This is a genomic window from Cupriavidus sp. MP-37 (genome assembly GCF_020618415.1).
GTDB lineage: Bacteria > Pseudomonadota > Gammaproteobacteria > Burkholderiales > Burkholderiaceae > Cupriavidus.
This window is the reverse complement of record NZ_CP085345.1, coordinates 2,325,851-2,383,048: the sequence shown is the minus strand read 5'-3', so window position 1 is coordinate 2,383,048 and position 57,198 is coordinate 2,325,851. Positions and strand designations below refer to the sequence as shown.

Genomic DNA, 57,198 nt, shown 5'->3' with positions numbered 1-57,198 from the left:
CCCGCTGACGCTGCTGCAATGCTGCCCGTCGCAGGTCGATGGCGCCGCCGCGCTGGTGCTCGGCACGCAGCGGCCGGCGCAGGCGCGGCCGGTCAAGGTGCTGTCGTCGGTGGTGGTGTCGGGCATGCGCGAGGAGGCCGACGACGACATCCTCGATGCCGAGATCACCGCGCGCGCCGCGCGCCAGGCCTATGCGCAGGCGGGCCTCGGGCCCCAGGACGTCGACGTGGTCGAGCTGCACGACGCCTTCACCATCGCCGAGCTGCTCTACTACGAAGCCCTCGGCCTGGCGCCGCGCGGCGATGCCGTGGCCCTGCTCAAGTCCGGCGCCACGCGCCTGGGCGGGCGCGTGCCGGTCAACCCCAGCGGCGGGCTGCTGGCCAAGGGGCATCCGCTGGGCGCCACCGGCGTGGCGCAGATGGTCGAGATCCTGTGGCAGCTGCAGGGCCGCGCCGGCGCCCGCCAGGTGGCGCAGGCCCGCATCGGCCTGACGCAATGCACCGGCGGCGGCATCGCGGGCGTGGACCACGCCGCCTCTTCCGTCCACCTGCTGGGAGTCTGAGATGCGCACACAAAACTTCGATTCCGCGCATGTGGCAGTGGTGACCGGTGCCGCGCGCGGCATCGGCCTGGGCATCGCCACGCAGCTGGCGCGCCAGGGCCTGGCAGTGGCCCTGCTCGACCGCGACGCGGCCGCGCTCGATGCCGCCGTCGGCGCGCTGGTTGCCGAGGGCTTCAATGCCTTCGGCGCCAGCGCCGACCTGACCGACTCGGCGGCGGTCAACGACGCCTTCGCGCAGGTGCTCGCACGCACTGGCCGCATCGACTACCTGGTCAACAACGCCGGCGCAGTGCGCGACATGCGCTTCCTGAAGATGAGCGACGAAGACTGGGACCTGGTCGTCGATACCAACCTGCGCTCGCAATTCCTGTGCTGTCGCGCGGCACTGCCGGGCATGGTCGAGCGCGGCTACGGCCGCGTGGTCAATATCTCGTCGCGCGCGTGGCTGGGCGGGTTCGGGCAGGCCAACTATGCCGCGGCCAAGGGCGGCGTGGTCAGCCTGACGCGCTCGCTGGCGATCGAGTTTGCGGCCAAGGGCATCACCGTCAACGCGGTGGCGCCCGGCATCGTCGATACCCCGCTGTTCCGCGGCTTTGCGCCGGACGTGCAGGCGCGCTTGCAGAAATCGGTGCCGGTGCAGCGCATCGGCACCGCCGACGATATCGCCAATGCGGTCAGCTTCTTCCTCGACCCGCGCGCATCGTATGTGACCGGGCAGGTGCTCTATGTCTGCGGCGGGCGCAGCCTGTCGTCGCCCAGCGTATAAGGAGGCGCCATGACTGTACGACGCCATCTCGAAGGCGCGGTCGCGGTGCTGACCATCGACCGGCCCGACGCGCTCAATGCGCTGGACGTGCCCACCCTGCGTGAACTGCGCGACCACCTGGCCGAAGTGCGCGACCGCGACGACCTCCGTGTGGCGGTGCTGACCGGCGCCGGCACGCGCGCCTTCTGCGCGGGCGCGGACCTGAAAGGCACGCGCCAGTCGCCAGCCAGCTACGCGCAGGCGCTGTTCCGCGCCACGGAGCCGGCCGCCGACCTCGGGCTCTATATCCGCCTGATGGACCTGGCCGGCCTGGACCTGTGCAAGCCGCTGATCGCCGCCGTCAACGGCCACTGCCTCGGCGCGGGCCTGGAGCTGGCGCTGCAATGCGATGTGCGGATCGCATCGGCACAGGCGAGCTTCGGCCTGCCCGAAGCGGCGGTCGGCTCGATCCCCGCGGTCTCGGGCCTGCACCGGCTGCTGAAGGCCGTGCCCGCGGCGCACGCGATGCAGATGGTGCTGACCGGCGAGCGGATCGATGCGGAACAGGCGGCCCGCATCGGGCTGGTCAGCGAGACGGTGGCGCCCCAGGTATTGCTCGACCGCGCGCTGGCGCTCGCCGCGCGGATCGCGGCCAATGCGCCGCTGGCGGTGCAGGCGGTCAAGCGGCTGTCGCGCCAGACCAGCCACCTTGGCGAAGCCGACGCGCAGCAGCTCACCGAACTCTACTGGGGCGTGCTGCGCGATACCGCCGACCGTATCGAGGGCCGACAGGCTTTCGCCGAGAAGCGCCAGCCGCGTTTCACCGGGCGTTGAGCGTTCGAAAACCCATCGAAAGGAGACAGACCATGACTGGCATGACCCGATACGCACGCATGGCGCTGGCTGCCATGCTGTCGGCCACTGCGCTGGGCGCGGCGGCGCAAGTGCCCTTCCCCGCGCAGAAGCCGATCACGCTGGTGGTGCCGTTCGCCCCCGGCGGTGGCAACGACACCCTGGCCCGGCTGATCGGGCCCAAAATGGGCAAGCTGCTGGGCCAGACCATCGTGATCGAGAACAAGCCCGGCGCCGGCGGCAACCTTGGCGCCGACTATGTCGCTCATGCGGCGCCGGACGGCTACACGCTGGTGATCGCATCCAGCCAAGTGACGATGAACCCGTTTCTCGGCACAAAGATTCCATTCAGCATCGAACGGGACTTCGAGCCGGTAGGGCGGATCGCGTCTGTGCCAATCATGCTGGTCGCCAACTCCGACCAGCCGTTCCGCACGCTGCAGGACTTTATCCAGTACACCCGCGCCAATCCCGGCAAGCTCAGCTACAGCAGCCCGGGCAACGGCACGCCGCAGCACCTGGCGGGTGAAGTCTTTGCCAAGCTCAATAAGACCGAACTGCTGCACGTACCCTATCGTGGCACCGGGCCATCGATCACCGACCTGATGGGCGGACAGGTGCAGATTTCCTTCGCCACCTTTGCCTCGGCAATCCAGTATGTGCGCGCCGGCAAGCTGCGCGCACTCGGCATCGCCGGCAAGAAACGCACCGCGCTGATGCCGGACCTGCCGACATTTGCGGAAGCCGGCGTGGCCGGCTATGACGCCGAACTCTGGTACAGCCTGCTGGCACCGGCGCACACGCCTAAGCCGGTGGTCGACAGGATCAATGCAGCGCTTGTGACCGCGCTGAAATCGCCTGACGTGGCGGAGCAGATGGGCAAGCAGGGCTTCGAGCCGCAGGCTTCATCGCCGGCCGAACTGAAGGCGTATATCGGCAAAGAGCTGGCGCGCTGGCAGCGCCTGATCCAGGACAACGGCATCAAGGTGGCGCTATGAACGCGCATCCCGCCACGGTACCGCCAACGGACAACCCGCTGCTGGACTACCTGGGCATTCGCCTGGCCAGTGTCGGCGACGGCCGCTGCACCTTCGAGCTCGAGCTCGAGCCGCGCCACCTGAACCGCCAGGGCAGCGTGCAGGGCGGCGTGACGGCCACCCTGCTCGACGCCGCCTGCGGTTACGCCGGGCTGCCCGTCGGCCCTGACGGCGCACTAGGCCACGCGGTCACGGTGATGCTGACGATCAGCTATCTCAGCAAGGCCAGCGCCGGGCGGCTGCGCGCGACGGCGCAGCTCACACGCGCCGGCAAGAGCCTGTACTTCGCCGCGGCGGAGCTGACCACCGATGCCGGCGTGCTGGTAGCCACCGCGCAAGGCACGTTCAAACGATCCCGCACCCTTCCGGAGGCATGAAATGTTGCGCGACGCACTGGACGGCCTGACCGTCATCGACTTTACTCAGATCGGCGCCGGGCCTACCTGCACCATGCTGCTGGCCGATATGGGCGCCAGGGTCATCAAGGTGGAGCCGCCCGGCGGCGAGCTAGGCCGCGGGCTCGGCCCAGGCTGGCTCGGCGTCGACAGCGCGCTGTTCCACGGCTTCAACCGCAACAAGCTAGGCGTGGCGCTCGACCTCAAGTCGGCCGACGGCGTCGCGGTGGCACGTCGCATGATCGCGAGCGCCGACATCGTGGTGGAAAGCATGCGCCCGGGCGTGATGGAACGCCTCGGCCTCGGCCACGCCCGACTGACCCAGGCCCACCCCGCGCTGATCTACTGTTCTATCTCCGCCTACGGGCAGCAGGGGCCGTATGCGCATCGCGCTGGCGTCGATGGCATCATGCAGGCGGATTCCGGCCTGATGAGCCTGATCGGCCTGCCCGATAGCGAGCCGTGCAAGGTGCAGGCACCGGTGGTCGACGTGATGACCGGCTATGTGGCTTGCATGGGCGTGCTGGCCAAGCTGGCGCAGCGCGCGCGCGACGGCCTGGGCGGCCATCTCGATGTCAACCTGCTCAATGCGGCGCTGGCGCTGCAGCAGTCGTCCATTACCAGCTATTGCGCCGACGGCAAACTGCCGGAACGCGTAGGCAGCGCGGCGCCCTATTCCGCGCCCAACCAGGCCTTCCGCACTGCCGACGGCTGGGTCATGGTGGCCGCCTACATGCCGGAGCGCTGGCGCCGGTTGTGCGAGGTGTTGGGCCGGCGCGAGCTGGCCGACGACCCGCGCTTTGCCACCTCGCCGCTGCGCGTGGCTAACCGGGCGGCGATGGTGGAGGCGCTGACCAGCGAGTTCGTCAAGCGGCCGACCGATGCCTGGCTCGCCGTTCTTAAGGACGCCGACATCCTTTGCGCGCGCGTCGCGACCTACGAGGATGTCATGGCGCATCCACAGGTGGCTGCCAATCACATGCTGCAGCGCGTCCGGCATGACACGCTCGGCGAAATCCGGATGCCGGGATTCCCGATCAACAGCGCACAGGAAAACGCGCTGCCAGCGCAACCGGCACCGGCGTGCGGGCAGCATACCAAGGCTGTACTGGCCGAACTGGGCTACGGCCCGTCGCAGATCGACGCATTGGAAAAGCAAGGCGCCATTCAGTGCGCCGATGCCAGCGAGCGGCGCCTGGCGGCTGCGGGACCATGAACTGCTCACACATCATCGCCGCGCTGCACTGCCTACCCGGCATTCCACGCGAAGACACGGGCCTGTTAAGTCTTGTTAAGCCCCTTGTATCCGCTTGATATCTGAATAGAGTGATAGGGCCGCGCCCAATCGTGCGGGTTCCGATTGCACCAGGCCTGCCGGGCCGTCATCGACGCACGCCATCGCCAACGAGCGCGATGGTACAGCAGGGCCCGGGGCTAGCCTCGTCCTTACGATACCGGGCTTCGTGGCGCAACCTTGAGCAGGTTCAGCATGCACAGGAGAACAGTAAATGGCGTCCCCAAAGAATGTGCCCGTCGATGTGCCGGTTCACGGCGATGGGCAGGATGGTGGTCCGACGGTTCTTTCCCGTCGCCGATTCATGCAGGGCGTCGGCGTTTCAGGGGTGAGCATAGCAAGCGGCGCGCTGTCAGGCACGGTGTCTGCGGAAACCGCGGCGCCGGCGACACGGGAACCGGCCGCTTCGCGCTCAGGCAACGCAGGTTATCCGTTGACACTGACTATCAACGGCACCACGCAGCAACTCGTGGTGCAGGCCAATGAGATTCTGCTCGATACCCTGCGTGAAAAGGTCCACCTGACCGGCACCAAGAAGGGCTGCGATCACGGCCAATGCGGGGCTTGCACGATCCTCGTCAATGGCGTCTCGGTCAACGCATGCCTGTCGCTTTCCATCATGCATGACCGCGACGACATCACTACGGTCGAGGGCCTGTCGCGTGACGGCAAGCTGCATCCGGTACAGCAGGCGTTCTGGGACCACGATGCCTACCAGTGCGGCTATTGCACCGCCGGCCAGATGATGAGCGCGGTGGGCATCTTGCAAGACCGGCGCATCCCGTCCGACAACGCCTCGGTGCAGGAAGCCATGAGCGGCAATATTTGCCGCTGCGGAGCCTACAAGAACATCGTGTCCGCCATCCAGGACGCGCGCGGCAAGGTACGGGGGAACGTCTGATGCGGAACTTTGAATATGCGCGCGCCGTCGACGTCGAACAGGCTGTCGCGCTGCACGCGCGCGGCAGCGACACCGTCTACCTGGCGGGCGGCACGACCCTGCTGGACCTGATGAAACTCGATATCACGCAGCCGGCGCGCGTGGTGGACATCCACAAGCTCAAGCTGGACCAGATCGAACCGCTGGGCGACGGCCGCACCCGCGTCGGTGCGATGGTCAGCAACACCAACCTGGCCCGGCACGAGCATATCCGCCAGCACTATCCCGTGCTGTCGCAGGCGCTGCTGTCCGGCGCCAGCACGCAGTTGCGCAACAAGGCCACCACCGCTGGCAACGTGATGCAGCGGGTGCGCTGCGGCTACTTCCGCGACGGCGTCTCGCCGTGCAACAAGCGCACGCCGGGGTCCGGATGTGCCGCAGTGGAAGGTCTCAACCGCAACGTCCATGCGGTGCTGGGCGGCAGTCCCCAGTGCATCGCGGCGCATCCTTCCGACATGTGCGTCGCCATGGTGGCGATCGGCGCAACGGTGCATGTGCAGGGGCCGAAGGGCAGGCGCGACATTGCCTTCGCGGATTTCCACCTGGTGCCCGGCGACACGCCCTGGAAGGAACATGCGCTCGAAGCCGGCGAGATGATCACCCACATCACGCTGGACGCACCGATGCCCGGCAGCCGCTCGGCCTATCTCAAGCTGCGCGATCGCGGCTCATACCAGTTTGCCCTGGCGTCGAGCGCAGTGATCGTCGCGCTCGACGGCAACACCGTGCGCGATATCCGCATTGCGCTTGGCGGCGTGGCAACCAAGCCCTGGCGTGCCGCCGATGCGGAGGCCGTGCTGCGTGGCAAGCCGGTCTCCGAAGCGCTGCTCCGCCAGACCGGCGAAGCGGCGATGGCTGGTGCGCGCTCATATGGACAGAACGGCTTCAAGCTCAAGCTCGGCCAGCAGGCCGTGGTACGGAACCTGTCGCTTCTCACCGCCTGAAGGGAGTGCACGCGTGAACAACACTGCTATCGGCGCGTCACCGCGCCGCATCGACGGCCGCCTCAAGGTTACCGGCGCCGCCCTGTATACAGCCGACCGCGCCCTGCCCGGCATGCTGTACGCGTACGGCGTATACAGCACCGTGGCGAGCGGGCGCATTACCGGCCTTGACATGGCCGACGCCCGCCGCGTACCGGGAGTGGTTGACATCCTGCACAACGGCCATTTTCCGCGCCTCTACCGTACGCCGAAAAGCCCGATTTCCGGCGCAAACATCCTGACTGCATCGATCACGGACGAGCACCGGCTGCCGTTCGAAGACAATACGATCTACTACGGCGGCCAGATGGTGGCGCTGGTGGTGGCAGACACCTTCGAGCATGCGCGCGAGGCGGCCTACCGCGTCAAGGCTTCCTATGCCGGCGAACGGCCCGTCGTCGACCTGGAGCACGGCATCAAGGCAAACGGCCTGCGCGATGGCGGCAGGGGGCATGCGCGCGGCGCACCGGCGCCGGCCTACGACCGCGCCGCGGTCAAGGTCGACGTTACCTACCGCACCCCGGTCGAGACGCATAACCCGATGGAGATGCATGCCACGCTGGCGTGGTGGGAGAACGGCGACCTGCGTCTGTATGAGGCCACCCAGGGGGCAACCGTCCACCGCAATACCATCGCGCAGATTTTCGGCCTGACTCCCGAGCGCGTCACCGTCGATGCGCCGTTCATTGGCTCAGGCTTTGGCTCGAAGCTGTTCCTGTGGCCGCATTCCGTTGCCGCGAGCGCGGCGGCGCGCATGACCGGCCGGCCCGTCAAGCTGGTGGTGCCGCGGGCCTATATGTTTACCACCACCGGGCAGCGTCCCGAGACGCGCCAGCGCGTGCGCTTGTCGGCCGGGGCGGATGGCAAGATCACGTCGATCCGGCATGAATCCGTCAACACCACCTCATTCATCGAGCAGTACGTCGAGAATTGCGGGGGCATGACGCAGAGCCTGTACGCCTGTCCCAACCTCATGGTCAGCCACCACACCACCAACGTGCATCGCGGTGCGCCGACTTCGATGCGCGCGCCGGGCGCTGCCCCGGGACTGTTTGCACTGGAGTCCGCCATCGATGAGCTGGCCCTGGCCTGTCGCATGGATCCGGTGCGATTCCGGCTCGCCAACCTGTCGACGCGCGACGAAAGCCTGAACTTGCCATGGTCCAGCAACCACCTGCGCGAGGCCATCGACCAGGCGAGCCGAAAGTTCGGCTGGGACCGGCGCGATCCGCGACCGGGATCGATGACGGTCGGCAGTGAGATCGCCGGCTATGGCGTCGCCGTCTGCAACTGGGATGCCTGGCGTACACCCGCCGAGGCACGCGTCCACCTGCGCAGCGACGGCAGCGCGTCGGTGACCTGCGCGGTACAGGACATCGGCACCGGGATGTACACCATCGTGGCGCAGACCGTCAGCGAGTTGACTGGACTCCCATTTGAAAGGATTGAGGTCAAGCTCGGCGATTCCTCGTTTCCCTCTGCACCGGTCGCAGGCGGGTCCTGGGCGACGGCCAGCGTGCTACCCGCGGTAGCCGAAGCCACCCGCAACGCCATCGCCCAGCTGGGCACGTATGCGACCCAGGAAGGCGGCGCCTTTGCCGGCGCCAAGCCCGAGTCGCTGAAGATGCAGCAGGGCCGCCTGACCGACGGCCGGCGCAGCGTCGACTATGCATCGGTCCTGACGGCCCAGCGCTTCGCCAGCGCCGAGGGCTTTGCCCGCACCGGCGCGGCGCCGGCGGACAAGCTGTCGTTCATGTCCTTTGGCGCCCACTTCGTCGAGGTGCGCTGGGATCCCGGCATTTCCCGCCTGCGTGTGGCGCGCGTCGTCAGTGCCATCGACGTCGGTCGGGTGATCAATCCGGTCACTGCCCGCAACCAGGTGGAAGGGGCCATCGTGATGGGCGTCGGCATGGCCTTGTTCGAGGCCACCGAGTACGACGAGCGCAACGGTATGCCCGGCAACAACAACTACGCCGAGTATGCCGTGCCCGTACACGCAGACCAGCCGGAGATCGACGTGATCCTGCTCGACTATCCGGATCTCCGCTTCAATGAATTTGGCGCGCGCGGGATCGGTGAAATCGGTATTACCGGGCTTGCCGCGGCGGTGGCAAACGCCGTGTATCACGCCACGGGCAAGCGCATTCGGGAACTGCCTATCACCAAGGAGAAGCTGATGGCCTGAGGGCCCGCGCCCTTGGCGACGCCTGGCGCCTTGCGCCAGCGCGTGCCAGGCGCGAAGCCGCGTACGACGGCGCGATTGGTCAGCCGAGCCGGCAGAGCAGCGCAGCTGCCGCACGCAAATCGGCGGTTTCGAACCCTTCGCGAAACCGGTCGTACACCGCGCCCAGGATACCGTGCGCCTGCGCAATCGATCCGGTTTCCGCGGTCAGCGCTGCCAGGCTCATGGCACACCTCAGAGACAGCGACAGCGCACCTTGCTCTTCGGCCTGGTCGAGGCCGCTGCGCATCCTTTCCGCTGCAGCGGCGAGATTGCCGGCGTCGCGCAGCCGTTCCCCCTCGATCCTGAGCAGTTCCGGCGAGCTCCAGGGAACCAGGCCGCGATGGGCGCGTGCGAAATCGTCCGCGCAAGCCAGCGTGGCGTCGAAGGTGCAAAGCATGTCGCGCAAAGGAAGTGGCCATGCCGCCGGCAGCTCCACCACGCCGCCGCCACCGCGCGAGCGGCTGAGCACCATGAAATAGCCGTCGCCGTAACAGCCCCAGAATGTGAGCGAGTATTCGGTCGTGCAATGGCGAAGCGCGGCGGTATAGCGTGCAGCGCGATCGAGGTCGCCGGTCCAGAACGCGACCGGGGCGCAACCCACGGAGATGGCGAAGCACAGCGAGAGTGAATGATCGATTGCCTGGGCCCGCTCCACCGCGGCCTCGGCATGTTCTAGCGCCTGTTCGGGCATGCCCTTGATCCAGAGGATCCGCGCCAGTGCCGTCAGCGCCGCCACCCCTTGATCGAACTGAAAGCCGCTGCGGCGCGCGCTCAGACGGATGGCCACCGGCTTGCCGAGGACGCGCCAGGCGTGACGGAGCGCCTGCTCGTGATGGCCGGTGAAGTGCATGCTCCATGTCATCATCCGATCGTGAATGACGGCATGCGCCGGATCGCCGGTGTGGGCCACGAGCGCCCCGAATTCCTGCGCCCTGCGGACGGTCGAGCCGTAGTCGCCAATGGAATTGCTGATGAGCCACAGCCCCCACAATGCGTGGAGCTGATCCGCAACCGAGCTTGCCTGGCGCGCTACCTCGAGGCTGCGTTCGAATGCCGCGATGGCGGCGGGTCCCGCGCCGCGGATATTCCACAATGCATGCCCATGCGCTTCGCGCAAGGCGATTTCCCGTGCCGGTTCGATCCCGCCCGTGTCCGGCATCCGCTCGAGCAACTGCTCCACCATGCCGAGATACTCGGCCATGTGCGACAGCGCATACCAGAGCGGTGCAGAAGCGGCGGCCAGCGCCGCACCTAACGTGGCATCACCGCCATCCGACAGGCACCAGTGCAGGGCCAGGCGAATATCGTCCAGAAGATAGGCGTGGCGCGCCAGCCAGTCGGCCCGTAACTGGCGCGGCCTGGCGCGCTCCATCTCGTCGGCCATCACAAGCATATGCATGGCATGCAGACGGGACACTTCACCGCGCTCGGGGCAGGCCGACAGTTGCGCGAGGCCATACTCGCGTGTCGTCTCGAGCAGCCAGTACTGCACGGATTCCGAGGAAATGTCCGACATCAACAGCGACTTGCTGACCAGGTTATAGAGATGCTCGTCGGTATCGCCCACGAGCCCCTCCTGTGCCACGGCCCGCGCGCCGTCCGCTGTAAAGCGGCCACGGAACACCGCCAGGCTGCGCAGCAGCCGCCGCTCGTCTTCAGGCAACAGCGCGTAGCTCCAGTCCAGTGCCGCACGTAGCGTGCGGTGGCGCGGCAGCGCCGTGCGGCGGCCCCGCGTCAGCACCGCCAGGCGGTTGCCAAGCTGGGCGTACAGGCCGCGCATGCCGAGCCGCTCCACCCCCGCCGCAGCCAGTTCCAGCGCAAGCGGGATCCCGTCGAGCGCGCGGCAGATGCCGACCAGCGCCGGGACGTCTGCCTGGCACAGCGCGAACGAGCCCTGGCTGGCGCGGACACGTTCGACGAACAGTTCCGCGGAGGGATAGCGCAAGGCCTGCTGAACGTCCAGCGTGTCAAGCGAAGGCGGCACCGCCAAGGCACCGAGGCGTTGCACCCATTCCCCCTGGATACGCAGGGGCTCCCGGCTGGTGGCCAGCAGGTGGACCTCCGGTGCGCCGGTCAGCAAGGACTCCGCCAGTTCCGCCGCGGCATCGATCACATGCTCGCAGTTGTCGAGCACGATCAGCACGCGGCGGGTGCGAAGATAGGCGATCAGGCTGCGCATTGACACGGCGTCGAGCGCGGGTGCGCCGAGCGCGGCCGTCACGGCATTTGTCACGAGCGCGGGGTCGTTCAGCGGGGCCAGGTTGACGAAGACGGCCTGCTGGCCAAAAGACACCGACAAACGGCGTGCGGCCGCGAGCGCCACGGTGGTCTTGCCCATCCCGGCCGGGCCGGTAACGGTTACACAGCGTCGTGAGGACAGTACGCGGGCAAGGTCGGCCACCACGTCGTCGCGACCAATCACGCGCGCCAACTGCGCTGGCAGCGGCAAGGCTACCGGGAGGTCGGGCGTGACACTGGTGGGTCCGGCCGCCAGCGCATCGGTGGAATTCCCAGCCACCGCAGGCTGCGCGATTGCGGCAAGGGTCGCCGGCAAATCCGCATTCGCCGTAGAGATCGCGTGCGTAACTTCTGCAACGAAACAGTACCCTTGGGTGGGCACGTTCACGATGTAGCGTTCCGACTCGCGCCGATCGCCAAGTACCTTGCGCAGCTCGGTCAGGTGGACCCGGAGCGCGCCCGATTCGATAACCACCTTCGGCCACACCCGGGCGATCAGTTCGGCATTGGAGACAACCTCACCGGGCCGTTCAGCCAGCGCAACCAACAAATCGAAGGCGCGGCTGCCCAGCCGGACCGGAACACCGCTTTTCAGCAGGATCCGCTTGCGAGGCAGCAGACAGAACGGGCCGAAATGGAGGGCGGCTTCAGTTGTCATGCTCATGGGTCGCCGCAGGTCCGTGCGCGCTCGACGCCGGCGTCGGCGCTGGGGTCCGTTGCGCATGCCGCCCACCCACGATGCCCTATCGCAACCAGGAATTGACGTCGTTCCGACATGGCGCGCCTAGCTTGATCGAGATCCCGAAGCGGCGAATTTAGCATAACGGTTGCACTATCGTTATTACCCATGCGCGGCCCGGCCGACTGGCGCAATGCGCATGAATCCGAGGCTCGAAATGAAGCTGCGAGCGGTCCAGCGCGCTGCATTGTATGAAACATCTGCGGCCATTGCGGCGTGGGGCGTGACACGACTTAGCAACGCATAACTCGCATGCGGGGTACGGCCGGACCAGACTTTTGGCACCAGCCCGATATGCCCGTAGCGATGAGCCAGACCGTTCCCCAAGACCTGTTCGCGCCGTTGCAACTCGGCGCCCTGCGGCTGCAACACCGGATCGTCTTGAATAGCCCGCAAGCGCTCTGGCAAGGTGCGACAGCAAATGTCGGGGAGACGCCGGCGCAATCCCTGGAGGGCGGCCTGGTCGTCTATGCCGTCGCGGATGCCCACTGTGCTGAAGACCTCAACCGGATCACCCATGGCATCGCAAGCGCCACCGAAGTCAACGGCTGGTTGCGCGCAACGCAGGCGGTCCACGACCGGGGCGGCATGGTGGTGGCGCGAATCGGCGGTTGCCGCGTGCCCTCCGGAATAGCGCTCAATGCCGATCAGGTTGACTCGGCGCTGGATGCGTACCGGTCCGCGGCAGAGAACGCCTTTGATGCCGGGTTCGATGGCGTCGAGCTTGCCGCGACGGTCGGCACGTTGCCGGATCAGTTGTATCGACAATGGGCCGATGTGCCCGGTGCTGCGCCGGCCGCACTGACCGAATGTCCGGCGGCCACGGAGTTCCTCTGTGATGCGTTGCGGACACTGCTGGCCGCCTGGCCGCCGGACCGGGTGGGTGCCTGCATGACACTTCCGAAGACCGCTGCCGAACTGCATCGGCAACAAGCACTGCTGCCGCCCGTGGCCGCCGGAAAGCTGGCCTATCTGCATCTGCACTCGGCCGGATCCGGGCACGCGACGTACTGCAAGCCCTTTACCGCGAGTGTCCGCCTGCATTACCGCGGTCCGCTCATTGTCACCGGCGTGTGGACGGCGGAGCTGGCCGCAACTGCGATTCGCAGCGGCCGAGTCGACGCAGTCGGGATTCATGGAGACCGCTTGCAGCAAGCCGGTGAATTCGCGACGGCATGGCGTGCGCAACTGGGTGCCAATGAATGACAAGGGCGTCCTGCATGAGTTCGCACGGCGGCATGGTCCGGCGTTTTTTCCCGCGGAACCGTTCCGGTTCCTGGTTCCCTTGCGCGGAAAGCCGCGCATTTTATGAGGAGTTAGACGATGCGCAAACACAGACGAATCTCCATCAAGGCGAGCGTACTTGGCGTCGCCGCTGCCGCCAGCGTGGCGATGGGCGTGGCGGCTACGGCCAATGCGCAGACGGGCGAGAAGCGCGATCCCTTCACACAAGGTGCACGGTCGGACAAATTCGACGCCTATACGCAGGGCAGCCACATCGATACGCGTTCAAGCCTGGTGCCGGTCGACAATGCGGTGGACCCGCACACGCAAGGCGCCAGGCAAGGCGCACGCGATCCCTATACGGATGGCAGCCGGACCGGCGCGCGCGACACGTTTACCGACGGCGCGCGAACCGGCGCACGCGACGCATTCACCGATGGGGCCAGAACAGGCGACGGTACGTCCCGCTAACCCATGGGCGGCAGCGCTGCCCGCGCCCTGGACCGGCCCGCCATGGCCGGGCTTGATGCGGGTGACGCCGCATGCGCCGCCGTCGCTGCGGCGATGACATCGTGCAGGCCGTCGGCAGCGACGCCTCGTGCCGACGGAATCGCAAAGACATTACAGCCGCACGATCACGGACTTCAACTGGGTATAGTGCGCAAGCGCCTCCATGCCTTGTTCGCGCCCATAGCCGCTCTGCTTGAAGCCACCGCATGGCGTCTGCACAAAGCCGCCGCTGTACTCGTTCACGACGATCCGGCCGGCGTCGAGAGCGGCGGCGACGCGATGGACGCGGCCGATGTCGCGGCTCCAGATACCGGCTGCCAGCCCATAGTCGGAATCGTTTGCAATGCGGATGGCGTCGGCCTCGTCTTCGAACCTGATGACACAGAGAACGGGTCCGAAGATTTCTTCACGCGCAATCTCCATGTCATTGGTGACGCCAAGGTAGACGGTTGGCTCGATGAACCAGCCGTCCCCTTCTTTCGGCGCCTGCGCCATGCGGCCGCCAACGGCCGGTACAAGCCCGAGGCTGTGCGCCCGGTCAAAGCTTTGCTGGACCTTGTCAAACTGGGCGCGGGTGGTCATCGGTCCGTAGGATGCTTCGGAGTCAGCCCCGACGCGCACGCCGGCGACCGCAGCCAGCAGCTTGTCGACAAAGGTGTCGTGGATCGACGACTGGACGAGCAAGCGCGTGCCTGCCGCGCACCACTGTCCGCCATTCCAGGTGAAGGCCGCGGTGCATCCTTTTGCCGCGGCATCCAGGTCGGCGTCCGCGAACACCATATTGGCCGACTTCCCGCCCAGCTCGAGCGTCAGCGGCAGGATGCGGTCGGCAGCGATCCTGCCCAGTTCGCGGCCCGCGCGCGTGCTGCCAGTGAATGAAATCTTGCGCACGTCGGGATGTCCGGCCATCGCCGGTCCGAGCGATGGCCCGGTCCCGACCACGACGTTCAGGACGCCTGGCGGCAATCCGGCCGCTTCCGCCAGCTTCGCCAGGGCAATCAGCGAACCCGAGGTGAACTCCGATGGCTTGGCAACGACCACGTTGCCAGTGGCAAGCGCGGGCGCGATGGCGCGGGCAGCCTGATGCAGGGGTGCATTCCAGGGGAGGATCACGCCGATCACGCCGAACGGATCGCGTCTTGTGTAGACATGATAGTCCGGTCCGGCGTTGATCACTTCACCGTCCATCGTATTGACGATGCCACCGTAGTACTCGAAGTACTGCGCAATCAGGGCCATCAGTTGCGGCATTTCGCGCCCGGGCTTGCCAGTCTCCGCGCTTTCGATGGCTCCCAGCGTGTCGATGCTGTTGCGCACCGCACGGCCGATCTCGACCAGGATGCGGCCGCGCTCGGCGGGACGCATTGCCCGCCAGCCCGGCAGCGCTGCCATCGCCGCGGCAACGGCGGCGTCGACATCGGGCCTGGCGCTATCGCCCACCTCGGACAGCGCGATGCCAGTGCGCGGGTCTGTCTTCTCGATATACCGGCCAGTCGACGGCGGCACGTCGTTTCCGTTGATGTAGTTCAGCACTCTGTTCATACGCTTCCTCGACAAAGATTCAGGCGGTTGGTGTCACGGTCGTATCAGCGCTGCTCATCGCTGCCTTGGACCTGTTCGATCGTGGCGCCGGCCAGCTTCTCGAGCTGGTGGACGACGCGCGTCATGTCGTCGCTGCCGGCTCCGTTGGCCACGGCCGTATCAAAGAATTGCTTGACGACGGCAGACGCGAACATCGGAGCGCCCACCGCCTCGGCTTCCCCGAGCGCCAGCCGCAGGTCTTTGCGCATCAGGTCCATGCGGAAACCGAAGTCGAACTTGCGCGACAGCACCTTGTCAGCAAGCAAGGTCTGGACCGCAAAGCCACGCGCCGTGGCGCTTCTGCAGAGCACGTCGAGGATGGTCCCAGCAGGGATGCCTGCCTTCACACCGAACAGCACAGCCTCGGCCGCCGTCACCAGCGCCGAACCGGCAATCATGTTGTTGACCAGCTTGAGAGTCTGACCCAGCCCCGGCTGCGCACCGAGATATGCGATGTCGCCCGCAAAGGCCTCGAAAGCCGGCCGCGCAGTGGCGAAGGCGCTGGCATCGCCGGAGACCATCACGCTCAGCGCGCCCGACTCAGCGCCCGCCACGCCACCGGCCAGCGGCGCGTCCAATGCCTGGATGCCATGCTGCGCCAGTGCGGCGGCGAGCCTGCGCGTCACGGTCGGTGCCGTGGTCGAATGGTCGACGAACACTTTCACGGCACTTGCGCCCGCGACCCCATCTTCACCGGTGGCTACCCGTTCGACAATATCGGGCGTCGGCAAGCAAACCATCACCACCTGGGCATGCTCGCCAACGTCACGGGCGCTGGCACCGCGCGCGGCGCCGATACGTACCAGCTCGTCGACCGCCTGGACATTGCTGTCGAATACCGTCACGGGCAGGCCGTGTTGCACCAGGTGCCGCGCCATGTGCCTGCCCATGGCGCCAAGGCCGATAAAACCGAACGTCGTCATGCCGAGTCTCCTCACCGCTGTCGCGCGGCCTGTCGTGGTAAATGGCGTGATGCGCCACCTCTGTGCCACGGATACTAGGAGCCCTGCCGCGCCGCTTCAATCGACATTTCCTACCGGATCGATTGAGTTCTTCTCAAGCTGGATTTGCCGGGCTTGAGCGCTCCACCGGTTGCAGAAAACTCAAGCGTCCCCGCAAAAAAAGTCGTTTGAGCCGGTGTAGCCCCGCCACCTACGATGCCCAACGCGCCGGGCTCTGTCGACCCGGACATGCGAATGCGCCAAGCCGCTGGCGGCGCGAGAACCACAACAGATGATCCAAGGAGACGGCATGGAAACGACCCTGCCAGTAGATGTAGTCGAGCGCCCGCTTCCCCTCACCCGTGCGCAAAAGAAGGCAATTGCGGCAGCGACACTCGGCACTATCGTCGAGTTCGCCGACTGGGTGATCTACGCCACTTTTGCCTCGTTGTTCTCGCGGCACTTCTTTCCTGCCGATAATGAAATGGCGTCGCTGCTGTCCGCGTTCGCCGTGTTCGCGGTCGGCTTCATCATGCGGCCGGTCGGTGGTGCCGTGCTGGGCGCGTACGCCGACCGCCATGGACGCAAGAAGGGCCTGACGCTTTCCGTGGCGCTGATGTCGGGCAGCACCGTGGTGATAGCGGTTTGCCCGACCTACTCCGCCATTGGCCTGACCGCGCCCGTCATCCTGGTGATGGCGCGCCTGGTGCAGGGTTTCGCTGCCGGCGGCGAATTCGGCTCAGCCTCGACCTACCTCGTCGAGACGGCGGCGCCATCGCGCCGGGCTTTCGCCGGCTCATGGCAGTACTTCGGCATCAATGCTGGCGTCCTGGTGGCAGCACTGATCGGGTACATGCTGACGCGTTGGCTCGATACCGAGCAAATGGCGGCGTGGGGCTGGCGGGTCGGATTTGCTCTCGCCGGCCTGATGGGCGTGGTTGCGCTATGGATCCGGGTCTCGGTGGCGGAAACCGGGGCCTTTCAGCGCAAGGTCGCCCACCGCGCTGCCGCGCATCCCTCGCTGCTGGTCATCACCAGGCACTGGCGCGCGTCGTTGCGCGTGATCGGCATCGCCATGGCGGGCAACCTTTCGCTCTACCTCTGGCTGGTGTTGTTTCCGACCCTCGCCCATGTACGGACCGGGCTCAGCCTGCAGGACGCCTTCAGTGCCAGCGTGATATCGATCGTCCTTTCGCTGGTGGCGATCCCGTTGCTTGGCAAACTGGCCGACAGGATCGGACGCAAGCCTGTGCTGCTGGCATTCGCCGGCGGTTCCGCGCTGTTCGCCTGGCCCGGCTTGCACTTCCTCGCCAACGACTTCTGGCTGGCGACTGCGATCGTCAGCGTGGGGATGCTGCTGTCGTGCGGTTTCTCCGCCACGGCGGCGGCGGTCATGGCGGAGCAGTTTCCCGCGGAGGTGCGCGCGACCGGCGTGGCGCTTCCCTACGCCATTTCGGTGACGTTGTTCGGCGGATCGCTGCCGTACATCATGACATCGATGTCGAATGCGGGCTGGGCAAACTATAGCTGGACCTATATTGCCGCCGTCTGCGCAGCAGGTTGCCTGGTGTATGCCTTGATGCCCGAAACAAAGGGAAAAACCCTCGATTAGACCGGGCTGCCGTGGCAAATGTGTCCGCCGGAGTGCCAGCTTGCCGGTGGCGCGACCGCGTAAGCCTGTGCCGCTTCGACCCTGCGCTTCGACCCTGCGCTTCAACCCTGCGCTTCGAACTGCGCCAGCAGCCACTGCCGGAACACCGCCATGCTGGGGCTTTCCTTGCGCTCCGCCGGCGTCAGCAGGTAGTAGGTGAAATCGCCCATGTCGACGGTCTGGCGGAACGGCGCCACCAGCCGGCCCGCATCGAGGTCGGCCGCCACCAGGAAGCGCTGCGCCATCGCGAAACCCTGGCCTTCGACCGCCGCCGCATAGGCCATGGCCGAGCTCTGGAAAGTCATGCCGCTGCGCGCGTCGACCGCCTTGTCGGCGCGCGCGGCCTTGAGCCAGTGGCTCCAGTCATCAGGTCGCGCGATCGAATGCAGCAAGGTCTGGTGCTGCAGGTCGGCGGCCCGCTTCACCTTCGGCCCCGCGTCCAGCAGCGCCGGGCTGCACACCGGCAACAGGATGTTCGACACCAGCCGGAAGGCGTTGACGCCGTGCCACTTGCCGTCGCCCAGCCGGATGGCGCCATCGATATCTTCCCTGCGGAAGTCGACCGGATCGAGCGAGGCCGTCAGCAGCACCTCGATGCCGGGATTGGCGGCATGGAAGCTCGACAGGCGCGGGATCAGCCAGCGCATGGCAAAAGTGGTATAGGCGCGCACCTTGAGCTGCCTGCGCCGGGCGCGCTTGCTCAGGCGGCGCGTGGCTTCGCGCAGATCGTCCATGGCCCGGGTCACGGCGCGGTAGTAGTCCTCGCCGGTGCGGGTCAGCGAGATCTGCCGGTGGCCGCGATGCAGCAACTGCACGCCCAGTCCCTGTTCGAGCGCGCGGATCTGCCGGCTGACGGCGCCAGGCGTGACGTGCAGCTCTTCGGCCGCGACGGTGATGCTGAGATGCCGCGCCGCCGCCTCGAAGGCGCGCAACGCGTTCAGTGGGGGCAGTTTGTCCATGCCGGCGAGTCTGCCATACGGTTGAGGTTTGCTCAATCGAGGCAGACCCGTGGTCATTGGCAACTCACAGTTGCTATTAAAACGCCATTGTGGCGGCTAGTGTTGCGGTCTCCGCACGCCTAAATTTGTCTCCGTGGCCCCCGCCATCCGAGATCGCAGTCCAACACCATGCATCCGCAAAGGAGATTCACCATGTCCGCTATCCAAGCCCAAGCCATCCCCGCCAACCCCTCCAGAGCCAGCGTCAAGGTCTGGTTCATCACCGGCGCCTCGCGCGGCTTCGGCCTCGAGCTGACCCGCGCCGCGCTGGCCCGCGGCGACCGGGTCGTCGCTACGGCGCGCAACCCGCAGGCCGTGACCGGCGCCGTGGGCGAGCATGAAAATCTGCTCGCCGTGGCGCTGGACGTCACCAGCGAAGCCCAGGCGGTCGCCGCAGCCGAGGCCGCGGTAGCGCGCTTCGGCCGCATCGACGTGCTGGTCAACAACGCGGGCTACGGCCTGCTGGGCGCGGTGGAAGAGGCCTCGGCCAGGGAAGTCGAGCAGCAGTTCGCCACCAATGTGTTCGGCGTGCTGGCGGTGACGCGCGCGGTGCTGCCGCAGATGCGACGCCAGCGCAGCGGCCATATCATCAATATCTCGTCGATCGGCGGCTATGCGGCGTATCCGGGCTGGGGCGTCTACGGCGCCACCAAGTTCGCGGTCGAGGGACTGACCGAAGCGCTGTCGGCCGAGCTGGCACCGCTGGGGATCCATGCCACGGTGGTCGAGCCGGGCTTCTTCCGCACCGATTTCCTCGATGCCAGCTCGCTGGTGCGCGTCGGCACGGAGATCAGTGAATACGCGGAGACGGTGGGCGCGATGCGCACGCACATGGCCTCGGCCAACCACCAGCAGCCCGGCGACCCAGCCCGGCTGGCCGCGGCCCTGCTTGCGCTTGCCGACAGCGACACGCCGCCGGTGCGGCTGCCGCTGGGTTCCGACACGGTCGCCCGCATCGCCGACAAGCACCGCAAGGTGGAGAGCGAGCTGGCCGCGTGGCACGCGCTGGCGGTATCGACCGACCACGCCGGCGCGCGCGGCGGAGCCTGACGCCGCGCCGCGCACGGTTTGCTGCACTGCAGTCAAGCCGGACGTGTCTCCACAGTAGGCCGGCGGAGCGCCGGCCTCACCACTTGCAGGGGCCGTTGCGTCAGCCATTGCACGCTATCGGCACGCGCATATGTCGCTTCCGCCGAATTTCGCCAATAATGCCCTGAGAGTCATTGCCGGACGAACCGAGGGCCACCATGCACGAGAGTCCCGATGCCATCCGCACTGTCGCCCTGCTTGGGCACGCAGGCAGCGGCAAGACCTCGCTCGCCGAGGCGCTGCTGCACAAGGGCGGTGCGGTGCACACGCCGGGCAGCATCGAGCGCGGATCCACCGTGTGCGACAACGATCCGCTGGAGCGCAAGTACAAGCGCTCGCTCAGCGCCGCGGTCGCCCACCTGCACTACCGCGACACCCGCATCTACCTGATCGACACCCCCGGCTACCCGGATTTCTCCGGGCACGCCATCAGCGCGCTGGCCGCGGTGGAAACCGCGGCCATCGTCATCAATGCGCAGACCGGCATCGAAATGACCACGCGCCGGGCGATGGCCTGGGCGCAGGCGCGCCAGTTGTGCCGGATGATCATCATCAACGGCATCGACGGCGAGAAGGTCGACCTGCCCGCGCTGCTGACGGAAATCCAGGAGGCCTTCGGCAAGGAATGCCTGCCCATCAACCTGCCGGCCGACCACGGCGGCAAGGTGGTCGACTGCTTCTTCAATCCGGCCGGCGAGTCGGATTTTTTATCGGTGGCGTCCGCGCACGACGCGCTGATCGACCAGGTGATCGAGATCGACCCCGAGCTGATGGAGCTGTACCTGGAGCAAGGCGAGGCGATCACCCCCGAACAACTGCACGCGCCGTTCGAGCGCGCGCTGCGCGAAGGCCACCTGGTGCCGATCTGCTTTACCTCGGCCGTCACCGGCGCCGGCATCGAAGCCTTGCTGGACGTGTTCGTGCGGCTGCTGCCCAACCCCACCGAAGGCAACCCGCCGCTGTTCTACCGCTCCACCGGCGCGGACGCCGAGGGCAAGGAGCAGCGCCAGGCGGTGCGCGCCGAACCGGTCCCGGACAAGCATGTGCTGGCCCATGTGTTCAAGGTGGTAATCGATCCCTATGTCGGCAAGCTGGCGATATTCCGCATCCACCAGGGCACAGTCACGCGCGACAGCCAGCTCTATATCGGCGAAGGGCGCCAGCCGTTCAAGGTGGCGCACCTGCTGCGGCTGCAGGGCAAGGAGACCCAGGAAGTACCGCGCGCCGGCCCGGGCGATATCTGCGCGGTGGCCAAGGTGGATGAACTGGGCTTCGACGCGGTGCTGCACGACGCCACCGAGGACGGCAACATCCACCTGACGCCGCTGGAATTCCCCACTCCCATCTATGGACTGGCGATCGAGCCGGCGCGGCGCGGCAACGAGCAGCGCCTGGCGGAGGTGCTGCACAAGCTCAGCGCCGAAGACCCGTGCCTGCGCGTCGAGCACCCGGCCGGCACCAACGAGACCGTGGTGTTCGGCCTGGGCGAGTTCCACCTGCGCTGCGCGCTGGAGCGGCTGACCGAGCAGTACAAGCTGGAAGTGGCGACGCGCCCGCCCAAGATCGCCTACCGCGAAACCATCGGGGCGAAGGCAGAAGGCCATCACCGGCACAAGAAGCAGACCGGCGGCGCCGGACAGTTCGGCGAGGTGATGCTGCGCATCGAGCCGCTGGCGCGCGGCGCGGGCTTCGACTTCGTCGATGCGGTCAAGGGCGGTGCGATTCCCGGCCAGTTCATTCCGGCGGTCGAGAAAGGCATCCGCCAGGCGCTGGACAGCGGCCCGCTGGCGGGGTTCCCGATGCAGGACGTGCGCGTGACCGTGTACGACGGCAAGAGCCACCCGGTCGATTCCAAGGAAGTCGCGTTCGCCACGGCGGGACGCAAGGCGTTTATCGATGCCGTGCTGAAGGCCCGGCCCAGCGTGCTCGAACCGATCGTCGATATCGAGGTCACGGCGCCGGGCAGCGCCATGGGCGACATCATCGGCGACCTGTCGACCAAGCGCGGCCAGGTCCATGGCACGCGCACCGCGGCCGGCAACACGGTGATCGTCGCCGGGCAGGTACCGCTGTCGGAGCTGAACGACTACCAGTCGCGGCTGAACAGCATCACCGGCGGCCACGGCAGCTACACCATCCAGTTCAGCCACTACGACAACGTGCCCCCGGCGCAGCAGGAGAAGATGGCGGCGCGGCACAAGGCGCAGGTGGATACGGATTGAGGGCATGGCGCCGAGGACATCTCGCACGCGATGGTGTACTCCCTCTCCCGCTTGCGGGAGAGGGTTGGGGTGAGGGCCGGAGTCTCTACGAAGCAGGGCCTGCGGTATGCCAGCGCCCGCCCTCACCCCCTGCCCCTCTCCCGCAAGCGGGAGAGGGGAGCACACAAGCGGTGAGCCGGGGACAGCGTCAATACGTCTCCAGATGCAGCCTCCCCTCCCCCCTCAACCTCTCCGCCACCGTCTCCCAGTTCAGCCCCGCCTGCTGCGCGACTTCGCGCAGCGCCAGCACCACGCCCTCTTCCATGCTCTTCAACCCGCAGACATAGAAGTACGTATCCGGTGAAGCCAGCAGCGCCGCCAGGTCCGCCGCGCGCTCGCGCATCAGGTCCTGTACATAGCGCTTGGGCTGTCCCGGCGTGCGCGAGAACGCCAGGTTGATGTCGATGAAATCCTTCGGCAGGTTCTGCAGCGGCCCGAAGTACGGCAGCTCTTCCTTGCTGCGCGCGCCGAAGAACAGCATCAGCTTGCCGCCATCGAACTTGCCGGCCTTGCGCAGCCGCCGGCGCCATTCCGTCATCGCCCGCATCGGCGCGCTGCCGGTGCCCGTGCAGATCATCACGATGTTCGAGCGCGGATGGTTGGGCATCAGGAAGCTGGCGCCGAACGGGCCGATGACTTCCACCTTGTCGCCCACCTTCAGGTCGCACATGTAGTTCGAGCCAACGCCACGCACGGGATTACCGTCGTGATCCTGCAGCACGCGCTTGATTGTCAGCGACAGGTTGTTGTAGCCCGGCCGCTCGCCGTTGCGAGCGCTGGCGATGGAGTACTGGCGCGCGTGGTGCGGGCGGCCGCCGGCGTCGGTGCCGGGCGGCACGATGCCGATGGACTGGCCTTCGAGCACCGGGAACGGCGTCGTGCCGAAGTCCAGCACGATGTGGTGCGTGTCGTATTCGCGGCCAACCTCGGTCACGCGCACGTTGCCGGTCACGGTAGCGGTGATGGTCTTGTGCGCGGACCTGGCGCCATAGAGGTTGGTGTAGGCATGCGCGGCGGACCACGGCGGCACGGTGGCGCCATAGCGGGCGCTGTTGAAGGCTTCCTCGCTGGTGCCGGCTAGCGGCGATGCGGCGGCCATTTCGGGCGCGGCGGTCTGCAGCTCGGCGCCGGGCGCGAGGTCTGCCAGCTGTTCGGGCGACAGTTCATCCGGCAGCGCATCCCAGCCAAGCTGCTCCTCGATGCTATAGGCGCGCAGCTTCGGCACCTCGCGCCAGTTGTCGATCGACCCCGTCGGACACGGGGCAATGCAGGCCATGCACAGGTTGCACTTGTCGGCATCGACCACGTAGTTGCGCGAGTCGTGCGTGATCGCACCCACCGGGCAGGTGGCTTCGCAGGTATTGCAGCGGATGCAGATCTCGGGATCGATCAGGTGCTGCTTGATGACTTGAATCTCTGCCATGTCCATGGCGGTCTCCGGATGAATCAGGTGCTTCCAGGGCATAGGGCCTACATCCCTGCCTTCGGTGTTCCCCTCTCCCCTCAGGGGAGAGGGCAGGGTGAGGGGTGGTTTAGGCACCGGCGCTTCGTTGATGCTCCCGCCCTCACCCCCGCCCCTCTCCCGCATGCGGGAGAGGGGAGCAAACCCGCGGCGGGCGGAAAGCCTGCGCCTCAGTTAAACCGCACGTACTCGAAATCCACCGGCTGCCGGTTGATGCCCATCACCGGCGGCGCGATCCAGTTGGCGAACTTGCCGGGCTCGACCACGCGGCCCATCAGGCTGGCGACGAAGGCGCGGTCGCCGTCGGTGGGCAGCCACTGGTCGCGGAAGTCGCGCCATTCGGCATCGGAGATCACGCGGCCGTCGGGCGATACCTTGACGCCGGCGAGCGCGCCGATATTGCGGTGGAACGCCTTGTGCGGCACCTTCAGGCGGAACGGGATGCCGGCCTTGTCGATGACCTTGTTCCAGCGCTCGATGCCGGCCATGCTGTCCTTGATGTAGTCGTCGCGCAGCACTTCGTTGAGCGCGTTGAGCATCGGCACTTCCTTCTCGGTCAGCTGGCCGTTCTGCGCCTGCAGCACGCGGTAGGTCTGGCCCTTGAGCACGTGGTCGTCCATGCGCTTGCCTTCCTCGTAGCGGCCCTTCAGGCCGGTGCTGTAGAAGGTGGCGGCGTTGCTGGACTCGTCGGCGCCGAACAGGTCGATGGTCACGCTGTAGTGGAAATTGAGGTAGCGCTGCAGCGTCGGCAGGTCGATCACGCCGGCGGCGCGCAGCTTTGCGGGATCGTCGGTCTTCAGTTCGTTCATCACCTGGCAGGTGCGCTGGAGCACGCGCGACACGCCGCTCTCGCCGACGAACATATGGTGCGCTTCCTCGGTCAGCATGAACTTTGTCGTGCGCGCGAGCGGGTCGAAGGCGCTCTCGGCCAGCGCGCACAGCTGGAACTTGCCGTCGCGGTCGGTGAAGTAGGTGAACATGAAGAACGACAGCCAGTCGGGCGTCTGCTCGTTGAACGCCTGCAGGATGCGCGGATTGTCCTGCTGGCCGCTGCGGCGCTCGAGCAGCGCCTCGCCCTCTTCGCGGCCGTCGCGGCCGAAGTACTTGTGCAGCAGGTAGACCATGGCCCACAGGTGGCGGCCCTCTTCCACATTCACCTGGAACAGGTTGCGCAGGTCGTACATGCTGGGCGCGGTCAGGCCCAGGTGGCGCTGCTGCTCGACCGACGCCGGCTCGGTATCGCCCTGCGTCACGATGATGCGGCGCAGGTTGGCGCGGTATTCGCCGGGCACGTCCTGCCACGCGTCCTCGCCCTTGTGGTCGCCGAAGTGGATCTTGCGGTTGGCCTCGGCCGGGTTCAGGAAGATGCCCCAGCGGTAATCCGGCATCTTGACGTGGCCAAAGTGGGCCCAGCCCTGCGGATCGACGCTGATCGCGGTGCGCAGGTAGATGTCGTGCTGGTGCGAGCCTTCCGGGCCCATGTCGTGCCACCAGCTCAGGTAGTTGGGCTGCCATTGCTCGAGCGCGCGCTGCAGGGTGCGGTCTTCGCTGAGGTTGACGTTGTTGGGGATCTTGTCGCTGTAGTTGATGCCGGACATGGTGGTCTCCGTTATGCGGGCGATTCGGTATGCGTTCAGGGGGCAGGTCAGACGCGGTTCCAGTCGAAGGCGGCCTTGTCGCCCTTGCCGTAGACCTTGAGCGCACCCTTGTCGCCGACCGCGTTGGGGCGCTGGAAGATCCAGTTCTGCCATGCGGTCAGGCGGCCGAAGATGCGGGTGAACATGTTTTCCTGGCCGTTGAAGCGCAGGTTGGCTTCCATGCCGGTGAGCGCGTCGGGCGACATCGCCACGCGCTCTTCCAGCGCGATGCGCACTTCGTCGGCCCAGTCGATGTCGTCGGGGTTGGCGGTGACCAGGCCCAGTGCGTGGGCGGCATCGGCATCGAGCGGCTGCCCTGCCCTGGCGCGCACGGCATCGAGCGCGGGCTGCTCGTCGTAGAAGCGGCGGCCCAGGCGGCTCTGGCCGGTGGCCATCGGGTACAGGCCGAAGTTGACGTCGGCGACGGTGATCTTCGGCGCGCGCGCCTCGTCGTCGGGCAGCGCCAGGTGGTAACTGCGGTCGCACGCCAGCGCCAGCTCCAGGAAGGTGCCGGCAAAGCACGACTGCGGCTCGATCAGCGCGAACAGGCTGCGCGACGACACGTCCAGACGGCTTAGCGTGCGGCGCAGCAGGCCGATGGTTTCGCGCACCAGCCAGTGGTGCTTGTGCGCCAGCAGCGTGGCATCGGTGGCCAGCACCGCGGCGGCGTCGCCGCTGGTCTTGATCAGCCAGGTGCCGATGTCCAGTTCATTGGTGCGCATCGACAGGATCGCGTCTTCCAGCTCGCGCGCCAGCTGCAGCGGATACCAGCCGGCGCCGGCCTGCACGATCGCGTCGATGTCCTGCGGCTGCGCGCCGGTCGGTGCCTTCACCGTAAAGGTGGCGGTGCGGCCGGCCCGGTCGATCTCGACCGTGACGTGCGTATAGCGCAGCGCATCCGCTTCGATCACGCGCTCGATCGGCGCGAGCGCGACACCCTGCGCATCGGCCGGGCGGTCGCTCTGCGCGGCCAGCGCCAGCGCGCGTTCCCGCACCTTCTGCGCAAACACCGCCGGCTTGGCGATATCGTCGACCAGGCGCCAGTCCTTGGCGCGCTGGCCGCGCACGCCTTCGGTGGTGGTGCAGAAAATATCGGCGAGGTCATGGCGCACATGGCGCTTGTCGGTGACGCGGGTCAGGCCGCCGGTGCCAGGCAGCACGCCCAGCAGCGGCACTTCCGGCAGGCTCACGGCCGACGAACGGTCGTCGACCAGCAGGATCTCGTCGCAGGCCAGCGCCAGCTCATAGCCGCCGCCGGCGCAGGCGCCGTTGACCGCGGCGAGGAACTTCAGGCCGCTGTGCGCCGAGGAATCCTCGATGCCGTTGCGGGTCTCGTTGGTGAACTTGCAGAAGTTGACCTTCCACGCATGGCTGCTGACGCCGAGCATGAAGATGTTGGCGCCGGAGCAGAACACCTTGTCCTTGCCGCTGGTGATGACCACGGTGCGCACTTCCGGATGCTCGAAGCGGATACGGTTGAGCGCGTCGTTCAGCTCGATATCGACGCCGAGGTCGTAGCTGTTGAGCTTGAGCTTGTAGCCGGGACGCAGGCCGGCGTTCTCGTCGATATCCACCGCCAGCGTGGCGACTGGGCCGTCGAATGCCAGCTTCAGGTGCTTGTATTGGGAGGGGTCGGTCTGGTAGTCGACGCGGGGGGCGGTGGTCACGGTGAGGTCTCCTCTGCAAACTGCACTATCGTACATAAAACAGGAATCTGTTTGAACGCACTATAGTTCATCCAACAGATTTTCCGCAAGCAGTATTGTGCAGGTTGTAGACGCGTGGCGTTAAGGCCACCGGAACCGGAGATGGCACGGAAATGCTTTCCCGGCGTGTACGACGCTCGCCACTGCGGCGCTCCAGGCTAGCCATGCTGCCGTTCCGCGTCCCGGGTTAACCCAGATTCATGCAATATAGTGCTTGACACAGTCTATCAGCAGCCCTATTTTTCATCCATGCAAAATAATGCATGACCCGATCAAGGTGACTGCCGCATCAGACGGAGCCCCCCTTTCCTATGCCCCCACAGAATTCCGCACCCAGATCGCCCGGCTCAGCGCACAAGGTGCCTGCCGCCCGCTCGACTTCACCCGCTGAGATCCCCCATGACTGAACTCCTTTCCAACTACCTTGGCGGCACCTGGCAACGCGGCAGCGGTGCCGGCACCGCGCTGTTCGATCCGGTGCTCGGCAACGAACTGGTGCGCGTCGACGCCACCGGCCTGGACCTTGCTGCCGGCTTCGCGTTCGCCCGCGAGCGCGGCGCCGCGTTGCGCGCGCTGAGCTACCGGCAACGCGCCGCGCTGCTGGGCGAGGTGGTGAAGGTGCTGCAGGTCAATCGCGATGCCTATTACGACATCGCCACCGCCAACAGCGGCACGGTGCGCAACGACTCCGCGGTCGACATCGACGGCGGCATCTTCACGCTGGGCACCTACGCAAAGCTGGGCGACGCGCTCGGCGACCGGCATTACCTGCCGGACGGCGAAGCGTCGCGGCTGGGCAAGGATCCGCTGTTCCAGTCGCAGCACGTGCTGGTGCCCACGCGCGGCGTGGCGCTGTTTATCAATGCCTTCAACTTCCCGGCCTGGGGCCTGTGGGAGAAGGCCGCGCCGGCGCTGCTGGCGGGCGTGCCGGTGATCGTCAAACCCGCTACCGCGACGGCCTGGCTGACCCAGCGCATGGTGCGCGACGTGGTCGAGGCCGGGATCCTGCCGGCGGGCGCGTTGTCAGTGGTGTGCGGCAGCGCCGCGGGCCTGCTCGACGCGCTGCAGTCGTTTGACGTGGTCTCGTTCACCGGTTCGGCCGACACCGCGGCGGTGATCCGCTCGCATCCGGCCATCGCGCAGCGCTCGGTGCGCGTGAACATCGAAGCGGACAGCGTCAATGCCGCCGTGCTGCTGCCGCAGGACGGCCCCGGCAGTGCCGCCTTTGACCTGCTGGCGAAGGAAGTGGTGCGCGAGATGACGGTCAAGTCCGGCCAGAAATGCACCGCGATCCGCCGCGTGTTCGTGCCCGAGGCCGTGTACGCTCACGCCGCCGAGGCCATCGGCGCAAGGCTGGCGAAGGTGACCGTGGGCAACCCGCGCAACGACACCGTACGCATGGGTTCGCTGGTCAGCCGCACGCAGTTCGACGCCGTGCAAGCCGGCGTGGCCGGGCTGCGCCGTCACGCCCAAGTACTGCATGACGGTGCGCGGCAGCCGCTGGTCGATGCCGATCCGGCGGTGGCCTGCTGCCTCGGCCCGACGCTGCTGGGCGTGACCGATGTCGACGCGGCCGCCGCGGTGCACGACACCGAAGTGTTCGGCCCGGTCGCCACGCTGCTGCCCTATCGCGACACGGCGCACGCGCTGGCGCTGGTGCGCCGCGGCCAGGGGTCGCTGGTGGCCTCGCTCTATGGCAGCGATGCAGCCGCGCTCGGCGCCGCCGCGCTGGAGCTGGCAGACAGCCATGGCCGCGTGCATGTGGTTTCGCCCGACGTGGCGCAGCTGCATACCGGCCATGGCAACGTCATGCCGCAATCGCTGCACGGCGGCCCGGGCCGCGCCGGCGGCGGCGAAGAACTGGGCGGCCTGCGCGCGCTGCATTTCTATCACCGCCGCAGCGCGCTCCAGGCCAGCACCGCGGTGCTCGACGCCCTCGCCTGACGGATCCGGTCCACCGCTTTCCCGCGCCGCCACATCCGCATGGCGGCGCGGCACACCGTACACCAGCAACGGGGAGACAACCCATGAACGCCACGCCCGCAGCGCCATCGGTCCGGCCACCCGGCCCATCCTTCAACTTTGCCGCACACCTGCTCGACTGCAACGCCGGGCGCGCCGGCAAGGTCGCCTATCTCGACGACGACGGCCAGCTCACCTATGGCGAGCTCGATCTGCAGGTGCGGCGCCTGGCCGCGGCGCTGCTCGCTGCCGGCATCCGCCGCGAAGAGCGCGTGCTGCTGCTGATGCACGACTGCACCGACTGGCCGGTGTGCTTCCTCGGCGCGATGTACGCCGGCATCGTCCCGGTTGCCGTCAATACGCTGCTGACCGCCGACGACTACGCCTACATGCTGCGGCACAGCCGCGCGCAGGCCGTGCTGGTGTCGGCGGCGCTGGTGCCGGTGTTGCAGGACGCGCTGGCGCGTCCCGGGCATGAGGTGCGGCAGGTGCTGGTATCGCGCGCGCAGGCAGCGCTGCCCGACGGCATGGCCACGCTGGAGACGGCGCTTGCCGCGCAGCCGCCGCTGCAGGCGCCCGCCGCCACCGGCTGCGACGATCCCGGCTTCTGGCTCTACTCGTCGGGCTCGACCGGCCAGCCCAAGGGAGTGGTGCACAGCCACGGCAACCCGTACTGGACCGCGGCGCTCTATGCCGGGCCGGTGCTGGGCCTGAACGAGCAGGATGTGTGCTTCTCCGCGGCCAAGCTGTATTTTGCTTACGGGCTGGGCAATGGTCTGAGCTTTCCGCTCAGCGTCGGCGCCACGGTGGTACTGATGGCCGAGCGGCCCACGCCCGATGCCACGTTCCGGCGCTGGCTGCAGCACCAGCCGACGGTGTTCTTCGGCGCGCCGACCGGATACGCCGGCCTGCTCGCGTCGCCGGCGCTGCCTTCGCGCGCCGAGGTGGCGCTGCGGCTCTGCTCGTCGGCCGGCGAAGCGCTGCCGGCGGAGATCGGCGAGCGTTTCACCGCGCATTTCGGCTGCGAGATCATCGACGGCATCGGCTCCACCGAGATGCTGCATATCTTCCTGTCGAATCGTCCGGGGCAGGTGCGCTACGGCACCACCGGCTGGCCGGTGCCGGGCTACACCATCGAGCTGCGCGACGAAGACGGGCGTGCCGTGCCCGACGGCGAGATCGGCGACCTGTATATCCAGGGCCCCAGCGCCGCGATGATGTACTGGGCCAACCGCGAGAAGTCGCGCGAGACTTTCCGCGGCGGCTGGACCAAGAGCGGCGACAAGTACGTGCGCAACCCCGACGGCAGCTATCGCTACGCGGGGCGCAGCGACGACATGCTCAAGGTCAGCGGCATCTACGTGTCGCCGTTCGAGGTCGAGGCCACGCTGGTGCAGCACCCCGCGGTGCTCGAGGCCGCGGTGATCGGCGTGCCCGACCACGACGGGCTGCTCAAGACCAAGGCCTTCGTGGTGCTGAAGGCGGGCGCGCAGTTGCGCGAAGACGAGCTGAAGGCCTTCGTCAAGGAACGCCTGGCCGCCTACAAGTACCCGCGCGCGATCGCCTTCGTCGAGGCGCTGCCCAAGACCGCTACCGGCAAGATCCAGCGCTTCGTGCTGCGCGAACGAGAACTGCAGGCCGCCGCAGAGCGCGCCGCCGCGGTGGCGTGAACGGCAACGCCGTCCGCCGCCGCCATCCCCACCATCCCGGAGACAAAGCATGCGTCAGATCGATGTCCACCAGCTGGCCGACACGGCCCGCTTCAACCGCTTCCATGCGCTCATCCTGTTCTGGTGCGCGCTGATCATCATCTTCGACGGCTATGACCTCGCGGTGGCGGGAATCGCCCTGCCGTCGATCATGAAAGAAATGGGCGTGACCGCCACCAGTGCGGGCTTCATGGTCAGCTCGGCGCTGTTCGGCATGATGTTCGGCGCGATCTTCCTCGGCACCGTGGCCGACCGCATCGGGCGCCGGCGCGCCATTGCCATCTGCATCGCGCTGTTCAGCGTGTTCACCGCGGCGGCGGGCCTGACCAGCGACCCGGTCAGCTTCAGCGTCACGCGCTTCCTGGCAGGATTGGGCATCGGTGGCGTGATGCCGAACGTGGTGGCGCAGATGACCGAGTACTCGCCGCGCAAGCTGCGCGGCACGCTGGTGACGCTGATGTTCAGCGGCTATTCGGTCGGCGGCATGCTGGCCGCGCTGCTGGGCAAGGGGCTGATCGAAAGCTACGGCTGGCAGTCGGTATTCCTCGCCGCCGGCCTGCCGGTGGTGCTGATCCCGCTGGTGCTGCGCGCGCTGCCGGAGTCGATGCCCTACCTGATCCGCACCGGCCAGACCGCGACGCTGCAGGCGGTGGTGGCACGGCTCGCGCCGTCATATCGCCCGCAAGCCGGCGATACCTTCACGCTGCCCGCGGATGACAAGGCCGGCAGCGCACCCATCCGCCGCCTGTTCCAGGACGGCCGCGGCGTCAGCACGGTGATGTTCTGGGTGGCATTCTTCATGTGCCTGTTCATGGTCTATGCGCTCAGCTCGTGGCTGGCCAAGCTGATGGCGGGCGCGGGCTACAGCCTGGGCTCGGCGCTGACCTTCGTGCTGGTGCTGAACTTCGGCGCGATGCTCGGCGCCATCGGCGGCGGCTGGCTGGCCGACCGCCTGCCGATCAAGCACGTGCTGATCGGCATGTATGCGCTCGCGGCGGTGTCGATCACGCTGCTGGGCTATCCGATGCCCAGCGCCGCGCTGTTCGTGGTGGTGGGCCTGGCGGGCGCTTCCACCATCGGCACGCAGATCGTTACCTATGCCTACGCGGGCCAGTTCTACCCGATGGCGGTGCGCGGCACCGGCATCGGCTGGGCTTCCGGCGTGGGGCGCAGCGGCGCCATCCTGGCGCCGATCGTGATTGGCGTGCTGGTAGGAATGTCGCTACCGCTGCAGCAGAACTTCATGGCGATGGCGATCCCGGCGGTGATCGCGGTGGGGGCGGTGTCGATGATCAACCACCGGCGCTCGGCGTCGGCGCAGGCTGGGGTTGCTGCGCCGGTTCGCGGCGCTGTGCGGGAGGCCTGAGGGAAATTGCTTGTGCCAATTGGTTGCTCCCTCTCCCGCTTGCGGGAGAGGGTTGGGGTGAGGGCGGGCGTATCGACGAAGTGAACGTGTCGGCCTGCCAGTGCCTGCCCTCACCCCCTGCCCCTCTCCCGCGAGCGGGAGAGGGGAGCAAACAGGCAGCGTACCCGCCTGCACTGCTTACTTGCTGCCCTTCACCGTCGTATAAGCCGTAATCAGATTCCGATAATCCGGAATATGGTTCGAGAACAGCGTGCCCAGGCCTTCGATATCGTTGCGCCAGTCACGGTGCAGTTCGGCTGCCACGCCGAACCACGTCATCAATTGCGCGCCAGCGTCCGACATCCGTTGCCAGGCCGCGTTGCGCGTGATTTCGTTGAACGTGCCCGAGGCATCGGTCACGACGAACACGTCAAAGCCTTCTTCGATCGCCGACAGCGCCGGGAACGCCACGCACACCTCGGTGACCACGCCGGCGATCAGCAGTTGCTTCTTGCCGGTGGCGCGCACGGCGGCGACGAAGTCCTCGTTGTCCCAGGCGTTGATCTGGCCAGGGCGCGGAATGAACGGCGCATCCGGGAACATGGCCTTGAGCTCGGGCACCAGCGGTCCGTTCGGGCCATCTTCGAAGCTGGTAGTCAGCACCGTCGGCAGCTTGAAATACTTGGCCAGATCGGCCAGCGCAAGCACGTTGTTCTTGAACTTGTCGGGTTCGATGTCCCGCACCAGCGACAGCAGGCCGGCCTGGTGGTCGACCATCAGCACGGCAGCCTGGGTCTTGTCCAGACGCTTGTAGGGCTTACTCATGACGCGCTCCTGTGGAGAAATTGCGGGCGTGGCCAAGGGTCCCCGGCCACGCCCGTGTTGAAATGCAGTGCCTATAGGTTAGGACGTTAGCGCTGGGAGTCCAGCTGCTCGTGGTTCTTCTCGACCTCCTGCGCCTTCATGTAGCTCTCGATCAGCAACTGGTAGGCCGGGAAGATCTTGGTGTAGATCTCGGCCCATTGCTGCGCGTCCGCGCGGTTCCAGGTCTGCTGCAGCTCCGAGGCCACGGCGGCGGTGTCCATCGGCACCACGCCGGCCTGGACGATGCGCGCCAGCGTGATTTCCTGCGCCATCTTGGAATAGGTGCCCGAAGCGTCGACCACCGCAAACACCTTGTAGCCGTCGGCGACCGCGCTGATCGACGGGAACGCCATGCACACGCTGGTGATGGTGCCGGCGATGATCAGGGTCTTCTTGCCGGTCTCGCGCACGGCGGCGACAAAGTCGGGATTGTCCCAGGCGTTGATCTCGCCTTTGCGGGCGACGTATTTGGCATGCGGGGCGTTCTCGTGGATCTCGGGGATCAGCGGGCCGTTGGGGCCTTGCGGCACCGATGCGGTGGTGATGACCGGGAGCTTGGACAGCGTCGCCATCTTCGCCAGCGCGGCAGCGCGCAGGCGCAGTTCGGGCATCGGCATGTCGCCCACGGTCTGGAACAGGCCACTCTGGTGGTCGATCAGCAGCATTGCCGTATCGGCGGGATCGATGGCCGGACGCTTGCCGTTGAAATTGGCGGGTGTGGTCATTTGGCATTCTCCTTTGCAGTTGGCAAAACCGGCGGACCGGACCATCCGGAACCGACCGTGTTGCGAAAGCATAGGACTTGGCAAATCCGCCCGGTAGACCGGAAAATCTGCCTTCAGCGTCCTATTGGCAGGACGACAGGAGCCGCCTTTGCATACGGACCTCAATGACCTGTACTACTTCGCGCAGGTGGTCGACCACCAGGGCTTTGCCCCGGCCGGCCGCGTTCTGGGCATCCCCAAGTCCAAGCTCAGCCGGCGCGTGGCGCTGCTGGAGGAGCGCCTGGGGGTGCGCCTGATCCAGCGCTCGACGCGGCGTTTTTCGGTGACGGAGCTGGGGCAGACCTATTACGCCCACTGCAAGGCCATGCTGGTCGAGGCCGAGGCCGCCGAGAGCGCGATCGAGCAAAGCCGCGCCGAACCCAGCGGCCTGGTGCGCATGACCTGCCCGGTGGCCCTGCTGCATGCGCGCGTGGGCGAGATGGTGGCCGATTTCATGGCGGCCAATCCCAAGGTCATCGTGCACCTGGAAGCCACCAACCGGCGCGTCGACGTGGTCGCCGAGGGCATCGACCTGGCCGTGCGCGTGCGCGTGCCGCCGCTGGAAGACAGCGACCTGGTGATGCGGGTGCTGGCCCAGCGCGCCTGGAGCTTCGTCGCCAGTCCGGCGCTGCTTGCGGAGCACGGCCCCCTGCTGGCACCGGCGGACCTGAACGCCCTGCCGACGCTGGACCTGGGCCCGCCCCGGCCGTCGCACACGTGGTCGCTGTACGGGCCCGGCGGCGCCAGCGCCGATCTGCACCACAAGCCGCGGCTGGTCACCGACGACATGATCATGCTGCGCACCGCGGCGGTGGCCGGTGCCGGCATCGTGCAGCTGCCGGTGATGATGATGACCGAGGAGCTGCGCGATGGCCGTCTGGTCAAGGTGCTGCCGGAATGGTCGGTCAAGGGCGGCGTGATTCACGCCGTGTTTCCGTCACGGCGCGGGCTGCTGCCGTCGGTGCGCGAACTGATCGAGTTCCTGTCGCGCCGCTTCGCGCAGATTGAGGAGTCCTGAGCGCCGCGGCGCACCCGCGCCACGGGCAGCACCGGTCACGCCGGCAGGCTTGGCCCGGAAGTGGTATCATCCGGGATCCCATGTGCAGATCAGACCGGCAACGCCCGACTGCTGCGCATCTGCCGCAGTCCTCTGTCCACTGGAAGCACTTCAGCAGCGGCATACCAGGCGCAAACCCGGACCGATCCATCGATCCCCGGCGCGTCTTCGGGCCGGACGGCCCATCACCCTTTTCCGACCGGCGGCTGGTCCGCTCCGCAACGATCGCCCGTACCCGTGCACCCGGCACGCCGGCGTATCGGCTTGCGCAGGCATGGTCTACTTCACGCCAGATGCAACGCCCGTGCTGTCGCGCGGGCCAGACCCTGGCACATCGCAACGGCTGACGGCCACCAACGCGCCCCGCGCCGCATCGGCATGCCGATGCCCCGCGTCGCCCACGGCCGCGCCCATGAACAGGCAACACATTGAATCGAGTCAACCCTATCCAGCACAGCCCCTATACCGTTTCCGTCTACCCGATCCAGCAGGAACCCGGCCTCTGGTTCGCGACCTACATGATTGCGGAATACCGCAACGGCGCCGAACGCATCGTCGCCAACGTGGCCATGCGCCACGACACCCACCGCTCCGAAGCGCGCGCCAGGCAGGCGGCCCGCCGCGCCGGCGAACATGCCGCAGCCCGGCTGCGCCAGCAGTAAGCCGCGGTAATCCGCAGTGAGCCGCAGTGAGCCGCAGTGAGCCGCGGCCAGCCTCATCCCCCCGGTCCGCCGTCATCGGCTGGCCGCCACCACAGCACGCGCGCAAGCCGCGCGGCTACAGCAAGGAGCCTCCTTGGCAAAAGAAGAACTGGTCGAATTTGGCGGCAAGGTATCGGAAGTGCTGCCCGACAACCGCTTTCGCGTGATCCTGGAAAACGGTTTCGAAGTCTGGGCGTATTCGTCCGGGCGGCTGAAGAAAAACCGCATCCGGGTGCTCGCGGGCGATCGCGTCACGCTGGAGATGTCGCCCTACGACCTGACCAAGGGACGCATCAACTACCGGCACAAGTCGTAGCCGGACGCGTCCTGCGCCATGGCATGCGCCGCGGCGCGCGTGCCATCCCCCAACCCCTAATCCCTCAATCAAGGAGAACCGATCATGTCCGTCATCGAAGAATGGGAAGCCCTGCACCTGACGCCGGAAGGCTGGCAAGCGGGCAGCTACCGGCACGCGCCGTGGCAGCCCGTGGAAGTCGCGCCGCCGGCAGCGGGCGTGCTGACCGTCAGGCGCCACGTGACGGCAACCTATTGCGGGCCGTCGCGCGCGGTGGAAGACCGCACTCCGGAGATCACCGACATGGCGCTGATCGAAGCGCTGCTGGAGCGCCACGGCGACCCGGTGTTCCAGATCTGATTGCTGTTGCGCAAGGCCCGGCGCAACTGCGCGCCTGCGCCAGCTTTACCGCTATTCACGCCGGCGTGCCGGCACCTCAGCCAAGCACGCGCACATGCGGCCGGACCGTCCTGAGTCCGGCGCCAACCGTGCGTAGCTCGCCGCCCCATGGGGCCGCGCCTAGGTCCAGCACATAATCGCCCTCGCGCGCCTTGTCATGCAGCTGGTCGCGCACCACCTGGCCGATGGCCAGGCGGCACAGCGCCTCGCCGCTCGTGGCAAGCTCGCCCTGCAATGCGGCGGGGTCGGTCAGCACGCCGAACGAACGCCGCCCTATACCCACGAAACTGGTGAACAGCACGCCGGTAGGATGCTCGGCATCGATAAAGCAGACGGCGACGTGATAGGTGATGCCTTTGCCCTCGCCGGGCAACGTGCACAGAAAACCGGATGATCCCGTACGCATGTCCATGAACGGACTCCTTGCAGTCTGACGGATTGGGCCGCGCGCCTCCGGTTGCGCAACGCGCCGGCCTGGCCGGCACACTGCAAACACCGGCGCCTGCAGCGACGCCTAGAGCGACGCCACCGATTCGCCGGCAACCAGCCCGTTGATGATGTCCTCGCCGAACTGCAGCGCGCCGCGGCGCGCCGAGCCGATGTTCTCCCAGCGCGACTGGCCCACGGGAAACACGCGCGCATGGTCTTCGCCCGGGCGATAGCCCTCGCGACAAATCACGATGGAAGCCAGGAAACTGGTGTCGGGCCTGGTGCGCGGCCAGGCCTGCTGAGGCCGGTGGCGGTAAACCAGCGGGTACAGGTCAAAACCCTTGTAGCTGGCAAAGGGCGTGCTGCCGGGAACATTGTTGCCGGGACTGCGGCTGGGGCTGCTGTCGCTCACGACGGCTCCATGCGGCATCGTGCCGCGTTGATGGGGTAAGGCATCCAGGACCGGCGCCTGGGCTGCTCAGGATGCCGGCAAGCCGGACGATGATAGCGAAAGCCCTGGCACCGCGCCGTTGATGATGGCCTCGGCATAGCGCAACGCACCACGGCGTGCGCCGCCGACGTTGTCCCACGGCGTGGCTTCCAGGCGGAACGTGCGCGCCTGCGCGCCATCCGGCGACTCGCCTTCGAGGCAGATCACCACCGCCGCATCGAACGAGCGGTCCGGTCGCGGTTCCGGCCACACGCGCGTGATGGCGTGCTTGTACACCAGGGGGTAAAGGTCATACCCCTTGTAAGTCGCAGCTGGATAGATATCCATGGCAGTCTCCGCGGGATGGTGGTCTTGTGCCCCCACTCTACGCCTGTTGACGGCCGCGCAGTGGCTTTATTTCGCCATCGGCAGTCATCCTGCCGGCCAGAATAAAAAAGCTCCGCCGTGTGAACTGCACCCCAAAAGTTGGACACCAACTTTTGGGGTGTTTTCATGTATAGGTACACCGAGCAGTTCAGACTGTCGGTCATCAAGGAATATCTGCGCGGGCAGGTAGGAGCTGGTGCGCTTGCCAAGCGCCATGGAATAGACGACGGGACGGTGCGACGCTGGGTGGCAGCCTATCGGCTGCACGGTGAAGCCAGCCTGAGGCGCAGGTACAAGACCTACAGCGCCGAGTTCAAGCTCTCGGTGCTTGAGCGGATGCGCCGCCAAGGCTTGTCGCATCGGGAAGTGGCGGCACTGTACGACATTCGCAATATCGGCGCCATTGGTGTGTGGGAACGCCAGTATGATGCTGGGGGTTTAGAAGCTCTGACGCCTCGGCCTAAGGGGCGGCGGCCCAGCAAGATGCCACAACGGACTCCCAAGACAAAGCCATCGCGGTCTTCAGACGACCGTACGCGCACACGCGAGGAACTCCTTGAAGAGTTGAACTACCTGCGCATGGAGAACGCGTACCTAAAAAAGCTCGAAGCCTTGGTTCAAGCGAGCAAGACATCTGCGCAACCCAAAAGGCGCAAATAGTGCTTGAGCTGAGGCAGCAGTACCCATTGTCCGGTTTGCTGAGGGTGGCGGGGCTGGCGCGCAGCACCTTCTACTACCAGCAGGCAGTGCTCCAGGCGCAGGACAAGTATGCGGAGCTGAAAACGCGCATTCGCGAACTCTTCGCCCGACACATGGGTCGTTATGGCTACCGCCGCATCACAGCGGCGATCCGGCAAACCGGTACGGTCGTCAACCACAAGACGGTTCAGCGGCTCATGCACGAGATGGGATTGAAGTCGTTGGTCCGGCCGAAGAAATACCGATCCTACAAGGGCATGGTGGGTCGTGTCGCGCCCAACGTTCTGCAACGGCGATTCCACGCCAAACGCGCGAATCGGAAGTGGGTAACCGACGTGACCGAGTTCAACGTGGCCGGCGAGAAGCTCTACCTTTCCCCGGTGCTGGACCTGTACAACGGCGAGATCATCGCCTACGAGACTGCCCGCAGGCCCGCCTTTGAGATGGTGAGGAATATGCTGAAGAAGGCGTTCCGCCGCCTCGGCCCGAAGGATCGACCCGTACTGCATTCCGATCAGGGCTGGCAGTATCAGATGCCGGCCTATCAGCGAATGCTCAAAAAGCGCAGCGTCCGTCCCAGCATGTCGCGCAAGGGCAATTGTCTGGACAACGCCGCCATGGAAAGCTTCTTCGGCACCCTGAAGTCCGAATTCTTCTACCTGAACAAATTCGCCAGCGTCGAGAAACTACAGCAAGGCCTGGCCCAATACATTCACTACTACAATCACGACCGCATCAAACTCAAACTAAAAGGGCTGAGTCCCGTGAAGTACAGGACTCAGCCCTCTCAAGCCTAGCCAATCACTGTCCAACTTTTTGGGGTCAGTTCACGTGGCGGAGCTTTTTCTCATCGAACTGGCGCCGTGGCGCTCAGCTTAATGGGTGCGGTGCAATTCAGATCGGCTCGATCTTGGTCGCGGCCGGGCCCTTCTGGCCGACGCCGGCGACGTAACGCACCTTCTGGCCTTCTGCCAGCGACTTGAAGCCGCTGCCTTGAATTTCGGAGAAGTGCGCGAACAGGTCATTGCCGCCTGCATCAGGCGTAATGAAGCCAAAACCCTTCGAATCGTTGAACCACTTGACGGTACCGGTTTCCATGTTGGATTCCTCAATAATTGTTTCTCGCCCGACAAAAGCGTCGGCGAGGCATGACGATCAAGGAAGTAACTTGGAGAAAAAGTGGCGCCGTGTGGGCAAGCACCTGGACTTCGAGATTGCTGCTTGATTGATCCTGCATCCACCCTTATACAGGTCACCCCCCACCGTGTCAACGAACTTCGCCGAATCCCTCCGGAATCGCGGGCAAAGTGCGGGGTGAGGGTCTTGCCGTCCCGCACGCGGCATGCGTGCTACAGTGGCCCATCGAACGGAACACCACGGATGACACTCTGCACTGCCTGCCAGGCCATCGAACGCCATGTGCGCGGCGCCCCCGGGCATGCCGCGCTGCGCATCACCGACACCCGACGCATCAAGCCGCCGCGCTCGGCCGCCGTCACCATCAGCAGCTTCGTCTGCCAGGATTGCGGTGCCCTGTGGACTTACCGGGACCAGAAGAGCGGCCCGGAACAGGGCTGGGATCAACTCACGCCAACGCCGCCGCAATAGCAGCGCCCGCGGCGTAATAAAAAAGCCCCGGACCGAAGTCCGGGGTTCTTGCTCACAGCCGGCCCACAGGATGGGCCAACCGCGATCAGGCTGCGACCGAGGCCAGCGCGGCGTTCAGCGTCTGGCTCGGGCGCATCGCGGCGCTGAGCTTGGCGGCGTCCGGCTGGTAGTAGCCGCCGATGTCCACCGGCTGGCCCTGCACCGCGGCGAGTTCGCCCACGATCTTCTGCTCGTTGTCGGTCAGCGTCTTGGCCAGCGGCGCGAACTTGGCGGCCAGTTCGGCGTCGTCCGACTGCGCGGCCAGCTCCTGGGCCCAGTACATCGCCAGGTAGAACTGGCTGCCGCGGTTGTCCAGCTCGCCGGTCTTGGGCGACGGGCTCTTGTTGTTGTCGAGCAGCTTGCCGGTGGCGGCATCCAGCGTCTTGGCCAGGATCTTGGCACGCGCATTGCCGGTCTTGATGCCGACATCTTCCAGCGACACCGCCAGCGCCAAGAACTCGCCCAGCGAATCCCAGCGCAGGTGGTTTTCCTCGACCAGCTGCTTGACGTGCTTCGGCGCCGAGCCGCCGGCACCGGTTTCATACATGCCGCCACCGGCCATCAGCGGCACGATCGACAGCATCTTGGCGCTGGTGCCCAGTTCCATGATCGGGAACAGGTCGGTCAGGTAGTCGCGCAGGATGTTGCCGGTCACCGAGATGGTGTCGAGGCCGCGGATCACGCGCTCCAGCGTGTAGCGCATGGCGCGCACCTGCGACATGATCTGGATGTCGAGGCCGGTGGTGTCGTGGTCCTTCAGGTAGGTTTCTACCTTCTTGATCAGCTCGGCCTCGTGCGGACGGTACGGGTCCAGCCAGAACACCGCCGGCATGCCCGAGTTGCGCGCGCGCGTGACGGCCAGCTTGACCCAGTCGCGGATCGGCGCGTCCTTGACCTGGCACATGCGCCAGATGTCGCCCTGCTCGACGTTCTGCGTCAGCAGCACCTCACCGGTGGCCAGGTCGACGATGTTGGCGACGCCGTCTTCGGCGATCTCGAAGGTCTTGTCGTGCGAGCCGTATTCCTCGGCCTTCTGCGCCATCAGGCCGACGTTGGGCACGGTGCCCATGGTGGTCGGGTCGAAATTGCCGTTGGTCTTGCAGAAGTTGATGATCTCCTGGTAGATCCGGGCGAAGGTGCTTTCCGGGATCACCGCCTTGGTGTCCTTGGGCCGGCCGTCGGCGCCCCACATCTTGCCGCCGATGCGGATCATGGCCGGCATCGACGCATCGACGATCACGTCGTTGGGCGCGTGCAGGTTGGAGATGCCCTTGGCCGAATCCACCATCGCCAGTTCCGGGCGATGCTCGTGGCAGGCGTGCAGGTCGCGGATGATCTCTTCGCGCTTGGAGCTGGGCAGCGACTCGATCTTCTCGTACAGGTTGACCAGGCCGTTGTTGACGTTGACGCCCAGTTCGTCGAACAGCGCGCCGTGCTTGGCGAAGGCTTCCTTGTAGAAGATCTTGACGGCGTGGCCGAACACGATCGGGTGCGACACCTTCATCATGGTCGCCTTGACGTGCAGCGACAGCATCACGCCGGTCTTGCGCGCGTCTTCGAACTGCTCTTCATAGAAGGCGCACAGGGCCTTCTTGCTCATGAACATGCTGTCGATGATCTCGCCGTCCTGCAGCGACACCTTGGGCTTGAGCACGATGGTCTTGCCGCTCTTGGTGATCAGCTCCATCTTGACGTCGCGCGCGCGGTCCAGCGTCATCGACTTTTCGCCGTGATAGAAGTCGCCGTGCTTCATGTGCGCCACGTGCGTGCGCGAGGCCATGCTCCACTCGCCCATGCTGTGCGGGTGCTTGCGCGCGTAGTTCTTGACCGCGGCGGGGGCGCGGCGGTCGGAGTTGCCTTCGCGCAGGACCGGGTTCACGGCCGAGCCCAGGCACTTGGAATAGCGCTTCTGGATCGCCTTTTCTTCGTCGGTCTTGGGGTCTTCCGGATAGTCGGGCACCTTGTAGCCCTTGCCCTGCAGTTCGCGGATGGCGCTGACCAGCTGGTGCACCGACGCCGAGATGTTCGGCAGCTTGATGATGTTGGTGTCCGGCAGCTGCGTCAGCTTGCCCAGCTCGGCCAGGTTGTCCGGCACGCGCTGCGCTTCGGTCAGGAATTCGGGGAACTCGCCCAGGATACGGCCGGCCACCGAGATATCGCTGGTGGTCACGTTGATGCCGGCCGGCTTGGTGAAGGTCTGGATGATCGGGAGGAACGCACTGGTCGCCAGCAGCGGGGCTTCGTCGGTCAGCGTGTAGATGATGGTGGGTTGCTGGGTACTCATTGCTTCTCTCAGATCCTCTATCGGTGGGTGGGACTTCTGCCTGCCGGGTCACGGTCAGGGCAACAAACTAGGCGAAAAGTAGAATTTTGCCTCAGTTTGCTTTCAGGAATCTGAAAACCACCGCATCCGGGGCGGCAATCGGGCAGAAAATCGCGTTGGCGGCCGGCTGGTGGCGCCGGATGGCGGCCGTTGCACCTGAACGGTGCTGCCGGGGGCCGGTTTGGTGTCAACACCTGGCACTGACAATGTCGACCTTCGTCCACTCGACCGACGATGGCATCAGGCCACGGGGCAAGCATGACAGCGCATGACTTCGTGGAAACGCTGCCCTCTCCCCCGCCCCTCTCCCAGGGGGAGAGGGGAGAATGCCGGCGGCTTGCCGTCAGGCCGCCAGCCTGAACGTCGCCACCGCCTCCTTCAGCCGCTGCGCCTGCTCCTCCAGCGAACCCGCCGCCGCCGCGGCCTGTTCCACCAGCGCCGCGTTCTGCTGCGTCACCGTATCCATCTGCGTCACCGCCTGGTTCACCTGCTCGATGCCCGAGCTCTGCTCGGCCGACGCGGCGCTGATCTCGCCCATGATGTCGGTCACGCGCTTGACCGCGGCGACGATCTCTTCCATGGTCTGGCCCGACTGCGTCACCAGCATGGAGCCCTTTTCGACGCGGTCCACCGAATCGCCGATCAGTGCCTTGATCTCCTTGGCCGCGGTCGCGCTGCGCTGCGCCAGCGTGCGCACTTCGCCCGCCACCACCGCGAAGCCCCGGCCCTGCTCGCCGGCGCGCGCCGCTTCCACCGCGGCATTGAGCGCCAGGATATTGGTCTGGAACGCAATGCCCTCGATCACGGCGATGATGTCGACCACCTTCTTCGACGCGCCGTTGATCTCTTCCATGGTCTCGGCCACCTGGCCCGCGACTGCGCCGCCCTTGGCGGCGATATCCGAGGCGTTGACGGCGAGCGTGCTGGCCTGGCGCGCGTTGTCGGCGTTCTGGCGCACGATGCTGGTCAGCTCTTCCATGCTCGCCGCGGTCTGCTGCAGCGACGAGGCCTGTTCCTCGGTGCGCTGCGACAGGTCGGTGTTGCCGGCCGCGATCTGGCTGGTGCCTGACACGATCGATTCGGTGCCGGCGCGCACCTGGCGCACGATGCGCAGGATATTGGCGTTCATGTCCGCCAGCGCCTGCAGCAGCTGGCCGGTCTCGTCGCGGCTGTCGACATCGATGCGGCTGGTGAGGTCGCCCGATGCCACCGTGCGCGCCACCGCCACGGCGCGATGCAGCGGACGCGTGATGCCGCGGGTAAGCCAGAACGCGAAGGCGATGCCGATCCCCAGCACTACCACGCCCAGCGCGATCAGGCTGTTGCGCGCGTTGACGTAGATGGCGTTGATCTCGCGCGCGGTGGCATCGATGCTGGCGCGCTGGATGTCGAGCAGCTTCTGGATCTCGGCCAGGTAGGCGTCGCCGGCGGGCACGAACTCTTTCTCCAGCACCTGGTTGGCTTCCTCGGTCAGGCCTTCCTGCTTGAGCTTGGTGATCTTGTCGCGGCCGTTGTTGTACGGGTCGCGCACGCTCAGGATCTTCTGGAACGCGGCCTTTTCCTGCTCGGAGTTCAGCATCGGCTGCAGCTTGTCGCGCAGCTGCGCAATGCCTTCGATCGATGCCTTGGTTTCGGCGGCAAAGAACTGGCCCAGCGACGGGTCCGCACTGCGCGCCACCGCGGTGGTGCGGCGCACGCTGGTGTGCATCAGGCGGTACCAGTCGCTGACCAGCCGCTCCTTGGTCAGGGGCTGCTGCATCATGGCGTGCGTGCGTTCGGCCACTTGCTGCAGCCGCAGCATGCCCAAACCCGTCATCAGCGCCGCAAGCAGCAATACCACCCCAAAACCGATGCCGAGGCGAACCCCGATACCTAGATTCTTCATTTCTTCACCCTGATTAGCATTGGTCACGGCGAAGTGCTGCCACGCACGAAACGGCTCGGCGCAACGCTCTTCGCTCTCATCGTCCGCGGGCGGGCCGGGTCGGGCCGACGCACAGGCGGGCTATGGATGCCAACGGCAGGGGCGACGGTAACTTTAGGGTCTTCCTCGATTGACGGCCAGAAGTGTGCGGATACCGGCTATAGTGGACAGGATCCCGGCCAAAGGGCCAGCCATCCCCGCCGCCGGCCGACCTGCCAGTCCTTCCCCCAAGGAGATCCAGCATGGCCACGCCTCCCAATCCCTTTGCCGATTTCACCAGGATGATGGAACAGTTCCGCCTGCCGGGCGTGGACATGAGCGCGGTGATCGAAGCGCGCCGCAAGGACATCGAGGCCCTGACCGAGGCCAACCGTCTGGCCTATGAAGGCATGCAGGCCGTCATGAAGAAGCAGCAGGAGATCTTCGCCCAGACCATGCAGCAGCTGCAGGCGGCCGCGCAGCAGTACGGCACGGCGGGCAACCCGGCCGAAGCCATGGCCAGGCAGACTGAGTTCGTGCAACAACAATTGCACCAGGCGCTGGAAAATATGCGCGCGCTGGCCGAGACCGCGCAAAAGGCGCAAGCCGAGGCGCTTGCGGTAATCAGCAAGCGCGCCGAACAGAACGTGCAGGAGGCTGGCGAATTATTCCAGCCGAAACAGAAACCCCGCGGCTAGCGCTGCGCTGGCGGGACCTGGCCCACCGCTTCGACCAGGCGAGCATGCGCGGCCAGGTCCACCGGCCGGTGCTTGACCTTGGTACTGGCCGGGTCATTGCCCAGGTAGTTGCCGTTCTTCCAGTCCCGCGCCGGCCGCACCGGCCGCGGCGCGAAGCCGCCCCCGCAGTTCGGGCAGACATTGCCGAGCAGGTCGACACAACCCGCGCAGAAGGTGCATTCGTACGAGCAGATGCGCGCTTCGGTGGAATCCGGTGGCAGGGGCTTGTTGCAGTGTTCGCAGCCCGGTCTGAGTTCCAGCATGTCGCGTGGCTCCTTTTCTGGATGAGCGGTTCGGGACCGCCATCGTAGCCGGATTCCGCGCGGCCGGCATGGCGCCGGCCGCTGCTTCAGGTCAGATCACGCCTTGCGCCAGCATGGCGTCGGCCACCTTGACGAAGCCGGCGATATTCGCGCCTTCGACGTAGTTGATGTAGCCATCCGCCTTCTGGCCGTGGTGGATGCAGTTCTGGTGGATGTCCTTCATGATCGCGTGCAGCTTCTCGTCGACCTCGGCGTGGTGCCAGGACAGGCGCATCGCGTTCTGCGACATCTCCAGGCCCGAGGTGGCCACGCCGCCGGCGTTGCTGGCCTTGCCGGGCGCGTACAGGATTTTGGCATCGACAAAGCGGTCCACCGCCTCCAGCGTCGACGGCATGTTGGCGCCTTCGGCCACGCAGATCACGCCGTTGCCCAGCAGGGTCTCGGCGTCGTTGCCGTCGAGTTCGTTCTGCGTGGCGCACGGCAGCGCCACGTCGGCCGGCACGTGCCAGGGCGTGCGGCCGGCTTCGAAGGTCATGCCGTGGCGGGCGGCAAAGTCGGACAGGCGGCCGCGCTCTTCGTTCTTGAAGGCCATGACTTCGGCCAGCTGCTCGGTGGTCATGCCTTGCGGGTAGTGCAGCACGCCGCCGGAGTCGGACAGCGTCAGCACCTTGGCGCCCAGCTCGATCGCCTTCTCGGCCGCGTACTGCGCCACGTTGCCCGAGCCGGAGATCAGCACGCGCAGGCCGTCGAAGCCGCGCCCGCGACGGTGCAGCATTTCCTGCGCGAAGTAGACGGTGCCGTAGCCGGTCGCTTCCGGGCGCATCAGGCTGCCGCCGTAGGCCAGGCCCTTGCCGGTAAACACGCAGGCCGACTGGTTCGACAGCTTCTTCATCATGCCCGCCATAAAGCCGACTTCGCGCGCGCCCACGCCGATGTCGCCGGCCGGGATGTCGGTATCCGGGCCCAGGTGGCGGTACAGCTCGGTCACCAGCGCCTGGCAGAAGCGCATCACTTCAGCGTCGGACTTGCCCTTGGGATCGAAGTCCGAGCCGCCCTTGCCGCCGCCCATGGGCAGCGTGGTCAGCGCGTTCTTGAAGGTCTGCTCGAACCCCAGGAACTTCAGCACCGACAGGTTCACGGTCGGGTGGAAGCGCATGCCGCCCTTGTACGGGCCGATGGCGGAGCTGTGCTGCACGCGGAAGGCGCGGTTGACCTGGACCCGGTTCTGGTCGTCGGTCCATGCCACGCGGAACTGGATCACGCGCTCGGGCTCGACCAGCCGCTCGAGCAGGGCCTGGTCGGCGTAGCGCGGGTTGCGCTCGACGAACGGCCACAGCGTCATCATGACTTCCTTCACGGCCTGGAGGAATTCGGGTTGATTGGGGTCGCGGCGGGCAACCCCCGCCAGAAATGCTTCAAGGGAAGGAGAATTCACGGATGTCTCTTGCTGTGCTGGAGTGGCAGGATGCGGCAGCCTTGCCGGCTGGATGCCGGTCTGCGGTGCCGTCTGGCGTTGCGCCGATGGAAGGTGGGTCGCCTCCGGTTATCGGACGGGCACGGCTAGCCATGCCGGTCCGACAACCCAGCACTTTAGCACCGCCATGGGGCACACGACAGTCAAAACACCTGTGACAGCGGCGTCAAAGCCGCATTTTGGTGCGCGGCCGGGTGGATTTGCGTGCGATCAGCGGACATGGCGGCCGCCCGCCCGGGCCTGAGGCGGGGCCGTCAGGCGATCAGCAGCTTGTTGCCCCGCTCCTTCAGGGCGGCGCCGAGCTCAGGCTCCGGCGCCATGTCGGTAATCACCCAGGCCGCCAGTTCGGCATGCTTGATGGTGACGCCGGTGTTGCGGCCGAACTTGGTGTGGTCGGCGACCACGCAGGCCACGTCGGCGGCCAGCAGCATGCGGCTGCGCAGCTCCGCCGCGGCGCGCGAGAAATCGCAGATCTCGCCGCGCGGGGTGATGCCGCCGATGCCGATAAAGGCGAAGTCGGTGTGGTAGCGCGACAGCTGCTCGATGGTGTCCCAGCCGTGCGTGGCGTCTTCGTTGTCCTGCAGCTCGCCGCCCAGCACGATCACGCGGTTGCCGTTGCGCCGGCCCAGCAGCTGGGCGATGGCCAGGTCGTTGGTGTAGACCAGCAGGTTGTGGTGCCCGTGCAGCGCCTGCGCCACCGCATGCGTGGTGGTGCCGTAGTCCAGGATCAGCGAGGCGCCGTCGCGCACCAGCTCGGCCGCGCGCACGCCGATGGCGCGCTTGCCCTCGGCATTGACCTGCGCGCGGGTCTGGGTATCGGGCTCGGTGCGGTCCGGCGCCAGCGCGCCGCCGTGGGTCAGCACCAGCAACCCGCGCGTGGCCAGCGCGTTGAGGTCGCGCCGGATGGTCTCGCGCGACACGTCGAGCTCGCTCACCAGCGCGCTGATGGCCAGCGCGCCGGTCGCGGCGAGCTGGTCGAGGATGTATTTCTGCCGTTGTTCGGCGAGCACGGGGACTCCGGGAGGATCGGGGACTTGGGGGCTGATTCTAGCGCAGCGGGGTCGCCCCCAGCGAGCGTGCGCCCGACTGCCATAGCCTTTCCCATGACCGGCTGTGTACTCCCTCTCCCGCTTGCGGGAGAGATGGAATGAACACCGCCCATCTACCGCCAAGCCAGGCCGCGGCCTAGAAAACAAAGGGGCTCTCGCTTGACCGACGGCATCGATGTGCCAGAGTGAAAGTTCGATCCAACACTCAAGGTCGAGGAGAGCCCAAATGAATGCTATGACATATGGGCTGGACATTGCAAAGACAGTGTTCCAGATGTACTGGATAGACCCCATTACGGGGAAGCCCCAGAACCGGCGATTCAGCCGCACCGCGCTCATCGAATTCCTGTCCAATTGCCAGCCTGGGCAGATCGCACTGGAGGCCTGTGGCGGTGCCCACTGGTGGGCGCGCAAGATCCAGAGCCTTGGCCACGAAGTGGTGTTGCTCAACCCGGGTTACGTACGCGCCTTCGTGCGTACGAACAAGAACGACGCGGCGGACGCCCGAGCCATCTGGACTGCAGCCCGGCAACCCGACATGCCGGTCGTGTCGGTCAAGACCGAAGCGCAGCAGGCTGTGCTCTCGTTGCATCGTATACGGGACGGGCTGGTCAAGACGCGCACCCGGCAGAGCAACCAGATGCGCGGGCTGCTGGGCGAATATGGCCTGCACTTCCGCACGGGGCGGCTGGCCTTCCGGGCCGAGCTGCGCCAGCGCTGGGCTGAGGTCGCTCAGGTCGTACCGCCCTTGTTGATGCGCGCGCTGGAGCGGCAGGTCTGTGCGCTGCGCGAACTCGACGAACAGATCCAACTGGTTGAGCGTGACCTCCAGGAATGGCTGAGGTCTGATCCGGCCGCGCAGATCGTGGAGAAGATTCCCGGCGTCGGCCCCATTACCGCCACCGCCTTGGTCGCGACCATGGGCTGTGCCCAGGCCTTCCGCTCAGGCAGAGCCTTCGCTGCAAGCCTGGGACTGGTTCCCGCGCAGACCGGCACGGGCGGCAACGTACGGCTCGGTCACATCAGCAAGCGCGGCGACGCTTACGTGCGACGACAGTTGGTCAACGCCGGACGCACGATGCTCACGCGCACCAAACATCCGCCGGCCTGGGCACTGTCCATGCTGCAGCGGCGCCCCAAGAACGTGGTGGTCGTGGCGCTGGCCAACAAGATCGCCCGGACAGCCTGGGCATTAATGGCCCATGGGCGCCAATACGATCCCGGACATGTGAGCTTGCGCCCGGCCTGAGCCGGGGGGCATCACCTTCCCTTAACCAGCGCTTGATTAACCTTCACGGCTGCACAGGCAAGAAACAGCAATGACGAAACAGGTAGGACCGTGGGAACCCAAACCTGCCCCAACCCAAGCGGCTTACAAGCCCGTGGCGAGAGATTGAGGACGGTTCTCAGCAGCTTCCATTGTGGCCCGCGAGAACAAGTACTCGCTCCAGGCCGGATATAAGGCAGCAGCCCCATCCTGCGACGTCAAGCTGGTTCCAAAACCTTGCAACCGGGGCGGTGTTCATATAAGGGTTGGGGTGAGGGCGGGAGCGTCAACGAAGTGAAGGCCCGCGCTATCGCCAGCGCCCGCCCTCACCCCCGGCCCCTCTCCCGCGCGCGGGAGAGCGGAGCAAACCCGCAGCGGATTTCCGCCTCAACTCACCCCCACGGCAACGTAATCGTCTTCAAATTGGTAAAACTCTTCGCCGCCTCCTGCACCCCCTCCTTGTACCCCAGCCCCGAATCCTTGATGCCGCCGAACGGCGTCAGCTCGATCCGGTAGCCTGGCACTTCCCACAGGTTGACCGTGCCCACATGCAGCGAATTCGCGATCTTGGTGAACGCCTCGATATTGTTGGTGCACACCCCCGACGACAGCCCGAACGCGGTGCCGTTGGAAATGCGGATGGCATCGTCGACATCGCGGAAGGTGATGATGGGCGAAACCGGACCGAAGGTTTCCTCGCGCACCACCGTCATTGACGGGTCGACGCGGTCGATCACGGTGGGCGCATAGCTGGCGCCGTCGCGCTGGTTGCCGACCAGCAGCCGCGCGCCCTGCGCCACCGCCTCGTTGACGCGGGCCTCGAACAGCTGCGCGGCCTGCTCGTCGATGACGGTGCCCATGTCGACGCCGCGGTCCATCGGATCGCCGTACTTCCAGGCGCGGGTCTTCTCCACCACCAGTTCGGTAAAGCGCGCCGCCACGGCCTGGTGCACCAGCATGCGCTTGACCGCGGTGCAGCGCTGGCCGGAGTTCTTGTACGAGCCCTGCACCGCCAGGTCGGAGGCGCGGTCGAGGTCGGCGTCGTCGAGCACGATCAGCGGGTCGTTGCCGCCCAGCTCCAGCACCACGCGCTTGTAGCCGGCCTTGCTGGCGATGTACTTGCCGATCGCCACGCCGCCGGTAAAGGTGACCAGGTCCACCGCGGGATGCGTGATCAGCTCGTCGGCGATTTCGCGCGGGTCGCCGGTGACCACCTGGAACATCTGCGGCGGCAGGCCGGCTTCATACAGCAGGTCGGCCAGGTAGAACGCCGACAGCGGCACCTTCTCCGACGGCTTGAGCACCATGCGGTTGTTGGTGGCGATCGACGGCGCCACCTTGTGCGCGACCTGGTTCATCGGGTGGTTGAACGGCGTGATCGCGCTGATCACGCCCATCAGCGGCTCGCGCTGCGTCATCACGCGGCGCTTCTTGCCGTGCGGCGTCAGGTCGCACGAGAACAGCTGGCCGTCGTCGCGCAGCGCCTCGGTAGCGGCAAAGCCCAGCACGTCGGCGACGCGGCCGATCTCGTACAGCGAATCCTTCTTGGACAGGCCGGACTCGAGCGTGATCAGGTCCGACGCTTCCTCGGTGCGCTCGCGCAGCAGCGCCGCGGCGCGGTTCAGGATGGCGGCGCGCTCGTAACGCGTCAGCGTGGCGCGGTAGGCCTGGCCGACTTCGAAGGCGCGGCGCACGTCGTCGAGCGTGGCCTTCGGGACGGTGCCCACCAGCGACCCGTCGAACGGATTGCGCACTTCGATGACGCGCTCGCGCACGATCTTCTGGCCGTCGATGCGCAGGGCCTCGGCGCGGAAATGGGGGCTGACGGCGCGAGCGGGAAATTGGGGGGCGTTCATGGGTCTCCTCCGGGTAGATGCGTTCAGTGCAGGTGGTTCAGCGCGACATCGAAGATGTCGAAATTGCGCAGCACGGCCTTGCCGGGAATGCCGGCGGTGGCGCGGTTGAACACCAGCGGCACGGTCTGCTCCGACACGCCGCCGTGCGAGCGCAGCGGCGCGTCCAGGCCGGACAGGTCATGGCGGCTGCGGCTGGTGCCCAGCACCACGTGCTTGTCGCTGGTGACCACGAGGTCGCCGACGCGGTCGGGCGGCAGCTCGAAGCGCGCGCAGGCCTCGGCATTGGTCAGCACGCTCTCGACGCCTTGCAGGTCGGACAGGCGCGCCTGGATCGCGGCGGCGTCGGCATCGTCGGGCAGGTAGATGGTGGCGTAGGAGCCCAGCGCGCCGTGGTGGACCACGTACGGATCGGTGATCGGCAGGATCACGCGCGCGCCGCCTGCGTCCACGCCACGCCCCAGCCACGCGTCCAGGTGGTCCTGCAGGTAGATCACGTTGGGCGCCTTGGTCGCCTCGTCATGCTTGGCGTTCATGCCGTGGTCGGCGGTCAGGGCCACCACGCAGCCGAGTTCGTCCAGCCGCGCCAGGTACTTGTCCATCATCGCGTAGAAAGCGTTGGCGCCGTCCGAGCCGGGGGCGAACTTGTGCTGGATATAGTCGGTGGTGGACAGGTACATCAGGTCCGGGCGGCGCGTTTCCATCAGGCGCACGCCGGCGGCAAAAACGAATTCGGACAGTTCGGCGCTGTACACGTCGGGCACCGGCATGCCCACCAGCTCGAGCACGCCGTCGATGCCGTTCTCCGCCAGCGTGGCCTGGTCGGCCTTCTCCGACGAGAAGCAGATGCCCCGCATGCCATGGCCCAGCAGCCGGCGCAGCTTGTCCTTGGCGGTGACCACGGCGACGCTGGCGCCGGCGTCGGCAAAGGCGGCCAGGATGGTGCCGGCGCGCAGGTACTTGGGGTCGTTCATCATCACTTCCTCGCCACGCCCGCCGTTGGCGCTGCGGTCGAAGAAGTAGTTGCCGCAGATGCCGTGCACCGCCGGCGGCGCGCCGCAGACGATGGAAAGGTTGTTGGGGTTGGTGAAGGTGGGCACCACGCAGGCGCCGCGGAAGGCGGAACCGGCCTCCAGCAGCCGCTTCAGGTACGGCGCGCGGCCGCTGGCGGCGGCGGCTTCCAGGTAATCGAACTCGCAGCCGTCGACGCAGACCACCACGACGGGCTGCTGCATCCAGCGATAGGTGCGATGGTTGACGGTAATGGTGCGGGCATTGGTATCGGGCATGGTCGGTTCCTGTGCGGGATCGCGGTCGGTAAGGCAGTAGCGGCAGTAGCGGCGGTAGCAGCGATGGCTTCGGTCAGGTTCAGGCGGCGCCATCGGTGCCGGTGCTGGTGCTGGTGTCAGGGGCCGACGCGGCCACCGCGGCATGCATGCGCGCGCGGCCGCGCTCGACGTGCTCGCGCATCAGGCGCGCGGCCAGTTCGCCGTCGCGCGCGGCAATCGCCGAGACGATAGCGCGGTGCTCGCGGGTGGAATCGGGCATGGCGGCCTGGCTGCGCGACAGCGCTTCGCGCCGGAACAGCGTCAGCTCCTTGACCAGGCGACGGTAGGTCTCCAGCAGCTTGCGATTGCCGGCCAGCTCGACCATGCGGTCGTGGAACGACAGGTTCAGCCGCGTGTATTCATCGACATCGCGCGCCTGGCTGGCCGCATCAAGCGCCTCCACCAGTGCGCGCAGCTCGCGCAAGTCCGCGGGCGTGATGCGGGCGGCCAGTTGCCGGCCGATGAACTCGTCCAGCACGGCGCGCAGTTCATAGATCTCATCGGCTTCCTCCACCGAGATGGCACGCACGAACACACCGCGGTTCTTCTCGGTGCGCAGCAGGCCGGCCTGCTCCAGCGCGCGGAACGCCTCGCGCACCGGGCCGCGCGACACATTGAGCTGCCCGGCGACTTCGATCTCGTTGAGCTTGGCGCCCGGCGCCAGCTCGCCGGACATGATCCGCAACTCCAGTTCGCGCTGCACCAGGGTGGTCAGCGACTGGCTCTGCAGGATGGTGATTTCGCTCGCCAGCGGCGCTTGGCGTGACATGAACACTCCCGTTTGTGACGGATTCAGCAGTATCGAAAATCCTTATTGCCATTAAAGCAAGCGGTTTGTATATTGTCAACAATCAAGACATCGACGCAGGTCAACGGGTGACACGCAACGCGCCGGAAGTTGGGCATATGTCTTGCAAGTGTTGTAGTACAAGGGTTTTACGGTGATTCAATGTTGTGCAGCACGCCCCACGGCATTGCAACATATTCACCACATTGACACATTTCTCCACCTACAATGCCGGAAGGAGTCCCCATGCAACCGTCCTTCACCACCACCCTGCGCACCGCCGCCGCCCTGCTTGCGCTAGCCGCCTCCGGCACCGCGCTGGCCCAGAAAACCACGCTCACCGTCTATACGGCGTGGGAGACCGAGACCCTCAAGCCCTATGCCGAGGGCTTTGCCAAGGTGGCGCCCGATATCGAACTGAAATACGTGCGCGATTCCACCGGCGTCATCACCGCCAAGGCGCTGGCCGAGAAGGCCAACCCGCAGGCCGACGTGATCGCCGGGCTGGCAGCGTCGAGCCTGGAACTGCTCAAGCAGGAGGGGATGCTCGTGCCGTACACCCCCAAGGGCTTCGAAAAGCTGACGCGCGACTACAGCGACAAGGCCACGCCGCCGTCATGGCTGGGCCTGGACGTGTGGGGCGCCACCATCTGCTTCAACACCATCGAGGCCAAGAAGCGCAACCTGCCGCGCCCCGAAACCTGGAAGGACCTGGCCAAGCCGGTCTACAAGGGCACCATCGTGATGCCCAACCCGGCTTCGTCCGGCACCGGCTTCCTTGACGTGACCGCCTGGCTGCAGCTCTACGGCGAGCAGGAAGGCTGGAAGTACATGGACGCGCTGCACGAGAACATCGCCCAATACACGCACTCCGGCTCCAAGCCCTGCAAGCAGGCGGGCTCGGGCGAATTCCCGATCGGCATCTCGTTCGAGCTGCGCGCGCACAAGACGCTGGCCGCGGGCGCGCCGATCGAGATGATCTTCCCCAAGGAGGGCCTGGGCTACGACATCGAGGCCGCCGGCATCGTCAAGGGAACCAAGAAGATGGAGGCGGCGCAACGCTACCTGGACTGGCTCGCCAGCAAGGAGGCCAACCAGCTGTTCGCCAAGGACTGGGCCATCGTGGCTTACCCCGGCGTGGCGCGGAAGGTGGAAACCATCCCGGCCAACTACGAGCAGATGCTGGTCAAGAACGATTTCGGCTATATCGCCAAGAACCGCGAGCGCGTGCTGGCCGAATGGCAGAAGCGCTACGCCAGCAAGTCGGAAAAGCAGCCCTGAGCGCCTGAGCGCCGTCCTGTACCGGCGCCGGCCCGCTGCGCGGGCAGGCGCCGGGCTCCCCCAACAGAACCCAGGCCCCAACGCCATGCAGACGACCTCTACATCCACGGCCGAGACCTACCTCAGCCTCAAAGGCATCCACAAGCGCTTCGGCGGCGGCGGCAGCGCCTTCGTCGCGCTCCACCATATCGACCTGGACGTGCGCCAGGGCGAACTGCTTTGCTTCCTGGGCCCGTCGGGCTGCGGCAAGACCACGCTGCTGCGCATCATCGCCGGGCTGGAATCGCAGAACGCCGGCACCATCCACCAGGGCGGGCGCGATATCTCCACGCTGCCGCCGATGGAGCGCGACTACGGCATCGTGTTCCAGTCCTACGCGCTGTTCCCCAACCTGACCGTGGCTGACAACGTCGCCTACGGCCTGGTCAACCGGCGCATGCCGCGCGACCAGCGCCGCGCCCGCGTGGCCGAACTGCTGACGCTGGTGGGACTGCCCGATCGCGGCAACCAGTATCCGGCGCAGTTGTCGGGCGGCCAGCAGCAGCGCGTGGCGATTGCGCGCGCGCTGGCGACTTCGCCCGGGCTGCTGCTGCTGGACGAGCCGCTGTCGGCGCTCGATGCGCGCGTGCGGGTGCGCCTGCGCAGCGAGATCCGCGCGCTGCAGCAGCGGCTGAACATCACCACCATCCTGGTCACGCACGACCAGGAAGAGGCGCTGTCGATGGCCGACCGCATCGTGGTGATGAACCAGGGCGCGATCGAGCAGGTCGGCACCCCGGCGCAGGTCTACCAGCGCCCGGCCACGCCGTTCGCGGCGGACTTCGTCGGCAAGACCAACATGCTGGGCGCGCGTGTCTGCGGCAACGGCGAGCTGCACCTGGGCGGCGTGCGCATGCGCTGCGCCGCGCCCCCGGGCTGCTGTCCCGACGAGGACGTGCAGGTGTTCTTCCGCCCCGAAGACGTCTGCGTGCGCGGCATCGAACAGCATGGCCCCAATGTGCTGGAAGCCACCGTCGACAAGATCGAGTTCCTCGGCGCCTTCTCGCGGCTGACGCTGCGGCTGCCCGAAGCCGCCCCCGCGGCAACGGGCGCCGCCAGCGCCTCCGGTGGCGCCCTCTATGCCGACCTCTCGCTCAATGACCTGCACGAGCTGCGCCCGCACACCGGCGACCGGCTGCGCCTGGCCATTCCCGCTGACCGTATCCGAATCTTCCGCCACGCATGCGCATGAGCCTCACTGCGGCGCCGGCCACCACGTCTGCCACCCTGCCGGCTACCGATACCCTCTCCCCCGCCTCGTCCAGCGTGACGACGGGGCCTGCCAACCCTGGCGCGCAGCCCACGCCGCCGGCATCGCCGGCGCTGCTCGCCACCTCGGTGCGCGCGCACTGGACCGACCGTCTCGCCTACGCGCTGCTGGCGCTGGCCGCGCTGGCGCTGGCCTGCTTCGTGCTGGCGCCGATGGTGATGATCCTGGCCAAGAGCGTGCAGAACCGCGACGGCACCCTCGCCGGCATCGCGCACTTCCGCGCCTACTTCGAGTCGCCCGCGCTGCTGCGCTCGGTGTGGAACAGCCTGTGGGTCTCGGCGCTGGCCACCTGCCTCACGGTGCCGCTGGCGTTCGGCTTTGCCTATGCGCTGACGCGCAGCCGCATTGCCTGCAAGGGGCTGCTGCGCAACCTGGCGCTGATCCCGCTGCTGGCGCCCTCGCTGCTGGCGGCGATCTCGTTCATCTTCTGGTTCGGCAACCAGGGGCTGTTCAAGCCGTGGATGGGCACCACGCAGATCTACGGGCCGCTGGGCATCGTCGCCTCGCTGGTGTTCGCCACCTTCCCGCATGCGCTGATGATCCTGATCACGGCGCTGTCGCTGACCGACGCGCGGCTGTATGAAGCCGCCGACGCGCTCGGCACCTCGACCGTGCGCAAGTTCTTCACCATCACCGTGCCGGGCGCGCGCTACGGGCTGGTTAGCGCCGCCATGGTGGTGTTCACCTATGCGATCTCGGATTTCGGCATCCCCAAGGTGATCGGCGGCAACTTCCACATGCTGGCGACCGATATCTACAAGCTGGTGATCGGCATGCAGGACTTCTCGCAGGGCGCGGTGGTGTCGCTGATGCTGCTGGTGCCGGTGGCCGTGACCTACTGCGTCGACGCGCGTGTGCAGCGCCGCCAGATGGCGCTGATGTCGGCGCGCTCGGTGCCCTATGTGCCGCGCCGCAGCCCGCGCTTCGACCTGGCCATGGCGGTGTTCTGCTGGCTGATGGCGGCGCTGATGCTGGCGGTGATGGGCATGGCGGTGTACGCGTCGTTCGTCAAGCTGTGGCCGTACAACTTCTCGCTGTCGCTGAACCACTACCGGGTCGGGCTGGTCGAGGGCGGCGTGGTCGATTCCTACCTGAACAGCCTGCGCATGGCGGGCCTGGCCGCGGTGATCGGGCCGGTGTTCATCTTCGCCACCGCCTACCTGCTGGAGAAAACCCGCGGCATGGACTGGCTGCGCAGCTTCGTGCGGCTGATGGCGGTGCTGCCGATGGGCGTGCCGGGGCTGGTGCTGGGGCTGGGCTACATCTTCTTCTTCGTGCCGCAGGCCAATCCCCTGCACGGGCTGTACCAGACCCTGGGCATCCTGGTGCTGGTGACCATCGTCCACTACTACGCATCGTGCCACCTGACCGCCGTGACCGCGCTCAAGCAGCTCGACAGCGAGTTCGAGGCCGTTTCCGCATCACTCAAGGTGCCGTTCTACAAGACCTTCTTCAAGGTCACGGTGCCGGCCTGCCTGCCCGCCATCCTGGAGATCTCGCGCTACCTGTTCATCAATGCGATGACCACGGTCTCGGCGGTGGTGTTCCTGTACGGCGCCGACACCAAGCTGGCCTCGGTCGAGATCGTCAACCTGGACGAGTCCGGCGACATCGGCCCTGCGGCGGCCATGGCCACGCTGGTGGTGCTGACTTCCGCCGGCGCCTGCCTGCTCTATTACCTGCTGCAACGCGTGCTCGATTGCAAGACCCAGGCCTGGCGCCAGGGCCAGGCCAACGACTGACGATCCGACTGACTTTCCCTTTCCACGCCTTCCCAATCAGGAGCTCAACATGATCCGCGGCAACGACCCGATCCTTCTGACCCCCGGCCCCCTGACCACCTCGCTCGCCACCAAGCAGGCCATGC

50 protein-coding genes (2 of these 50 only partly in view) are annotated in these 57,198 nt (G+C 66.6%); 29 read left to right on the top strand and 21 right to left on the bottom strand.

Annotated elements, in window-relative coordinates:
• The 9 genes from LIN44_RS27045 to LIN44_RS27005 form a co-directional block, all read left to right on the top strand.
• Positions 1–562, top strand: the 3' end of a protein-coding gene (locus LIN44_RS27045; protein ID WP_227315299.1) for a thiolase family protein. The gene continues 584 nt to the left of window position 1, outside the view; only the last 562 of its 1,146 coding nucleotides appear in the window; its start codon lies beyond the left edge, outside the window; it ends in the stop codon at positions 560–562.
• A 1-nt stretch (position 563) separates the two neighbouring features.
• Complete coding sequence (locus tag LIN44_RS27040; RefSeq protein ID WP_062802803.1) at positions 564–1,328, top strand: SDR family NAD(P)-dependent oxidoreductase; 765 nt, start codon at positions 564–566, stop codon at positions 1,326–1,328.
• 9 nt (positions 1,329–1,337) lie between these two features.
• Positions 1,338–2,141 (top strand): enoyl-CoA hydratase/isomerase family protein, encoded by an 804-nt coding sequence (locus LIN44_RS27035; RefSeq protein ID WP_227315298.1) that lies wholly within the window; start codon positions 1,338–1,340, stop codon positions 2,139–2,141.
• A gap of 32 nt (positions 2,142–2,173) precedes the next feature.
• The gene (locus tag LIN44_RS27030) at positions 2,174–3,157 is read left to right on the top strand and encodes a tripartite tricarboxylate transporter substrate binding protein (protein ID WP_227315297.1); all 984 of its coding nucleotides are present in this window, start codon (positions 2,174–2,176) and stop codon (positions 3,155–3,157) included.
• Positions 3,154–3,573: a PaaI family thioesterase gene (locus LIN44_RS27025; RefSeq protein ID WP_062802800.1), complete on the top strand. Its 420-nt coding sequence runs from the start codon at positions 3,154–3,156 to the stop codon at positions 3,571–3,573. The genes LIN44_RS27030 and LIN44_RS27025 overlap by 4 nt, the downstream gene beginning before the upstream one ends.
• A gap of 1 nt (position 3,574) precedes the next feature.
• Complete coding sequence (locus LIN44_RS27020) at positions 3,575–4,807, top strand: CaiB/BaiF CoA-transferase family protein (RefSeq protein WP_227315296.1); 1,233 nt, start codon at positions 3,575–3,577, stop codon at positions 4,805–4,807.
• 292 nt (positions 4,808–5,099) lie between these two features.
• Entirely contained in the window at positions 5,100–5,786 is a 687-nt protein-coding gene (locus LIN44_RS27015; RefSeq protein WP_082819091.1) for a (2Fe-2S)-binding protein, read from the top strand.
• Positions 5,786–6,769: a xanthine dehydrogenase family protein subunit M gene (locus tag LIN44_RS27010; protein ID WP_227315295.1), complete on the top strand. Its 984-nt coding sequence runs from the start codon at positions 5,786–5,788 to the stop codon at positions 6,767–6,769. The genes LIN44_RS27015 and LIN44_RS27010 overlap by 1 nt, the downstream gene beginning before the upstream one ends.
• Before the next feature lie 13 nt (positions 6,770–6,782).
• Complete coding sequence (locus LIN44_RS27005) at positions 6,783–8,993, top strand: xanthine dehydrogenase family protein molybdopterin-binding subunit (protein WP_062802797.1); 2,211 nt, start codon at positions 6,783–6,785, stop codon at positions 8,991–8,993.
• 79 nt (positions 8,994–9,072) lie between these two features.
• Here the strand turns inward: LIN44_RS27005 and LIN44_RS27000 are convergent, their stop codons facing one another.
• Positions 9,073–11,928, bottom strand: a complete 2,856-nt coding sequence (locus LIN44_RS27000) for a winged helix-turn-helix domain-containing protein (protein WP_227315294.1) — start codon at positions 11,926–11,928, stop codon at positions 9,073–9,075.
• Positions 11,929–12,315: 387 nt separating this feature from the next.
• Between LIN44_RS27000 and LIN44_RS26995 the strand changes: the two genes are divergently transcribed.
• The gene (locus LIN44_RS26995) at positions 12,316–13,215 is read left to right on the top strand and encodes a hypothetical protein (RefSeq protein WP_167354396.1); all 900 of its coding nucleotides are present in this window, start codon (positions 12,316–12,318) and stop codon (positions 13,213–13,215) included.
• A gap of 117 nt (positions 13,216–13,332) precedes the next feature.
• Positions 13,333–13,704: a hypothetical protein gene (locus LIN44_RS26990; RefSeq protein ID WP_227315293.1), complete on the top strand. Its 372-nt coding sequence runs from the start codon at positions 13,333–13,335 to the stop codon at positions 13,702–13,704.
• A gap of 150 nt (positions 13,705–13,854) precedes the next feature.
• Here LIN44_RS26990 and LIN44_RS26985 read toward each other — a convergent pair whose 3' ends face one another.
• Both LIN44_RS26985 and LIN44_RS26980 read right to left on the bottom strand, forming a co-directional pair.
• A complete protein-coding gene (locus LIN44_RS26985) occupies positions 13,855–15,285 on the bottom strand; it encodes an aldehyde dehydrogenase (RefSeq protein WP_227315292.1) in 1,431 nt (476 codons plus the stop codon).
• Positions 15,286–15,329: 44 nt separating this feature from the next.
• The gene (locus LIN44_RS26980) at positions 15,330–16,247 is read right to left on the bottom strand and encodes an NAD(P)-dependent oxidoreductase (RefSeq protein ID WP_255638500.1); all 918 of its coding nucleotides are present in this window, start codon (positions 16,245–16,247) and stop codon (positions 15,330–15,332) included.
• A 328-nt stretch (positions 16,248–16,575) separates the two neighbouring features.
• Here LIN44_RS26980 and LIN44_RS26975 point away from each other — a divergent pair, with 328 nt between their 5' ends.
• Positions 16,576–17,877, top strand: coding sequence for an MFS transporter (locus LIN44_RS26975; RefSeq protein ID WP_227315290.1), 1,302 nt, complete (start codon positions 16,576–16,578; stop codon positions 17,875–17,877).
• A 101-nt stretch (positions 17,878–17,978) separates the two neighbouring features.
• Here the strand turns inward: LIN44_RS26975 and gcvA are convergent, their stop codons facing one another.
• Positions 17,979–18,875, bottom strand: coding sequence for a transcriptional regulator GcvA (gene gcvA / locus LIN44_RS26970; protein ID WP_227315289.1), 897 nt, complete (start codon positions 18,873–18,875; stop codon positions 17,979–17,981).
• Between the two features lie 192 nt (positions 18,876–19,067).
• Between gcvA and LIN44_RS26965 the strand changes: the two genes are divergently transcribed.
• The gene (locus LIN44_RS26965; protein WP_227315288.1) at positions 19,068–19,964 is read left to right on the top strand and encodes an oxidoreductase; all 897 of its coding nucleotides are present in this window, start codon (positions 19,068–19,070) and stop codon (positions 19,962–19,964) included.
• A gap of 197 nt (positions 19,965–20,161) precedes the next feature.
• A complete protein-coding gene (gene fusA / locus LIN44_RS26960; protein WP_227315287.1) occupies positions 20,162–22,225 on the top strand; it encodes an elongation factor G in 2,064 nt (687 codons plus the stop codon).
• A 187-nt stretch (positions 22,226–22,412) separates the two neighbouring features.
• Here the strand turns inward: fusA and boxA are convergent, their stop codons facing one another.
• From boxA to boxC, 3 genes are all read right to left on the bottom strand, one after another.
• Positions 22,413–23,693: a benzoyl-CoA 2,3-epoxidase subunit BoxA gene (gene boxA / locus LIN44_RS26955; RefSeq protein WP_227315286.1), complete on the bottom strand. Its 1,281-nt coding sequence runs from the start codon at positions 23,691–23,693 to the stop codon at positions 22,413–22,415.
• A gap of 203 nt (positions 23,694–23,896) precedes the next feature.
• Positions 23,897–25,324 carry a benzoyl-CoA 2,3-epoxidase subunit BoxB gene (gene boxB, locus LIN44_RS26950; RefSeq protein WP_227315285.1) on the bottom strand — a complete coding sequence of 476 codons (1,428 nt, stop codon included), beginning with the start codon at positions 25,322–25,324 and terminating at the stop codon, positions 23,897–23,899.
• Between the two features lie 47 nt (positions 25,325–25,371).
• A complete protein-coding gene (boxC, locus tag LIN44_RS26945; RefSeq protein WP_227315284.1) occupies positions 25,372–27,030 on the bottom strand; it encodes a 2,3-epoxybenzoyl-CoA dihydrolase in 1,659 nt (552 codons plus the stop codon).
• Positions 27,031–27,468: 438 nt separating this feature from the next.
• Here boxC and LIN44_RS26940 point away from each other — a divergent pair, with 438 nt between their 5' ends.
• From LIN44_RS26940 to LIN44_RS26930, 3 genes are all read left to right on the top strand, one after another.
• Entirely contained in the window at positions 27,469–29,013 is a 1,545-nt protein-coding gene (locus LIN44_RS26940; RefSeq protein ID WP_227315283.1) for a 3,4-dehydroadipyl-CoA semialdehyde dehydrogenase, read from the top strand.
• A gap of 83 nt (positions 29,014–29,096) precedes the next feature.
• Entirely contained in the window at positions 29,097–30,701 is a 1,605-nt protein-coding gene (locus LIN44_RS26935) for a benzoate-CoA ligase family protein (protein ID WP_227315282.1), read from the top strand.
• 49 nt (positions 30,702–30,750) lie between these two features.
• Positions 30,751–32,106: an MFS transporter gene (locus LIN44_RS26930; RefSeq protein ID WP_227315281.1), complete on the top strand. Its 1,356-nt coding sequence runs from the start codon at positions 30,751–30,753 to the stop codon at positions 32,104–32,106.
• Between the two features lie 177 nt (positions 32,107–32,283).
• Here LIN44_RS26930 and ycaC read toward each other — a convergent pair whose 3' ends face one another.
• Positions 32,284–32,910 (bottom strand): isochorismate family cysteine hydrolase YcaC, encoded by a 627-nt coding sequence (gene ycaC / locus LIN44_RS26925; RefSeq protein WP_227315280.1) that lies wholly within the window; start codon positions 32,908–32,910, stop codon positions 32,284–32,286.
• An 86-nt stretch (positions 32,911–32,996) separates the two neighbouring features.
• Positions 32,997–33,674 (bottom strand): hydrolase, encoded by a 678-nt coding sequence (locus LIN44_RS26920; protein WP_227315279.1) that lies wholly within the window; start codon positions 33,672–33,674, stop codon positions 32,997–32,999.
• 148 nt (positions 33,675–33,822) lie between these two features.
• Between LIN44_RS26920 and LIN44_RS26915 the strand changes: the two genes are divergently transcribed.
• From LIN44_RS26915 to LIN44_RS26900, 4 genes are all read left to right on the top strand, one after another.
• Positions 33,823–34,731 (top strand): LysR family transcriptional regulator, encoded by a 909-nt coding sequence (locus LIN44_RS26915; protein WP_227315278.1) that lies wholly within the window; start codon positions 33,823–33,825, stop codon positions 34,729–34,731.
• Positions 34,732–35,198: 467 nt separating this feature from the next.
• On the top strand, positions 35,199–35,432 hold the full coding sequence (locus tag LIN44_RS26910; protein ID WP_370641704.1) for an isochorismatase: 234 nt from the start codon (positions 35,199–35,201) through the stop codon (positions 35,430–35,432).
• Between the two features lie 133 nt (positions 35,433–35,565).
• Positions 35,566–35,787, top strand: coding sequence for a translation initiation factor IF-1 (gene infA, locus LIN44_RS26905; protein ID WP_008646230.1), 222 nt, complete (start codon positions 35,566–35,568; stop codon positions 35,785–35,787).
• Positions 35,788–35,871: 84 nt separating this feature from the next.
• On the top strand, positions 35,872–36,126 hold the full coding sequence (locus LIN44_RS26900; RefSeq protein ID WP_227315277.1) for a translation initiation factor 1: 255 nt from the start codon (positions 35,872–35,874) through the stop codon (positions 36,124–36,126).
• A 76-nt stretch (positions 36,127–36,202) separates the two neighbouring features.
• Here the strand turns inward: LIN44_RS26900 and LIN44_RS26895 are convergent, their stop codons facing one another.
• The 3 genes from LIN44_RS26895 to LIN44_RS26885 all read right to left on the bottom strand — a co-directional run bounded on the left by LIN44_RS26895 (position 36,203) and on the right by LIN44_RS26885 (position 37,372).
• Complete coding sequence (locus tag LIN44_RS26895) at positions 36,203–36,577, bottom strand: hypothetical protein (RefSeq protein ID WP_227315276.1); 375 nt, start codon at positions 36,575–36,577, stop codon at positions 36,203–36,205.
• Positions 36,578–36,679: 102 nt separating this feature from the next.
• Positions 36,680–37,006 (bottom strand): hypothetical protein, encoded by a 327-nt coding sequence (locus tag LIN44_RS26890; protein WP_227315275.1) that lies wholly within the window; start codon positions 37,004–37,006, stop codon positions 36,680–36,682.
• Between the two features lie 66 nt (positions 37,007–37,072).
• The gene (locus tag LIN44_RS26885) at positions 37,073–37,372 is read right to left on the bottom strand and encodes a hypothetical protein (protein WP_227315274.1); all 300 of its coding nucleotides are present in this window, start codon (positions 37,370–37,372) and stop codon (positions 37,073–37,075) included.
• A 165-nt stretch (positions 37,373–37,537) separates the two neighbouring features.
• Here LIN44_RS26885 and LIN44_RS26880 point away from each other — a divergent pair.
• A protein-coding gene (locus LIN44_RS26880) for an IS3 family transposase (protein ID WP_227314337.1) occupies positions 37,538–38,907 on the top strand; the annotation gives its coding sequence in 2 pieces (ribosomal slippage) (positions 37,538–38,021 and positions 38,021–38,907; 1,371 coding nt in all).
• Positions 38,908–39,004: 97 nt separating this feature from the next.
• Here the strand turns inward: LIN44_RS26880 and LIN44_RS26875 are convergent.
• Complete coding sequence (locus LIN44_RS26875) at positions 39,005–39,208, bottom strand: cold-shock protein (RefSeq protein ID WP_012356438.1); 204 nt, start codon at positions 39,206–39,208, stop codon at positions 39,005–39,007.
• Between the two features lie 282 nt (positions 39,209–39,490).
• On the opposite strand from LIN44_RS26875, the gene LIN44_RS26870 reads away from it, so the two are divergent.
• Positions 39,491–39,718: a hypothetical protein gene (locus tag LIN44_RS26870; RefSeq protein WP_227315273.1), complete on the top strand. Its 228-nt coding sequence runs from the start codon at positions 39,491–39,493 to the stop codon at positions 39,716–39,718.
• 85 nt (positions 39,719–39,803) lie between these two features.
• On the opposite strand, the gene LIN44_RS26865 is transcribed toward LIN44_RS26870, so the two are convergent.
• Together LIN44_RS26865 and LIN44_RS26860 are read right to left on the bottom strand one after the other, a co-directional pair.
• A complete protein-coding gene (locus tag LIN44_RS26865) occupies positions 39,804–42,041 on the bottom strand; it encodes an NADP-dependent isocitrate dehydrogenase (RefSeq protein WP_227315272.1) in 2,238 nt (745 codons plus the stop codon).
• Positions 42,042–42,423: 382 nt separating this feature from the next.
• Positions 42,424–43,965: a methyl-accepting chemotaxis protein gene (locus tag LIN44_RS26860; RefSeq protein ID WP_227315271.1), complete on the bottom strand. Its 1,542-nt coding sequence runs from the start codon at positions 43,963–43,965 to the stop codon at positions 42,424–42,426.
• A 281-nt stretch (positions 43,966–44,246) separates the two neighbouring features.
• Here LIN44_RS26860 and LIN44_RS26855 point away from each other — a divergent pair, with 281 nt between their 5' ends.
• Entirely contained in the window at positions 44,247–44,681 is a 435-nt protein-coding gene (locus tag LIN44_RS26855) for a phasin family protein (RefSeq protein ID WP_227315270.1), read from the top strand.
• On the opposite strand, the gene LIN44_RS26850 is transcribed toward LIN44_RS26855, so the two are convergent.
• From LIN44_RS26850 to LIN44_RS26840, 3 genes are all read right to left on the bottom strand, one after another.
• Positions 44,678–44,983, bottom strand: a complete 306-nt coding sequence (locus LIN44_RS26850) for a DUF1272 domain-containing protein (RefSeq protein WP_227315269.1) — start codon at positions 44,981–44,983, stop codon at positions 44,678–44,680. The two genes, LIN44_RS26855 and LIN44_RS26850, sit on opposite strands and share 4 nt — an antisense overlap.
• A 91-nt stretch (positions 44,984–45,074) precedes the next feature.
• Complete coding sequence (gene gdhA / locus LIN44_RS26845) at positions 45,075–46,418, bottom strand: NADP-specific glutamate dehydrogenase (RefSeq protein ID WP_227315268.1); 1,344 nt, start codon at positions 46,416–46,418, stop codon at positions 45,075–45,077.
• A 293-nt stretch (positions 46,419–46,711) separates the two neighbouring features.
• Entirely contained in the window at positions 46,712–47,467 is a 756-nt protein-coding gene (locus tag LIN44_RS26840; RefSeq protein WP_227315267.1) for a DeoR/GlpR family DNA-binding transcription regulator, read from the bottom strand.
• Positions 47,468–47,732: 265 nt separating this feature from the next.
• On the opposite strand from LIN44_RS26840, the gene LIN44_RS26835 reads away from it, so the two are divergent.
• Positions 47,733–48,755: an IS110 family transposase gene (locus tag LIN44_RS26835; RefSeq protein WP_227312327.1), complete on the top strand. Its 1,023-nt coding sequence runs from the start codon at positions 47,733–47,735 to the stop codon at positions 48,753–48,755.
• Between the two features lie 410 nt (positions 48,756–49,165).
• Here the strand turns inward: LIN44_RS26835 and phnY are convergent, their stop codons facing one another.
• The 3 genes from phnY to LIN44_RS26820 all read right to left on the bottom strand — a co-directional run bounded on the left by phnY (position 49,166) and on the right by LIN44_RS26820 (position 52,723).
• Positions 49,166–50,629 (bottom strand): phosphonoacetaldehyde dehydrogenase, encoded by a 1,464-nt coding sequence (gene phnY, locus LIN44_RS26830; RefSeq protein WP_227315266.1) that lies wholly within the window; start codon positions 50,627–50,629, stop codon positions 49,166–49,168.
• 23 nt (positions 50,630–50,652) lie between these two features.
• On the bottom strand, positions 50,653–51,915 hold the full coding sequence (gene phnA, locus LIN44_RS26825; protein ID WP_227315265.1) for a phosphonoacetate hydrolase: 1,263 nt from the start codon (positions 51,913–51,915) through the stop codon (positions 50,653–50,655).
• Positions 51,916–51,994: 79 nt separating this feature from the next.
• On the bottom strand, positions 51,995–52,723 hold the full coding sequence (locus LIN44_RS26820) for a phosphonate utilization associated transcriptional regulator (RefSeq protein WP_227315264.1): 729 nt from the start codon (positions 52,721–52,723) through the stop codon (positions 51,995–51,997).
• Between the two features lie 264 nt (positions 52,724–52,987).
• On the opposite strand from LIN44_RS26820, the gene LIN44_RS26815 reads away from it, so the two are divergent.
• From LIN44_RS26815 to LIN44_RS26800, 4 genes are all read left to right on the top strand, one after another.
• Positions 52,988–54,022, top strand: a complete 1,035-nt coding sequence (locus LIN44_RS26815) for a putative 2-aminoethylphosphonate ABC transporter substrate-binding protein (RefSeq protein WP_227315263.1) — start codon at positions 52,988–52,990, stop codon at positions 54,020–54,022.
• Between the two features lie 85 nt (positions 54,023–54,107).
• Positions 54,108–55,253 (top strand): putative 2-aminoethylphosphonate ABC transporter ATP-binding protein, encoded by a 1,146-nt coding sequence (locus LIN44_RS26810; RefSeq protein ID WP_227315262.1) that lies wholly within the window; start codon positions 54,108–54,110, stop codon positions 55,251–55,253.
• Complete coding sequence (locus tag LIN44_RS26805) at positions 55,244–57,073, top strand: putative 2-aminoethylphosphonate ABC transporter permease subunit (protein ID WP_227315261.1); 1,830 nt, start codon at positions 55,244–55,246, stop codon at positions 57,071–57,073. Before LIN44_RS26810 ends, LIN44_RS26805 begins: the two co-directional genes overlap by 10 nt.
• 49 nt (positions 57,074–57,122) lie before the next feature.
• A protein-coding gene (locus tag LIN44_RS26800; protein ID WP_227315260.1) for a 2-aminoethylphosphonate--pyruvate transaminase crosses the window boundary here: on the top strand, positions 57,123–57,198 show its 5' end (the start). 1,058 nt of this gene lie beyond the right edge of the window; the window shows 76 of its 1,134 coding nt (coding positions 1–76); it begins with the start codon at positions 57,123–57,125; the stop codon falls past the right edge of the window.

Bases quoted from the DNA above. Each gene is read 5' to 3' on its own strand.
- LIN44_RS27040 (WP_062802803.1), top strand. From the start codon at position 564: ATGCGCACACAAAACTTCGATTCCGCGCATGTGGCAGTGGTGACCGGT.
- LIN44_RS27035 (WP_227315298.1), top strand. From the start codon at position 1,338: ATGACTGTACGACGCCATCTCGAAGGCGCGGTCGCGGTGCTGACCATC.
- LIN44_RS27030 (WP_227315297.1), top strand. From the start codon at position 2,174: ATGACTGGCATGACCCGATACGCACGCATGGCGCTGGCTGCCATGCTG.
- LIN44_RS27025 (WP_062802800.1), top strand. From the start codon at position 3,154: ATGAACGCGCATCCCGCCACGGTACCGCCAACGGACAACCCGCTGCTG.
- LIN44_RS27020 (WP_227315296.1), top strand. From the start codon at position 3,575: ATGTTGCGCGACGCACTGGACGGCCTGACCGTCATCGACTTTACTCAG.
- LIN44_RS27015 (WP_082819091.1), top strand. From the start codon at position 5,100: ATGGCGTCCCCAAAGAATGTGCCCGTCGATGTGCCGGTTCACGGCGAT.
- LIN44_RS27010 (WP_227315295.1), top strand. From the start codon at position 5,786: ATGCGGAACTTTGAATATGCGCGCGCCGTCGACGTCGAACAGGCTGTC.
- LIN44_RS27000 (WP_227315294.1), bottom strand. From the start codon at position 11,928: ATGACAACTGAAGCCGCCCTCCATTTCGGCCCGTTCTGTCTGCTGCCT.
- LIN44_RS26995 (WP_167354396.1), top strand. From the start codon at position 12,316: ATGAGCCAGACCGTTCCCCAAGACCTGTTCGCGCCGTTGCAACTCGGC.
- LIN44_RS26990 (WP_227315293.1), top strand. From the start codon at position 13,333: ATGCGCAAACACAGACGAATCTCCATCAAGGCGAGCGTACTTGGCGTC.
- LIN44_RS26985 (WP_227315292.1), bottom strand. From the start codon at position 15,285: ATGAACAGAGTGCTGAACTACATCAACGGAAACGACGTGCCGCCGTCG.
- LIN44_RS26980 (WP_255638500.1), bottom strand. From the start codon at position 16,247: ATGACGACGTTCGGTTTTATCGGCCTTGGCGCCATGGGCAGGCACATG.
- LIN44_RS26975 (WP_227315290.1), top strand. From the start codon at position 16,576: ATGGAAACGACCCTGCCAGTAGATGTAGTCGAGCGCCCGCTTCCCCTC.
- gcvA (WP_227315289.1), bottom strand. From the start codon at position 18,875: ATGGACAAACTGCCCCCACTGAACGCGTTGCGCGCCTTCGAGGCGGCG.
- LIN44_RS26965 (WP_227315288.1), top strand. From the start codon at position 19,068: ATGTCCGCTATCCAAGCCCAAGCCATCCCCGCCAACCCCTCCAGAGCC.
- fusA (WP_227315287.1), top strand. From the start codon at position 20,162: ATGCACGAGAGTCCCGATGCCATCCGCACTGTCGCCCTGCTTGGGCAC.
- boxA (WP_227315286.1), bottom strand. From the start codon at position 23,693: ATGGACATGGCAGAGATTCAAGTCATCAAGCAGCACCTGATCGATCCC.
- boxB (WP_227315285.1), bottom strand. From the start codon at position 25,324: ATGTCCGGCATCAACTACAGCGACAAGATCCCCAACAACGTCAACCTC.
- LIN44_RS26940 (WP_227315283.1), top strand. From the start codon at position 27,469: ATGACTGAACTCCTTTCCAACTACCTTGGCGGCACCTGGCAACGCGGC.
- LIN44_RS26935 (WP_227315282.1), top strand. From the start codon at position 29,097: ATGAACGCCACGCCCGCAGCGCCATCGGTCCGGCCACCCGGCCCATCC.
- LIN44_RS26930 (WP_227315281.1), top strand. From the start codon at position 30,751: ATGCGTCAGATCGATGTCCACCAGCTGGCCGACACGGCCCGCTTCAAC.
- ycaC (WP_227315280.1), bottom strand. From the start codon at position 32,910: ATGAGTAAGCCCTACAAGCGTCTGGACAAGACCCAGGCTGCCGTGCTG.
- LIN44_RS26920 (WP_227315279.1), bottom strand. From the start codon at position 33,674: ATGACCACACCCGCCAATTTCAACGGCAAGCGTCCGGCCATCGATCCC.
- LIN44_RS26900 (WP_227315277.1), top strand. From the start codon at position 35,872: ATGTCCGTCATCGAAGAATGGGAAGCCCTGCACCTGACGCCGGAAGGC.
- LIN44_RS26895 (WP_227315276.1), bottom strand. From the start codon at position 36,577: ATGGACATGCGTACGGGATCATCCGGTTTTCTGTGCACGTTGCCCGGC.
- LIN44_RS26885 (WP_227315274.1), bottom strand. From the start codon at position 37,372: ATGGATATCTATCCAGCTGCGACTTACAAGGGGTATGACCTTTACCCC.
- LIN44_RS26875 (WP_012356438.1), bottom strand. From the start codon at position 39,208: ATGGAAACCGGTACCGTCAAGTGGTTCAACGATTCGAAGGGTTTTGGC.
- LIN44_RS26870 (WP_227315273.1), top strand. From the start codon at position 39,491: ATGACACTCTGCACTGCCTGCCAGGCCATCGAACGCCATGTGCGCGGC.
- LIN44_RS26865 (WP_227315272.1), bottom strand. From the start codon at position 42,041: ATGAGTACCCAGCAACCCACCATCATCTACACGCTGACCGACGAAGCC.
- LIN44_RS26860 (WP_227315271.1), bottom strand. From the start codon at position 43,965: ATGAAGAATCTAGGTATCGGGGTTCGCCTCGGCATCGGTTTTGGGGTG.
- LIN44_RS26855 (WP_227315270.1), top strand. From the start codon at position 44,247: ATGGCCACGCCTCCCAATCCCTTTGCCGATTTCACCAGGATGATGGAA.
- LIN44_RS26850 (WP_227315269.1), bottom strand. From the start codon at position 44,983: ATGCTGGAACTCAGACCGGGCTGCGAACACTGCAACAAGCCCCTGCCA.
- LIN44_RS26835 (WP_227312327.1), top strand. From the start codon at position 47,733: ATGAATGCTATGACATATGGGCTGGACATTGCAAAGACAGTGTTCCAG.
- phnY (WP_227315266.1), bottom strand. From the start codon at position 50,629: ATGAACGCCCCCCAATTTCCCGCTCGCGCCGTCAGCCCCCATTTCCGC.
- phnA (WP_227315265.1), bottom strand. From the start codon at position 51,915: ATGCCCGATACCAATGCCCGCACCATTACCGTCAACCATCGCACCTAT.
- LIN44_RS26820 (WP_227315264.1), bottom strand. From the start codon at position 52,723: ATGTCACGCCAAGCGCCGCTGGCGAGCGAAATCACCATCCTGCAGAGC.
- LIN44_RS26815 (WP_227315263.1), top strand. From the start codon at position 52,988: ATGCAACCGTCCTTCACCACCACCCTGCGCACCGCCGCCGCCCTGCTT.
- LIN44_RS26810 (WP_227315262.1), top strand. From the start codon at position 54,108: ATGCAGACGACCTCTACATCCACGGCCGAGACCTACCTCAGCCTCAAA.
- LIN44_RS26805 (WP_227315261.1), top strand. From the start codon at position 55,244: ATGCGCATGAGCCTCACTGCGGCGCCGGCCACCACGTCTGCCACCCTG.